At 71.9% G+C, this 56,525-nt stretch carries 55 protein-coding genes and 3 tRNA genes (2 of these 58 running past the window's edge); 29 read left to right on the top strand and 29 right to left on the bottom strand.

The window, feature by feature from the left end:
• On the top strand, positions 1-795 hold the 3' portion of the coding sequence (locus ACU436_RS21730; RefSeq protein ID WP_459028010.1) for a citrate synthase 2. 366 nt of this gene lie to the left of the window's left edge; only the last 795 of its 1,161 coding nucleotides appear in the window; its start codon lies beyond the left edge, outside the window; the stop codon is at positions 793-795.
• A 23-nt stretch (positions 796-818) separates the two neighbouring features.
• Here ACU436_RS21730 and ACU436_RS21725 read toward each other — a convergent pair whose 3' ends face one another.
• Entirely contained in the window at positions 819-2,132 is a 1,314-nt protein-coding gene (locus tag ACU436_RS21725) for an MFS transporter (RefSeq protein WP_459028008.1), read from the bottom strand.
• A gap of 59 nt (positions 2,133-2,191) precedes the next feature.
• Here ACU436_RS21725 and ACU436_RS21720 point away from each other — a divergent pair, with 59 nt between their 5' ends.
• Entirely contained in the window at positions 2,192-3,154 is a 963-nt protein-coding gene (locus tag ACU436_RS21720; protein WP_459028006.1) for a GlxA family transcriptional regulator, read from the top strand.
• Here ACU436_RS21720 and ACU436_RS21715 read toward each other — a convergent pair.
• Complete coding sequence (locus tag ACU436_RS21715; RefSeq protein ID WP_459028004.1) at positions 3,151-4,686, bottom strand: hypothetical protein; 1,536 nt, start codon at positions 4,684-4,686, stop codon at positions 3,151-3,153. The two genes, ACU436_RS21720 and ACU436_RS21715, sit on opposite strands and share 4 nt — an antisense overlap.
• 251 nt (positions 4,687-4,937) lie before the next feature.
• Here ACU436_RS21715 and serC point away from each other — a divergent pair, with 251 nt between their 5' ends.
• Both serC and sepH read left to right on the top strand, forming a co-directional pair.
• Positions 4,938-6,074 (top strand): phosphoserine transaminase, encoded by a 1,137-nt coding sequence (gene serC, locus ACU436_RS21710; RefSeq protein ID WP_459028002.1) that lies wholly within the window; start codon positions 4,938-4,940, stop codon positions 6,072-6,074.
• 142 nt (positions 6,075-6,216) lie between these two features.
• Complete coding sequence (gene sepH / locus ACU436_RS21705; protein ID WP_459028000.1) at positions 6,217-7,458, top strand: septation protein SepH; 1,242 nt, start codon at positions 6,217-6,219, stop codon at positions 7,456-7,458.
• Positions 7,459-7,538: 80 nt separating this feature from the next.
• Here sepH and ACU436_RS21700 read toward each other — a convergent pair whose 3' ends face one another.
• Both ACU436_RS21700 and ACU436_RS21695 read right to left on the bottom strand, forming a co-directional pair.
• Positions 7,539-8,093, bottom strand: coding sequence for a DUF2537 domain-containing protein (locus ACU436_RS21700; protein WP_459027998.1), 555 nt, complete (start codon positions 8,091-8,093; stop codon positions 7,539-7,541).
• Between the two features lie 56 nt (positions 8,094-8,149).
• On the bottom strand, positions 8,150-8,953 hold the full coding sequence (locus tag ACU436_RS21695; protein WP_459027996.1) for a TrmH family RNA methyltransferase: 804 nt from the start codon (positions 8,951-8,953) through the stop codon (positions 8,150-8,152).
• A gap of 348 nt (positions 8,954-9,301) precedes the next feature.
• Between ACU436_RS21695 and ACU436_RS21690 the strand changes: the two genes are divergently transcribed.
• The 5 genes from ACU436_RS21690 (at position 9,302) to ACU436_RS21670 (ending at position 13,464) form a co-directional block, all read left to right on the top strand.
• Positions 9,302-10,807 (top strand): glutamate--cysteine ligase, encoded by a 1,506-nt coding sequence (locus ACU436_RS21690; RefSeq protein WP_459027994.1) that lies wholly within the window; start codon positions 9,302-9,304, stop codon positions 10,805-10,807.
• Positions 10,808-10,977: 170 nt separating this feature from the next.
• Positions 10,978-11,757, top strand: a complete 780-nt coding sequence (locus ACU436_RS21685; protein ID WP_459027992.1) for a hypothetical protein — start codon at positions 10,978-10,980, stop codon at positions 11,755-11,757.
• Entirely contained in the window at positions 11,754-12,365 is a 612-nt protein-coding gene (locus ACU436_RS21680; protein ID WP_459027991.1) for a hypothetical protein, read from the top strand. Before ACU436_RS21685 ends, ACU436_RS21680 begins: the two co-directional genes overlap by 4 nt.
• A 455-nt stretch (positions 12,366-12,820) precedes the next feature.
• A complete protein-coding gene (locus ACU436_RS21675) occupies positions 12,821-12,961 on the top strand; it encodes a hypothetical protein (RefSeq protein ID WP_459027989.1) in 141 nt (46 codons plus the stop codon).
• Positions 12,958-13,464 (top strand): thioesterase family protein, encoded by a 507-nt coding sequence (locus ACU436_RS21670; protein ID WP_459027987.1) that lies wholly within the window; start codon positions 12,958-12,960, stop codon positions 13,462-13,464. Before ACU436_RS21675 ends, ACU436_RS21670 begins: the two co-directional genes overlap by 4 nt.
• A gap of 187 nt (positions 13,465-13,651) precedes the next feature.
• Here the strand turns inward: ACU436_RS21670 and ACU436_RS21665 are convergent, their stop codons facing one another.
• Positions 13,652-15,091, bottom strand: coding sequence for an NCS2 family permease (locus tag ACU436_RS21665; RefSeq protein WP_459027985.1), 1,440 nt, complete (start codon positions 15,089-15,091; stop codon positions 13,652-13,654).
• Between the two features lie 53 nt (positions 15,092-15,144).
• On the opposite strand from ACU436_RS21665, the gene ACU436_RS21660 reads away from it, so the two are divergent.
• From ACU436_RS21660 to ACU436_RS21645, 4 genes are all read left to right on the top strand, one after another.
• Complete coding sequence (locus ACU436_RS21660) at positions 15,145-15,396, top strand: DUF2530 domain-containing protein (protein ID WP_459027983.1); 252 nt, start codon at positions 15,145-15,147, stop codon at positions 15,394-15,396.
• A gap of 20 nt (positions 15,397-15,416) precedes the next feature.
• A complete protein-coding gene (locus ACU436_RS21655) occupies positions 15,417-16,154 on the top strand; it encodes an SDR family NAD(P)-dependent oxidoreductase (RefSeq protein ID WP_459027981.1) in 738 nt (245 codons plus the stop codon).
• 89 nt (positions 16,155-16,243) lie between these two features.
• Positions 16,244-17,539 carry an MFS transporter gene (locus tag ACU436_RS21650; RefSeq protein ID WP_459027979.1) on the top strand — a complete coding sequence of 432 codons (1,296 nt, stop codon included), beginning with the start codon at positions 16,244-16,246 and terminating at the stop codon, positions 17,537-17,539.
• Positions 17,536-18,444, top strand: coding sequence for an SMP-30/gluconolactonase/LRE family protein (locus tag ACU436_RS21645; RefSeq protein ID WP_459027977.1), 909 nt, complete (start codon positions 17,536-17,538; stop codon positions 18,442-18,444). The genes ACU436_RS21650 and ACU436_RS21645 overlap by 4 nt, the downstream gene beginning before the upstream one ends.
• Positions 18,445-18,922: 478 nt before the next feature.
• Here the strand turns inward: ACU436_RS21645 and ACU436_RS21640 are convergent, their stop codons facing one another.
• Together ACU436_RS21640 and ACU436_RS21635 are read right to left on the bottom strand one after the other, a co-directional pair.
• Positions 18,923-20,101, bottom strand: coding sequence for a L,D-transpeptidase (locus ACU436_RS21640; protein WP_459027975.1), 1,179 nt, complete (start codon positions 20,099-20,101; stop codon positions 18,923-18,925).
• Positions 20,102-20,198: 97 nt separating this feature from the next.
• A complete protein-coding gene (locus ACU436_RS21635; protein WP_459027973.1) occupies positions 20,199-21,248 on the bottom strand; it encodes a UDP-N-acetylmuramate dehydrogenase in 1,050 nt (349 codons plus the stop codon).
• A gap of 52 nt (positions 21,249-21,300) precedes the next feature.
• On the opposite strand from ACU436_RS21635, the gene ACU436_RS21630 reads away from it, so the two are divergent.
• Both ACU436_RS21630 and purU read left to right on the top strand, forming a co-directional pair.
• The gene (locus ACU436_RS21630) at positions 21,301-21,816 is read left to right on the top strand and encodes a DUF2505 domain-containing protein (protein WP_459027972.1); all 516 of its coding nucleotides are present in this window, start codon (positions 21,301-21,303) and stop codon (positions 21,814-21,816) included.
• 20 nt (positions 21,817-21,836) lie between these two features.
• The gene (gene purU / locus ACU436_RS21625) at positions 21,837-22,736 is read left to right on the top strand and encodes a formyltetrahydrofolate deformylase (RefSeq protein ID WP_459027970.1); all 900 of its coding nucleotides are present in this window, start codon (positions 21,837-21,839) and stop codon (positions 22,734-22,736) included.
• An 84-nt stretch (positions 22,737-22,820) separates the two neighbouring features.
• Here purU and ACU436_RS21620 read toward each other — a convergent pair whose 3' ends face one another.
• The 4 genes from ACU436_RS21620 to ACU436_RS21605 all read right to left on the bottom strand — a co-directional run bounded on the left by ACU436_RS21620 (position 22,821) and on the right by ACU436_RS21605 (position 29,802).
• Positions 22,821-24,209 (bottom strand): FAD-binding oxidoreductase, encoded by a 1,389-nt coding sequence (locus ACU436_RS21620; protein WP_459027969.1) that lies wholly within the window; start codon positions 24,207-24,209, stop codon positions 22,821-22,823.
• Between the two features lie 66 nt (positions 24,210-24,275).
• Positions 24,276-25,670, bottom strand: coding sequence for an FAD-binding oxidoreductase (locus ACU436_RS21615; RefSeq protein ID WP_459027967.1), 1,395 nt, complete (start codon positions 25,668-25,670; stop codon positions 24,276-24,278).
• A 171-nt stretch (positions 25,671-25,841) separates the two neighbouring features.
• Positions 25,842-28,157 carry an endopeptidase La gene (gene lon, locus ACU436_RS21610; protein ID WP_459027965.1) on the bottom strand — a complete coding sequence of 772 codons (2,316 nt, stop codon included), beginning with the start codon at positions 28,155-28,157 and terminating at the stop codon, positions 25,842-25,844.
• Positions 28,158-28,263: 106 nt separating this feature from the next.
• The gene (locus ACU436_RS21605; protein WP_459027963.1) at positions 28,264-29,802 is read right to left on the bottom strand and encodes an FAD-dependent oxidoreductase; all 1,539 of its coding nucleotides are present in this window, start codon (positions 29,800-29,802) and stop codon (positions 28,264-28,266) included.
• 54 nt (positions 29,803-29,856) lie between these two features.
• Between ACU436_RS21605 and ACU436_RS21600 the strand changes: the two genes are divergently transcribed.
• A complete protein-coding gene (locus ACU436_RS21600) occupies positions 29,857-30,498 on the top strand; it encodes a TetR/AcrR family transcriptional regulator (protein WP_459027962.1) in 642 nt (213 codons plus the stop codon).
• Between the two features lie 13 nt (positions 30,499-30,511).
• Here the strand turns inward: ACU436_RS21600 and ACU436_RS21595 are convergent, their stop codons facing one another.
• The gene (locus ACU436_RS21595) at positions 30,512-31,093 is read right to left on the bottom strand and encodes a TetR/AcrR family transcriptional regulator (protein WP_459027960.1); all 582 of its coding nucleotides are present in this window, start codon (positions 31,091-31,093) and stop codon (positions 30,512-30,514) included.
• Positions 31,094-31,178: 85 nt separating this feature from the next.
• Between ACU436_RS21595 and ACU436_RS21590 the strand changes: the two genes are divergently transcribed.
• Positions 31,179-32,144, top strand: a complete 966-nt coding sequence (locus ACU436_RS21590; RefSeq protein ID WP_459027958.1) for a quinone oxidoreductase family protein — start codon at positions 31,179-31,181, stop codon at positions 32,142-32,144.
• Between the two features lie 9 nt (positions 32,145-32,153).
• On the opposite strand, the gene ACU436_RS21585 is transcribed toward ACU436_RS21590, so the two are convergent.
• From ACU436_RS21585 to ACU436_RS21555, 7 genes are all read right to left on the bottom strand, one after another.
• Positions 32,154-32,705, bottom strand: a complete 552-nt coding sequence (locus ACU436_RS21585; protein WP_459027956.1) for a YbaK/EbsC family protein — start codon at positions 32,703-32,705, stop codon at positions 32,154-32,156.
• A complete protein-coding gene (locus tag ACU436_RS21580) occupies positions 32,702-33,049 on the bottom strand; it encodes a DUF2516 family protein (RefSeq protein ID WP_459027954.1) in 348 nt (115 codons plus the stop codon). The genes ACU436_RS21585 and ACU436_RS21580 overlap by 4 nt, the downstream gene beginning before the upstream one ends.
• Before the next feature lie 113 nt (positions 33,050-33,162).
• Positions 33,163-33,879: a hypothetical protein gene (locus ACU436_RS21575; protein WP_459027952.1), complete on the bottom strand. Its 717-nt coding sequence runs from the start codon at positions 33,877-33,879 to the stop codon at positions 33,163-33,165.
• A 5-nt stretch (positions 33,880-33,884) separates the two neighbouring features.
• Complete coding sequence (locus tag ACU436_RS21570; RefSeq protein ID WP_459028183.1) at positions 33,885-34,271, bottom strand: helix-turn-helix domain-containing protein; 387 nt, start codon at positions 34,269-34,271, stop codon at positions 33,885-33,887.
• A 180-nt stretch (positions 34,272-34,451) separates the two neighbouring features.
• The gene (locus ACU436_RS21565; RefSeq protein ID WP_459027950.1) at positions 34,452-35,702 is read right to left on the bottom strand and encodes a DUF445 domain-containing protein; all 1,251 of its coding nucleotides are present in this window, start codon (positions 35,700-35,702) and stop codon (positions 34,452-34,454) included.
• Positions 35,703-35,972: 270 nt separating this feature from the next.
• Entirely contained in the window at positions 35,973-36,500 is a 528-nt protein-coding gene (locus ACU436_RS21560) for a hypothetical protein (RefSeq protein ID WP_459027948.1), read from the bottom strand.
• A gap of 341 nt (positions 36,501-36,841) precedes the next feature.
• Positions 36,842-37,045, bottom strand: a complete 204-nt coding sequence (locus tag ACU436_RS21555; protein ID WP_075951945.1) for a cold-shock protein — start codon at positions 37,043-37,045, stop codon at positions 36,842-36,844.
• A 304-nt stretch (positions 37,046-37,349) separates the two neighbouring features.
• On the opposite strand from ACU436_RS21555, the gene ACU436_RS21550 reads away from it, so the two are divergent.
• Both ACU436_RS21550 and ACU436_RS21545 read left to right on the top strand, forming a co-directional pair.
• Positions 37,350-38,279: an acyl-CoA desaturase gene (locus ACU436_RS21550; RefSeq protein ID WP_459027946.1), complete on the top strand. Its 930-nt coding sequence runs from the start codon at positions 37,350-37,352 to the stop codon at positions 38,277-38,279.
• A 317-nt stretch (positions 38,280-38,596) separates the two neighbouring features.
• Complete coding sequence (locus ACU436_RS21545; RefSeq protein WP_459027944.1) at positions 38,597-39,331, top strand: hypothetical protein; 735 nt, start codon at positions 38,597-38,599, stop codon at positions 39,329-39,331.
• Between the two features lie 54 nt (positions 39,332-39,385).
• Here the strand turns inward: ACU436_RS21545 and ACU436_RS21540 are convergent, their stop codons facing one another.
• The 5 genes from ACU436_RS21540 to ACU436_RS21520 form a co-directional block, all read right to left on the bottom strand.
• Positions 39,386-40,696, bottom strand: a complete 1,311-nt coding sequence (locus ACU436_RS21540; RefSeq protein ID WP_459027942.1) for a GGDEF domain-containing protein — start codon at positions 40,694-40,696, stop codon at positions 39,386-39,388.
• A gap of 947 nt (positions 40,697-41,643) precedes the next feature.
• Positions 41,644-41,720, bottom strand: a tRNA-Phe gene (locus ACU436_RS21535).
• Positions 41,721-41,748: 28 nt separating this feature from the next.
• Positions 41,749-41,822 (bottom strand) — tRNA-Asp (locus tag ACU436_RS21530).
• Positions 41,823-41,852: 30 nt separating this feature from the next.
• A tRNA-Glu gene (locus ACU436_RS21525) sits at positions 41,853-41,925 on the bottom strand.
• A 146-nt stretch (positions 41,926-42,071) separates the two neighbouring features.
• Positions 42,072-42,305 (bottom strand): hypothetical protein, encoded by a 234-nt coding sequence (locus ACU436_RS21520; protein ID WP_459027940.1) that lies wholly within the window; start codon positions 42,303-42,305, stop codon positions 42,072-42,074.
• A gap of 311 nt (positions 42,306-42,616) precedes the next feature.
• On the opposite strand from ACU436_RS21520, the gene ACU436_RS21515 reads away from it, so the two are divergent.
• Positions 42,617-42,991 (top strand): hypothetical protein, encoded by a 375-nt coding sequence (locus tag ACU436_RS21515; protein ID WP_459027938.1) that lies wholly within the window; start codon positions 42,617-42,619, stop codon positions 42,989-42,991.
• Positions 42,992-43,053: 62 nt separating this feature from the next.
• On the opposite strand, the gene ACU436_RS21510 is transcribed toward ACU436_RS21515, so the two are convergent.
• Complete coding sequence (locus ACU436_RS21510) at positions 43,054-44,355, bottom strand: GDSL-type esterase/lipase family protein (RefSeq protein WP_459027936.1); 1,302 nt, start codon at positions 44,353-44,355, stop codon at positions 43,054-43,056.
• A 239-nt stretch (positions 44,356-44,594) separates the two neighbouring features.
• Here ACU436_RS21510 and ACU436_RS21505 point away from each other — a divergent pair, with 239 nt between their 5' ends.
• From ACU436_RS21505 to ACU436_RS21490, 4 genes are all read left to right on the top strand, one after another.
• Complete coding sequence (locus tag ACU436_RS21505) at positions 44,595-46,472, top strand: propionyl-CoA synthetase (RefSeq protein WP_459027934.1); 1,878 nt, start codon at positions 44,595-44,597, stop codon at positions 46,470-46,472.
• Between the two features lie 142 nt (positions 46,473-46,614).
• Positions 46,615-47,136: an excalibur calcium-binding domain-containing protein gene (locus tag ACU436_RS21500; RefSeq protein ID WP_459027932.1), complete on the top strand. Its 522-nt coding sequence runs from the start codon at positions 46,615-46,617 to the stop codon at positions 47,134-47,136.
• A complete protein-coding gene (locus tag ACU436_RS21495) occupies positions 47,133-47,732 on the top strand; it encodes a class F sortase (RefSeq protein ID WP_459027930.1) in 600 nt (199 codons plus the stop codon). Before ACU436_RS21500 ends, ACU436_RS21495 begins: the two co-directional genes overlap by 4 nt.
• A 36-nt stretch (positions 47,733-47,768) precedes the next feature.
• A complete protein-coding gene (locus ACU436_RS21490) occupies positions 47,769-47,969 on the top strand; it encodes a ferredoxin (RefSeq protein ID WP_459027928.1) in 201 nt (66 codons plus the stop codon).
• Here the strand turns inward: ACU436_RS21490 and ACU436_RS21485 are convergent.
• A complete protein-coding gene (locus tag ACU436_RS21485) occupies positions 47,966-48,775 on the bottom strand; it encodes a class I SAM-dependent methyltransferase (protein ID WP_459027927.1) in 810 nt (269 codons plus the stop codon). The two genes, ACU436_RS21490 and ACU436_RS21485, sit on opposite strands and share 4 nt — an antisense overlap.
• 94 nt (positions 48,776-48,869) lie before the next feature.
• Here ACU436_RS21485 and ACU436_RS21480 point away from each other — a divergent pair, with 94 nt between their 5' ends.
• Complete coding sequence (locus ACU436_RS21480; protein ID WP_459027925.1) at positions 48,870-50,477, top strand: acyl--CoA ligase family protein; 1,608 nt, start codon at positions 48,870-48,872, stop codon at positions 50,475-50,477.
• 57 nt (positions 50,478-50,534) lie between these two features.
• On the top strand, positions 50,535-51,704 hold the full coding sequence (locus ACU436_RS21475) for an MFS transporter (protein WP_459027923.1): 1,170 nt from the start codon (positions 50,535-50,537) through the stop codon (positions 51,702-51,704).
• 417 nt (positions 51,705-52,121) lie between these two features.
• Here the strand turns inward: ACU436_RS21475 and ACU436_RS21470 are convergent, their stop codons facing one another.
• Positions 52,122-52,307 carry a hypothetical protein gene (locus tag ACU436_RS21470; RefSeq protein WP_459027922.1) on the bottom strand — a complete coding sequence of 62 codons (186 nt, stop codon included), beginning with the start codon at positions 52,305-52,307 and terminating at the stop codon, positions 52,122-52,124.
• 190 nt (positions 52,308-52,497) lie between these two features.
• Between ACU436_RS21470 and ACU436_RS21465 the strand changes: the two genes are divergently transcribed.
• The 3 genes from ACU436_RS21465 (at position 52,498) to ACU436_RS21455 (ending at position 55,018) form a co-directional block, all read left to right on the top strand.
• Positions 52,498-52,713 carry a helix-turn-helix domain-containing protein gene (locus ACU436_RS21465; protein ID WP_459027921.1) on the top strand — a complete coding sequence of 72 codons (216 nt, stop codon included), beginning with the start codon at positions 52,498-52,500 and terminating at the stop codon, positions 52,711-52,713.
• Positions 52,714-53,094: 381 nt separating this feature from the next.
• Positions 53,095-54,402: a hypothetical protein gene (locus tag ACU436_RS21460; RefSeq protein WP_459027919.1), complete on the top strand. Its 1,308-nt coding sequence runs from the start codon at positions 53,095-53,097 to the stop codon at positions 54,400-54,402.
• Between the two features lie 58 nt (positions 54,403-54,460).
• Positions 54,461-55,018, top strand: coding sequence for a hypothetical protein (locus tag ACU436_RS21455; RefSeq protein WP_459027917.1), 558 nt, complete (start codon positions 54,461-54,463; stop codon positions 55,016-55,018).
• A gap of 590 nt (positions 55,019-55,608) precedes the next feature.
• Here ACU436_RS21455 and ACU436_RS21450 read toward each other — a convergent pair.
• Both ACU436_RS21450 and ACU436_RS21445 read right to left on the bottom strand, forming a co-directional pair.
• Complete coding sequence (locus ACU436_RS21450) at positions 55,609-56,043, bottom strand: Gp19/Gp15/Gp42 family protein (RefSeq protein ID WP_459027915.1); 435 nt, start codon at positions 56,041-56,043, stop codon at positions 55,609-55,611.
• Positions 56,044-56,425: 382 nt separating this feature from the next.
• Positions 56,426-56,525 carry the end of a phage major capsid protein gene (locus ACU436_RS21445; protein ID WP_459027914.1) on the bottom strand. Its footprint extends 749 nt past the window's final position, so only the last 100 of its 849 coding nucleotides appear in the window; the start codon falls outside the window, past its right edge — the gene reads right to left on this strand; the stop codon is at positions 56,426-56,428.

The following is a 56,525-nucleotide window of genomic DNA, read 5'->3' as shown; positions in this document are numbered from 1 at the left end:
CGCGAGCAGCTCGCCAGGGCCTCGGTGATGGCGCTGTCGTACGTGGCGCAGTCGGCGCGCGGCATCGGCGTGCCCGCGGTGCCGCAGTCGCGCATCGACGAGTCCGCCACGATCACCGAGCGGTTCATGACGCGCTGGCGCGGCGAGCCCGACCCGGCGCACATCGCGGCCGTCGACGCGTACTGGGTCTCCGCGGCCGAGCACGGGATGAACGCCTCGACGTTCACGGCGCGGGTCATCGCCTCGACCGGCGCCGACGTCGCCGCCTCGCTCTCCGGCGCGATCGGCGCCATGTCCGGCCCGCTGCACGGCGGAGCGCCGGCCCGGGTGCTGCCGATGATCGAGGAGGTCGAGCGGAGCGACGACCCGGAAGGGCTGGTGAAGGGCATCCTCGACCGCCACGAGCGGCTGATGGGCTTCGGCCACCGCGTCTACCGGGCCGAGGACCCGCGCGCCCGCGTCCTGCGCCGCACGTGCCTGGAGCTGAAGGCCCCGCGCTACGAGGCCGCCGCCGCGCTGGAGCAGGCGGCGCTCGCCGAGCTGCGATCCCGCCGGCCGGACCACCCGATCGAGACGAACGTCGAGTTCTGGGCCGCGGTGATCCTCGACTTCGCCCAGGTGCCGCCGCACATGATGCCGGCGATGTTCACGAGCGCCCGCACCGCCGGGTGGTCGGCGCACGTCATGGAGCAGAAGCACGAGGCCAAGCTGGTGCGCCCGAGCGCGCAGTACATCGGCCCCGGCCCGCGCCGCCCGGAAGAGGTGGAGGGTTGGGCGGACATAGCCCACAGCTGAGCCCCGACCGCAGCATGGTGGCCTTACTCCGGTTGAACCGGAGTAAGGCCACCATGCTGCGGTTCGGGACGGCGCACCCGGGCACGGACCAAAAGGGAGAGTGCACCTGCCACGACGCACAGGGCGCCGCCCGTGTACCAGGCCATGTCGTAGGCGCCCAGCTCGTCGCGAACGATGCCGGCACCCAGCGCCATGGCCGCCGCGCCCACCTGGTGCGACGCGAACACCCACCCGAAGACGACGGGCGCCGACGCGCCGAAGAGCTCGCGGCACAGGGCCATCGTCGGCGGGATCGTGGCGACCCAGTCCAGGCCGTAGAACACGATGAACGCCACCATGTTGGCCTGGATGTCCGGCCCGAAGAGCGCGGGCAGCGCCAGCAGGGACAGCCCGCGCAGCACGTAGTAGACGAGCAGCAGGTAGCGCGGGTCCACGCGGTCGGTGAGCCAGCCGGACGCGATGGTGCCGGCCACGTCGAAGATCCCGACGAGGGCGAGCAGCCCCGCGGCGACCGTCTGCGGCATGCCGTGGTCGTGCGCGGCGGGCACGAAGTGCGGCTGGATCAGGCCCATGGTGGTGGCGCCGCAGATCATCATGCCGGCGGCCAGGTACCAGAACCCCTTCGTGCGCGCGGCGTCGACGAGCATCCGCACCGCCAGCCGGGCGGCCCCGCTGCGCACGGGGTCGACGTCGTCGGCCGGGGTGCCGCCGTAGGGCGCCACGCCGACGTCGCGGGGCCGGTCGCGCAGCAACCACATCACGAGCGGGGCGACGGCGAGCGCCGAGAACGCCACCGCCAACGCCGCGGGCCGCCAGCCGTAGCCCTCGGCCAGCTGGGAGACGAGCGGGAGGAACACCAGCCCACCCGCCGCTCCCGCGGCCGTCAGCACGCCCGAGACCAGCCCACGCCGGGCGACGAACCAGCGACCAGTCACCGTGGCCACGAGCGCGAGCGCCATGGCGCCGGTGCCCAGCCCGACGAGCACTCCCCAGCAGAGGATCAGCTGCCAGCTCGCCGTCATGAACACGGTGAGCCCGCTCCCCGCGGCGACGACGATCAACGCCGCCGTGACGACGCGGCGGATGCCGAAGCTCTCCATCAGCGCCGCCGCGAACGGCGCCGTCAGGCCGTAGAGGGCCATGTTGACGGCGGCGGCGAGGGAGATCGTGCTGATGGACCAGCCGAACTCGTCGTGCAGCGGGTTCATCAGCACGCCGGGCACGGCCCGGAAGCCCGCTGCCCCGACGAGGGCGAGGAACGTCACGGCGGCGACCCACCAGGCGGGGTGGATGCGCGCGGGTCGCGCGGTGCGGAGCTCGGTCACGGCAGCGAGCATCGCTGCCGCGCGCCCGTGGCGACAGTGGCCCGGAGGCCAACACATGAAAAGATCCGGCCATGAGTATGCGTCATGAGGTCGCCGTCCTCGCCCTGCCCGACGTGGTGGCGTTCGAGCTCGGGCTGCCGCACAAGCTCATCGGCACGGCCGTCGACGACGCGGAGCGGCTCCTCTACCGGGTGCGCGTCGCCACGCTGGACGGCGGCCCGGTGCGCACGTCGGCGGGGTACAGCGTGCTCCCCGAGCACGACGCCTCGATCCTGCGCACGGCCGACACCGTCATCATCCCGGGTATCTACAGCGGGTCGGCGAAGGACCGCGGCGTGCTCGAACCGGACCTCGCCGCCGCGCTGGACGGCCTGTCCGCCCGGATGGTCTCGATCTGCACCGGCGCCTTCGTGCTCGCCGCGGCCGGCCTGCTCGACGGGCGCCCCGCCACCACGCACTGGATGCACGCCGACGCGTTCCAATCGCTGTTCCCGCAGGTGAAGCTGGACCCGGACGTGCTGTACGTCGACGACGGCGACGTGCTCACCTCCGCCGGGAACGCCGCCGGTATCGACCTGTTGCTGCACATCGTCCGGCGCGACCACGGCTCGGGCGTGGCCAACCGGGTGGCCCGGCGCAGCGTCGTCGCGCCGTGGCGGGAGGGCGGGCAGTCCCAGTTCATGGAACCGGTGCCCGACCCGGACGGCCCCGGCACCGCCCCCACCAGGGCGTGGGCGCTCGACCGGCTCCACGAACCGCTCACCCTCGCCGAGCTCGCCGCGCACTCCACCATGAGCGTCCGGACCTTCACCCGCCGCTTCCGGCAGGAGACGGGCATGAGCCCGGCCCGGTGGCTCGTCCACCAGCGCGTGTCCGCCGCGCGGCGGCTGCTGGAGACCACCGAACTGCCGGTGGAGCGCATCGCGGCCGATTCCGGGTTCGGCACCACCGCGTCGCTGCGCCAGCACCTGCACGCGGCCATCGGCGTGGCGCCGCTCGCGTACCGCCGCACCTACCGCGGCGTGGCCGGCTAGACCGACCGCGCGAGCTCGACGTCGAGCCGCTCCTTGCGGATCCGCTGGTCGACGTAGAGCAGCCCGGCGACGCCCACGCCGAACGGCACGGCGAACGTCCCGACCACGACGGCGGCCACCGCGGTCCGGATCAGCTCCCCGGTATCCGGTGTGTCGGTGGGGATCGCGCCGAACAGACCCATGACGACGATCGCGGCCACGGCCACGAGGAGCCAGCTGAGCAGCAGGGTGCCGAACGTCCGCCACCAGGCGCCCCGCAGCAGCAGGCTGGACCGCTGCAACGCGGCCATCACGCCGATCGGTTCCAACACGTACGCCGCGGGCGCCAGCACCCACAGCACGCTCAGGAAGACGGTGGCGACCAGCGCGACCAGGAAGAGGAAGACCCCCAGCCCGATCGCCTCGCCGGAGCCCGTCGCGGTGGAGACGAGCGCGAGCAGCACGGGGATCAGCAGGATCACCACGACGACCAGCGCGACGAACAACATCAGCCCGATCAGGCCCGGCACCCGCGGTGCGGCCACCTTCCAGGCATGACGGGCCGCGATGCGCCGCCCCAGCACGGCCTGGCTGAGCACGACGAGCAGCAGCCCCGCGAGCACGGCGCTGAGCACGACCGAGACGACAGTGCTCCCGAAAGCCCCGAGAACGGTGCCGACCATCCCGCTCACCCGGCCCCGCGCCAGCGCCGCCGGGTTGATCCGGGGCAGTGCGAGCTGGACCACCAGCTGGATCGCCTGGACGACGACCATGACGGCCGCGCTCACCCCGAGCGTCGGCAACGGGTTCGTCCTGATGTAGCGCACGGCGCCCACCATCACGTCGCTCGCGGAGAGCGGGCGGAGCGGCACGATCCCGGGGCGGGGTTCCTGGCCGGTGGGCCCGGCACCGTAGGGCGCCGGCCCGTACCCGTACCCGTACCCGGACGGCGGTCCGTACCCCTGCTGCCCGTACCCCTGCGACCAGTACCCCGACCCGTAGGCCTGCGACCCGTACCCCGGCTGCCCGTAGGCCGACTGCCCGTACTCGGGCTGCCCGTAGACCGGCTGCCCATAGACCGGCTGCCCGTAAGCCGGCGGAGGGCCGTAACCGGACGGCCCGTACGTCGGATGTCCGTACCCGGTCGGCCCGTATCCGGGCTGGACGTATCCCGGCTGCTCCTGGACCTGCGGCCGGTACCCGGCCTGCGGCTGCACCGACTCGGTGACGGTCGGAGGATCGGCGGGGCTCTGCTCGGTGGGGTCGGCGGCGCCGTCGGTCCGGCCGGCGGGTTCCCTCTCGGCGTCGGCCTCCGGCCCGCTCTCGGGCGCGGCGCCGGGTCCGGCCGGCTGATCCGCAGCCGCCGCCGCGGGCACGCCGGTGCCGCTCGGGGTGGGTTCGGTCGCGGGGTCGGAGGGCGGCACCTCCGGACGGGTCTCGTCCTGTTCGGGGACCGGGGCGGTCGGCCGGTCGACGGCCGGTGGCCCGGGCTCGCCGCCCTCCGCTCCCTCCGGGCGCTCGCCCGGCTCCGGTCGATCCGATGCGTTCGACATCTCTCTCCACTGCCCCTTCGGCCGACGATCTACGCTCCATCGTGTCAGCGAACGGCCGCACACGTGGGGCCGAACGGAGGTCGCGCGCGTCGGATGCACGGCGCCGCCGTGACTTCACACACTCCGTCCCAGCTTCACACAAGGCCTTCCTCGTGTGATGTGCCCATTGGGTTCCTGAAGTGCGGTTTGTGCCGGACGGGCGTGAGGACCCGCACCCGTTCGGGCCTAGCCGCGACTGCGACACTGGCACTGTGACCGTTTCCTCGTCCACCGATCTGCAGATCCCCGCCGACCTCAAGCCCGCCGACGGACGGTTCGGCTGCGGCCCCTCGAAGGTCCGCCCGGAGCAGCTCACGGCGCTCGCCGGGGCAGGTGCGGCGATCATGGGCACGTCGCACCGCCAGAAGCCGGTGAAATCGCTGGTCGGCCGGGTGCGCGGTGGGCTGCGGGAGCTGTTCTCGCTGCCCGAGGGCTACGAGGTCGTGCTCGGCAACGGCGGTTCCACGGCGTTCTGGGACGCCGCCGCGTTCGGGCTGGTCCGCGAGCGCGCGCTGCACCTCACGTACGGCGAGTTCTCCTCCAAGTTCGCCGACTCCACGCGCGGCGCCCCGTTCCTCGCCGAGCCGGTGGTGGTCAAGGCCGATCCGGGTAGCGCGCCCGAACCCACCGCCGACCCGTCGTGCGACGCGCTGGCCTGGGCGCACAACGAGACCTCGACCGGCGTGTCCGTGCCGGTCGTCCGCCCCGAGGGCGCCACACCCGACCAGCTCGTGTTGATCGACGCCACGTCCGGGGCGGCCGGGCTGCCGGTCGACGTGAGCCAGGCCGACGCGTACTACTTCGCCCCGCAGAAGGGTTTCGCGTCCGACGGCGGGCTCTGGGCCGCCCTGATGAGCCCCGCCGCCCTGGAGCGCGTGAGCGAGCTCGCCGCCACCGACCGCTGGATCCCGCCGTTCCTGTCGCTCGCCACGGCGGTCGACAACTCGGTGAAGGACCAGACCTACAACACGCCCGCGCTCGCCACGCTCTACCTCATGGCGGAGCAGATCGACTGGATGCTCGGGCTCGGCGGCCTCGACGCCTGCGTCGCGCGCACGGCCGACTCGTCCGGGCGGCTCTACGCGTGGGCGGAGAAGTCGGAGTTCGCCACCCCGTTCGTGACCGACCCGGCCCACCGGTCCCAGGTGGTCGGCACGATCGACTTCGTCGACTCCGTCGACGCGGCGGCCGTCGCGAAGACGCTGCGCGCCAACGGCATCGTCGACACGGAGCCGTACCGCAAGCTGGGTCGCAACCAGCTGCGGATCGGCATGTTCCCCGCCGTCGAACCGGCCGACGTCACCGCCCTCACGGCGTGCATCGACTGGGTCGTCGAGCGGCAGTCCTGATCAGCGCTGTAAGCGCTGCGTAGTCACACCGGTAACATGCGTCCCAGCTCGACCCGGGTGTCGTCGGCGCGCCTCCGACGCGGGGTGCGATCCGGCAACTAACGTCACCCGGACGGGGAGAACGAGAGCGGGAGGGCCGCTGATGCGGGCGCTGCGGGTCGTCGGGATCACCGAGGGTGGCGGTGAGTTCTCCGTCGTCCTCGAGGACCCGGTCCGACGCGAGCGCTACACCGTACCGGCGGACGAGCAGCTGCGCGCCGCTGCGAGGGGGGATCTCACCCGGCTCGGACAGATCTCGATCGAGTTGGAGAGCCAGTTGCGTCCACGTGAGATCCAGGCCCGGATCCGCGCCGGAGCGTCCGTGGAGCAGGTCGCCGGTGCGGCCGGTGTGCCGCTGCAGAAGATCGAGCGGTTCGCCTACCCCGTGCTGCTGGAGCGCTCCCGCACCGCCGAGGTCGCCCAGCGGGCCCACCCGATGCGCGCCGACGGGCCCGACACCCGCACCCTCGGCGACGTCGTCGCCCACACCTTCGGACTGCGCGGCCAGGAGTACGCCGACGCCGAGTGGGACTCGTGGAAGGGCGAGGACGGCAAGTGGGTCGTCGCCCTCTCCTGGCACGCCGGGCGATCGGACAACCGCGCGCACTGGACGTTCCAGCCGGGCGCCCACGGCGGCACGGTCACCGCCCTCGACGAGCACGCCAGCGACCTGGTCGAGGGCCTGCCCGCCCGGCCACTGCGCACCGTCGGGCCGGTCATCGACATCGCGCGCTCCGAGGACCCCGCACCCGCTCCCGGGCCCGAGGAGGAACTGCGGGCCGTCGCGTCCGACTCCGTCCGCGGCTCGCGGATCGATCCGCCGCCCACCGCCGAGGCCCGCACGGCCGAGCGCACGGCGGCCCGCACGGCGCCGGAGCCCCGCCGGCCCGTGCCACCCGCACAGCGCCAGCCCCCGGCCGAGGCGTCGCGCGCCGAGCCGTCCCGTCCCGAGCGCACGCGCACCGAGCCCGCGGACGCCGGCGACCGGCAGGACCGCTCCGCACCGGACGGCGCCGCCGCTGCCCCCGCGAGCACGCCGGAACGCACCGACAACGGCAAGCCCGCCGAGCCGGACGTCGCCGAACAGCGCCCGGCCAAGGGTGGCACCACGCGCGAGCCGGCCGGCTCCCCGGAACGGCGCCGTCCCGAGCCCGCCCGCACGGAGAAGGCGCCCAGCACCCCCGCGGCGAGCGCCGAACCCGCCACCGCCGAGGCCCCCACCCACGAGGATCCCGCGGCCGCTGCGGCCCCGTCGCAGCCCGCCGCGAGCAAGCGCACCAAGAAGGGCAAGCCGGTCATGCCGTCCTGGGACGAGGTCCTGCTGGGCGTCCGCGGCCAGCGCTGACGCCCTCGTTGCAGTAAAGCCACATTCCTGCCGTCTGGTTGCAGGAAAGTGGCTTTGCTGCAACCGGGCCCACCTCGACCTCAGCCGAGCTGCCCGAGCAGGAGCACCACCCACGCGGTCGCGAGGCCGGCTGCGGCGCCGAGCGCGGGCCAGCGCCAGAACGGCATGTGCCGCAGCAGGTGCAGCGAGGGCGCGAGCCCCAGGGCGACGAGGATGTTCGCGGGTACCCAGAGCACCCCGAACGCGTCGGCGAACGCGCGGCTGAGCGCGACGTCGCCGACCGCGACGACCACGGCCGTGAACCCGGAGATGGTGAGGCCGGTGGCCCACGGCGTGGGTTCCGCGTCGTCGGGCCGGCGCGGGATCGGGCCCGTGTTCGGCGCCGGCACCGCCTCGACCCGGCCGGACACGGGATCGGTGTAGGTGACCGTGCGCCCCAGGGCGTCGGCGACGCGGACGGCGAGCTGGCGGCCCCTGATCTGGAGCATGTCGCGCTCCGTCGGCCCGCCCGTGCCGGAGACGGTGACGGCGAACGCCGCCCACTCCCGCAGGGCGTCCTCGAGGTCGACCGGCAGGGGTGGGTCGCCCGGCCTGCGCTCGCCGAGCAGTACCCGTCCCCCCGAGCCGAGCCGCACGTCGCCAGCCTAGGTCGCCGCCGTATCCGCGGCAGGGTGAGAACGGGACCAATCGGTCATAGCGGGGTGAGCGCGTGGAACGCCACGGCCGCCGCCGTTGCGACGTTCAGCGAGTCGACGCCGGGCGCCATCGGGATCCGGACCCGCAGGTCGGCGGCGGCGAGGGCCTCCGCGGTGAGCCCGGGCCCCTCGGCGCCCAGGAGCACGGCGATGCGACCGGCCGGCGCCACGGTGGAGAGGGGCTGCCCGTCGGCGGCCGGGGTGAGGGCGGCGACCCGCAGGCCCGCGACCCGCAGGACGTCGAGCGACGCCGGCCACGGGCCGGGCAGCTCGGCGAACGGAACGCGCAGCACGTGCCCCATCGAGACCCGGACGCTGCGCCGGTAGAGCGGGTCGGAGCAGCGCGGGCCCAGCAGCACGGCATCCACCCCCAGCGCCGCCGCGTTGCGGAAGAGCGCCCCGAGGTTCTCGTGGTCGTTCACGCCCTCCAGCACGGCGACGAGGCGGGCATGCCGCAGGAGGGCGGCGACATCGGGGGGCGCCGCCCGGTCGGCCACCGCGAGCACGCCCCGGTTGAGGTGGAAACCCACGACGGCGGCCATCGTCTCGGCGTCGGCGGCGTAGGCCGGCACGGGGAGCGCGGCGAGGTCGTCGGACAGCTCGTCGAACCGCCGGGGCACGCCGAGGAGCGACCGCACCGGGTACAGCGAGTCGATCATGCGGCGGACCACGACGACGCCCTCCGCGATCACCAGTCCGCGCCCGCCGGGCCGGTCGGGGCGGCGGTCGGCGGTGGTGAGGTCGCGGAAGTCGTCCACCCGGGGATCGGCCGGGTCATCGACGCGGGTGATGGTCGCCACGGGGGGACATCGTCGCAGGGTGGGCCACCAGTGTCCCGGGCCGGGAGTCCGGTGCGTAGACGGCGGATCCAGGTTTTCGCTGGGTGCCTCGGCGGGCAGGCCTCCTACCGGGCGTACTCGGCCGGTTCGCCGGTGTGCACAGCGGGAAGCTGGGCCGTCGAGTTACGTGATGGGCTCCCGGCCCGGGGCACTCGGCCTGCAGCGGTCATCCGGTCGGCCGTAGCGGAGGGATCACCACGCGTGCCACGGTGGACAGCCCGCGCGCGACGCGGCCGCCGCCGCGGCCGGTTCGCCCGCGAGCATCGAGCGAAGCTCCGGGCACGCCCGGGGGCGGGAGGCAGCGCACGCATGGGCCAGGACGTCGACCGACGGACGTTCAGTCGACGGGATCGGCAGCGCTACCGCACCAAGGTGCAGCGCTGTCTCGACGCGCTCGCGATCATGTTGCGGGAGCACCCGTTCGCCCGTGACGAGCCGATCACCGGGCTGGAGGTCGAGCTCAACCTCGTCGGCCACGATTTCGCCCCGTCACTCGCCGGGGCCGATGTGCTGGCGGCGATCGGCTCCACCCAGTTCCAGTCCGAGCTCGGGCGCTGGAACCTCGAGCTGAACCTGCCGCCCCGCCCGCTGCCCGGCGACGAGTGGCGCCACCTCGAACGCCACCTGCTCGACGAGCTCGCCGTGGCCCGCGCCAAAGCGGTGGACTGCGGTGCGCAGCTCGCCGTCATCGGGATCCTGCCCACGCTGCAGCGCCACCACCTCGTGGTCGATGCGCTCTCGCCCGACCAGCGCTACGCCACGCTCAACGAGCAGATGCTGAGCGCCCGCGGCGAACCGGTCCGCCTCGACATCGCGGGCGACGACCCGTCGGGCCGCCACGGCGTCGAGCCGGAACACCTGCAGGCCGATTTCGACTCCATCGCACCGGAGGCCGCCTGCACGTCGATGCAGCTGCACCTGCAGGTGCACCCGGACTCGTTCGCCGGCTACTGGAACGCGGCGCAGTGCCTGGCCGGCGTGCAGCTCGCGGTGGGCGCGAACTCGCCGTTCCTGCTGGGCTCGCGGCTGTGGGCCGAGACCCGCGTCCCGCTGTTCGAGCAGTCGTGCGACGTGCGCACCCCGGAGCTGCGCAACCAGGGGGTACGCCCGCGCGTGTGGTTCGGCGAGCGCTGGATCACCTCGATCCTCGACCTGTTCTCCGAGAACGGCCGCTACTTCCCCGCGCTCATGCCCGTCACGGAGGACAGCGACCCGATGGCCGACCTGGAGGCCGGGCGGGTGCCGGGGCTCGACGAGCTGCGGCTGCACAACGGCACGATCTGGCGGTGGAACCGGCCGGTCTACGACGTGGCCGACGGCGTGCCGCACGTGCGGGTGGAGAACCGGGTGCTGCCGGCCGGACCCACCGTGGTGGACATGGTGGCCAACGCGCTCTTCTTCTACGGCCTGCTGCGCACGCTCGTCGAGGCCGAGCGGCCGCTGTGGAGCATGATGTCGTTCGAGGCCGCCGAGGAGAACTTCATCACCGCCGCCCGGCACGGCCTCGACGGCCCGCTGTACTGGCCGGGCACCGGCTGGATCCGCCCGGACGAGCTGGTGCTGCGCAAGCTGCTCCCGCAGGCCGCCGACGGCCTCACCCGCTGGGGCGTCGAGGCGGACGTCACCGACCGCTTCCTGTCGATCATCGAGCAGCGCTGCGTCAGCCGCCGCACCGGCGCGAGCTGGCAGCTCGACACGGTGGCCGCGCTCGAGGACGGCGGTGCCGACCGGCCGGCCGCCCTGCGCGGCATGCTCGAGCGCTACCTGGAGTGCTCGGCGTCCAACGAGCCGGTGCACACCTGGCCGGTCCCGTAGGGCGAGGTGGACGGAGCGCTGCCGCCGCGTTCACACCTGCAAACGTCTTTCGGATTTCCCGCCCGCCGGGTCCGGGCCTGCTCCTACCGTCGTCGCGTGCCGCGCCCGACCGATGGGGGAACCATGCCCGATCCCACCCGCCCCGACCGCCCCACCGTCCCGCCCGGCCGGTGACCGCCGTGGCCCCGTTCCGGCTCTTCGGCCGCGCCCCGGAGCCGGCTCCCGCCGAACCGGTGGGCGAGCAGACCAGGGAGGCGCTCCCGCCCTACCCGGGCACGGCGTGGGGCGCCGCGGCATGGCCGGCGAGCGGGCCGCCCGGGTGGGCCGGGCCGGGCGGTGCCGAGCCGCCCACGGACCCGCGCGGCTTCCCCGCGGTGCCGGCACCCCGTCCGGTCGCGTACCCGAGCCCCGAGCCGGCCGAGGCCTCGGCCCTGGCGGGCGCGTTCGCGGTCGACTACCTGTCCTGGGACGAGGACGACCCGGCCCGTCGTGGCCGGGTCCTGCGCGACTACCTGGTGATGCCCGGCGGCGACCCGGCCCGCATCGGGTGGAACGGCGCGGGCAGGCAGCGCGCGGACTTCGCGCTCCCGGGCCGCGTGCGTGGCGACGGCGAGGGGCGCGTGCTCGTCGACGTCCGGGTCCGGGTCACGCCGTACCGGGCGGTCGGCGAGCACGAGGTGCGCGCCGCCGGCCGGGACGTGGACGCGGCGCAGGTGGGTGTGCCCGCGGTGGCGCCCGCGCCCACCGGCCGGGGGTGGCGCAGCCTGGCGTCCCGCTGGGTGCGGCTGTCCGTGCCGGTGGTGTGGGACGGCGGGCGGCTGGCCGTCGACGCGTGGGAGGAGACGCTCGGCGAGGACGAGCCGCCGCTCCCCCCACCGGCTCCGCCCGGCCGTGAGCACACCCTCGCCGAGGACGACCCGTTCGCCGAGCTGCCCGAGGGGCTCCGGTGAGTTCCGCGCGCCCACCGGTGATCACCGGCATCACGCGCGGCAGCGGCACCAGCACCCTCGCCGCGGCCCTGCACACGATCGACGGCGGGCTCCTCCCACCCGGCACCGCGGGCGAGGCCGACGTGCTGGTCTCCCGGTCCGACGAGCAGTCCATGCGGCAGGCCACGACGCTGGTGGTCCCCGCCGGCGCCGCGGCCGGGTTGCGGCCGGTGCTCGTGCTCGCCGGGATCGCACCGGGGATCCCCACGCCCCCGGTGCCGCCGGGGCGCTTCGGGGCGGTGGTGGCGCTGCCGCACGTGCGCCGCTGGCTCGTCGCCGATTCGCGCGCGGAGGCCGCCGCCGTGCTCGCCTACGCGCCCGAGCGGCTCCCGGCCGACGTGCGCGCGTACGCGGCGGCCCTGCATCGGATCGTCTCCGCCCTGGTCGGATCGGGGCAACTGCAGCGTGCGGGCCCCCCGCTGGTGTCGCGACCCGCCGCCGCCACCCTCTGGCGGGGTCTGCGGCCGTCCGCGCCGGTGGGCCCGGGGCCGTCGCCGGGGTCCCCGCTCGTCCCGGAGCCGGACGACGAGGTGTTGGAGGGCGAACCCGTGGCGGCCGGCATGCCGTGAGAACGCCGGCGGGCGAACCGGCTCCGTGGCCACGTGACCCGGCCGTGGGCCCCCCGTCCGGGTGGAATGACCGCCCTGTTCGACCGGGGGCGTGTCGCGTGCGGCCGCCGCACCTCTACCTGATCGATCGCTCGCGAGACGTCTGATCGTCCGGGTTAGCCGGGCCCGGCACCGGCCATTTCATGATCATCATGAGCTCCCGGTCGGTGGGGCCCGCCTCCCGAATGGGGTGAGCGGATACGGGAGAGCCGCTCTGAATCGGTCATGCACACTGGGCGCCGCACACCCGAGAAGACGCTCCCCGGCCACCCGGGAGCTATTCGATGGTTTGCGAACGGGACCCGTGACATCGACGACGAATCCGGGCCCGCACGCGGAATCCACGCACCTGTGTCCGCGACCACCCCTGCCTTCTCGACGCTTCGACGCCGAGTACGACACTCCCAGGAGAGAAAGTGCATCTCGAATTGACCGAGCTCGACGGCACAACGATCTGCGGCGACACCCTGCGCCCTATCTCCGACCAGGAATGGACCTGCGTCGGACGCCCCGCGCATGACGACGACCACCTCGCGCTCGACGGAACCCGCTGGTGAGCGCGCTACTCACGGTCGGCATGACCCAGACCGTCACGTACCGGGTGGGCCGGGAGAACATGGTGCAACAGCTGCTTCCGGGCGTCCCGGAGTTCATCCACAAACCAGAGGTGATGGCGAGCGGCTGGCTCCTCGGGGTCTGCGAATGGCCCGCGATGCTCGCCATCAGCAGATACACCCGCACCGACGAGTGTTCCCTGGGAACGCGTTTCGAGCTCACCCACGTGGCGCCCGTTCCGGCCGGCGCGACATTGACCGTCGTGGCTCGGTGCACGCTCGCGGAGGGTCGGTACAGCGAATGGCAGGTCGATGCGCGCGACGACGTGGAGTTGGTCGCCTCAGGCGTACTGGGTTTCTGCGTCGTGAGCCTCGAGCGGTTCACCTCTCGACGGCTGGACCCCAAATCGGCGCTGCTGCAGCAGCAGGAGGCGCTGGGTCGCCGGGTGCCACCGTCGGGCCCGGTCGCGAGCGGCTCCCTGGTCGGCGCCGTCGCGATGGTGTGACGCACGATGACGTGAGGCACCGGAGCCCGGACCGGTGACCCCGCAGGACCCGGCGGAGGCCTGACCGCGTGTGGGGCCCGGGCGGGTTGGCGGGGGCCCCACAGGTTTCCCGAACTGACGCGCCGCTCCCACCACGAAGCGACGAGCTGAGGTTAGCCTACCCTCTCCTCTGCGCGCAACCCCCGGATCACGCGACGCCGAACAACGCCTGCAGCGGCCCCACCGCGAAGTACCCCACGAACGCCACGGCCACCACCCACATGAGCCAGTGCACCTCCCGCGCGCGCCCGGTCGCCGCCGTCAGCACGACGTAGGAGACGAACCCCGCCCCGATGCCGTTGGCGATCGAGTACGTGAAGGGCATCACCGCGATCGTCAGGAACGCGGGGAGCGCCACCCGGAAGTCGGTGAGGTCGATGTCGGTGATCTGCCGGACCATCAGCGCGCCGACGACCACCAGCGCGGGCGCCGCCGCCTCGATCGGCACCACGGAGTAGAGCGGGGTGAAGAACATCGCCAGCAGGAACAGCACCCCGGTGAGCACGCTGGCGAGTCCGGTGCGCGCGCCCTCGGCGATCCCGGACGCCGACTCGACGAACACCGTGTTGGACGAGGACGAGGCGGCCCCGCCGGCCACCGCCCCGGCGGCGTCGACGATCAGCGCCGGCCCGACCCTGGGCAGCTGGCCGTCCGCCCCGATGAACCCGGCCTGCCGGCCGAGGCCGGTGATCGTGCCCATCGTGTCGAAGAAGTCGGCGAGCACCAGGCTGAACACCAGGAGCACCACGGTGAGCAGGTCGACGTGGGTGAACGCGCCGAAGGAGAACGCGCCTACGAGCGAGAGGTCCGGGAGCCCGACGACGCTCTCCGGCAACGCGGGCACCGAGAGGCCCCACCCGCGCGGGTTCGTCCCGGCGGACGGCCCGACCTGCGCGATCGCCTCCACGACGATCGCGACGGCCGTGGTGACCGCGACCCCGATCAGGATCCCGCCGCGCACGCCGCGCGCCACGAGCGTGCCCGTGACGAGCAACCCGACGACGAACACGAAGGTGGGCCACGACGCGATCGAGTTCTCGATGCCGAGACCGACCGGCACGGTGGTGCCCGCCGCGTCGGGCACCCGCCGGACGAAACCGGCGTCCACCAGCCCGATGAAGGCGATGAACAACCCGATCCCCACGGCGATCGCGGCCTTGAGCGACGCCGGGACGATGTTGAAGATCGCCGTTCGGAAACCCGTCGCCGCGAGCACCACGACCACGAGCCCCTCGACGACGATCAGGCCCATGGCCTCCGGCCAGCTCATCAGCGGCGCGAGGGTGACCGCGACGAACGCGTTGATCCCGAGGCCGGTGGCGATCGCGAACGGGTAGTTCACGATCAGCCCGAACGCCAGCGTCATCACGCCGGCCACGAGCGCCGTGACGGCCGCGACCTGCGGCACCGAGAGGACGTTGCCCAGCGCGTCCGTCTTGGCGCCCGGACCGTCCGCCGTGAAGCTGCCGATGATCAGTGGGTTGAGCACGACGATGTAGGCCATCGTCACGAACGTCACGAGGCCGCCGCGCAGCTCGCGGCCGACGGTGGAACCGCGCCCGTGCACGCGGAAGAGGCGTTCGATCACGCGCGCAGGGTAAGGGGCCCGTGTTACGAGCGCATTCCACGTAGGCTCCCGGCATGATCTCGCCGCCGCCGCTGCCGGCCCGGCTGTCCCGGCCGGCGCTGGTCGCGGTCGTGGGCAGCGCGCTGTGGCTGGCGGCCGCCGCCGCGCTCCTCGTCACCGCCCTTCTGGGCGGGCGGCCGCTCGACATCTGGTTCACCGCCTGCCTCGCGGGTGCGTTCCTCGGCGCCGTGGGCTACGGGATCTTCGCCTGGCAGCGTGCGGCGGCCCGCCGCGGCTCCCGCACGGCCCAGCAGGGGCTGGAGTAGACCCGCATAGGGTTGGCGGCATGACCGATCGACCCACCGCAGTCGTCACCGGCGCCAGCTCCGGCATCGGGGCCGCCACCGCCCGCGCGTTGGCCAAGGCCGGCTTCCACGTCGTGCTGGGGGCACGCCGGGTCGACCGCTGCGCCGAGATCGCCGCCGAGATCGACGGCACCGCGATCCGGCTCGACGTCACCGACGGCGAGTCGGTGGCGGCCTTCGCCGCGGCCGTCCCGGACTGCCGGCTGCTGGTCAACAACGCCGGTGGCGCGAAGGGCCTCGAGCCGGTCGCGGAGGCCGACGAGGACGCGTGGCGCTGGATGTTCGAGGTCAACGTGATGGGCACGCTGCGCATGACCAAGGCGCTGCTGCCGGCGCTCGTGGCCTCCGGCGACGGGCACATCGTCACGATCACCTCGATCGCGGCCGTCGAGGCCTACGACAACGGCGCGGGGTACACGGGCGCGAAGCACGCGCAGTCGGTGCTGCACCGGACGCTGCGCGGCGAGCTGCTCGGGCAGCCGGTGCGGCTCACCGAGATCCTGCCGGGGATGGTCGAGACCGACTTCTCGCTGGTCCGCTTCGGCGGCGACGAGGAGCGGGCGGCGGGCGTCTACCGCGGGATCACCCCGCTCACCGCCGACGACGTGGCCGACGTGATCGCGTTCGCCGCCACCCGGCCGTCGCACGTGAACCTGGACCAGATCGTGCTGAAGCCGCGCGCACAGGCGAGCGCCACCCGGGCCCACCGAAACATCTGATGACTGGTTGACGGTCGCGTGATCGCGGGCGGAGGATGACGGCGCTGATCACCGGCTCCCCCGCTCCCCGATGCGCCACCGAGGTCGCCATGTCCGAGAAGCCGCCGGCCACGCACGGCCGATCCTGGATGCCCCGCGCACACCCGCTGTCCTGGGGCACCTTGGCGATCACCACCGGCGCCATCCTCATGACGTCGGTGGACGGCGGCATCCTGCCCGCCGTGCTGCCGGCGATCCAGGAGGACTTCGAGCTCAACGCGACGCAGGCCGGGCTCGTGAACTCGGTGTTCTTCGCCGGCCTCATCGTCGGGGCCCTGGTGTTCGGCTGGCTCTCCGACCGCATCGGCACCGGGTACCGGCGTTCCTGGACCTGGAACATCGCGATGATCATCGGGATCCTCGGCGGTGCGCTGACGTTCGGCCTGGCCGGCAGCTTCGCGGCGTTCCTGCTGCTGCGGATCCCGATGGGGATCAGCCGCGGCGGCTCGGAGCCGGTGAACGTCGCGCTGGTCAGCGAGTGGTGGCCGCGGGAGTACCGCGGGTTCGCGGTGGGCGTGCACCACACCGGCTTCCCGCTCGGGCAGTTCCTCACCGGCGCCCTGATCGCGGCGGTGCTCGGCGTCGCGGGCTGGCAGGAGGCGTTCCTGCTCATCCCGCTGCTCGGGATCCCGATCATCGCGCTGCAGGCGTTCATCGGCACCAGGCGCAACCAGCAGCGCGTCTACGACTGGATCGACGCCCACGGCTACACGAAGCCCCTGCCGGAGCTGTCCACCCGCCCGAAGGGTCTCGGCCTCGCCCCCGTGAAGGAGGCGCTGGCCAACGCGAACGTCCGCTGGTCGGTCGTGCTGATCTTCCTGTTCCTGTGGGCGGAGTCCGGCACCGTCACCTTCCTGACGGTGCAGCTCGTCGACCAGGGCATCGACCTCGGCCTCGCCGCCCTCCTCTCCGGGGCCTCGGGCCTCACGGGGTGGATCGGGCAGGTGGTGTGGGGTGCGTGGTCCGACCACGCGGGGCGCAAGTTCGCCATCCGGTTCCTCGTGGTGGGCTGGGTCGCCAGCATGCTGGCGATGATCTTCATCACCAGCCCGGCGAGCGCGTGGATCGTGCTGCTCGCGTGGGGCCTGTTCCGCAACGCGCCGTTCCCCGTGGTGTACGCGTTGCTCATCGACTCCGTGCCGCGGGCGGCCGGCACCGCGATGGGAATCATGATCGGGCTGGCGCTGGGCGTGTCCGGCGTGCTCGCCGCCGCCGTGTCCGGCTGGATCATCGACTCCGGCGGCTTCACCGTGCACTACATCGTGCTCGCCGTGATCTGCCTGATCGGGCTGCTGCCCTTGGCCAGGATGACGGAGACCGTGACGACCGCGGAGGTGTCGACGTGACCGACCTGCTCGAAGCCGGACCCGAGTTGGAGAAGGTGGCCACCGGATCGATCTGGGCGGAGGGTCCGGTCTGGATCCCCGCCGAGCGCGCCGTGCGCTACAGCGACATCCCGAACAACCGCATCCTGCAGTTCTCCGAACCGAGCGGGGAGCTCGGCGTCTACCGGGAGAACGCCGAGTTCACCAACGGCCGCACCCTCGACCTGGACGGCTCGGTGATCCAGTGCTCGCACGGGAGGCGGCGGGTGGAGCGCGACCGCGACGGCGTCGTGGAGAGCGTCGTCGACCGGTGGGGCGGCGCGCGGCTCAACTCGCCCAACGACGTCGTCGTGAAGAGCGACGGCACGATCTGGTTCACCGACCCGTCGTACGGGATCATGAAGCCCACCGAGGGCCACGCCGGCGAGCTCGAGTACGGCGACCACTACGTCTTCCGCTTCGACCCGCGCGACGGTTCCGTCGTCCCGGCCGTCATCGACGTCGAGACGCCGAACGGCCTGGCCTTCTCCCCCGACGAGTCGCTGCTCTACGTCGCCGACTCCGGCACCTCCCCGCCCAGCGGCGAGCGCGACCCGGACCGTCCCGGCGGGCACTCCATCCACGTCTACGACGTGTTCGACGGCCGGCTGTGCAAGAACGGCCGCGAGCTCGTCGAGGTCTCCCCCGGCGTCCCCGACGGTTTCCGGGTCGACGAGCACGGCAACGTCTGGACCTCCAGCCACGACTCCGTGCAGGTCTTCGACCCGGCGGGCACGCCGCTGCTGCGGATCCCGGTGCCCGAGAAGATCGCGAACCTGTGCTTCGGCGGCGACGACGGCCGCACGGTCTACATCGCGGCGAGCACGAGCCTCTACCGGATCCGCACCACGGTCCGGGACGCGGCGGCCCTGCTGCGCGCGAGCTGATCCAGGATCGCGTGGACCGGTAGCACCCCGGCGGGCAACCTCGACCCCGGTGTGTGGCGGGCTCTCGCACGAGGCACCCCGTTGCCGCTGCCCGACCGCGGCCTCGGCGTGCTGCACCACGTCCACGCGGACGACGTCGCGCAGGCGTTCGAGCGGGCATTGACCCGTCCCGCGGCGATCGGTTCGAGCTTCCACGTCGTGGCGGAGCAGGCGATGACCTCGCGGGGCCTCGCGCACGAGGTGGCGGGGTGGTTCGGGCGCGAACCCGTGCTCGACCTCCTGGACTGGACCGAGTTCGAGTCCCGGGTAGCGGCGGAGTACGCCGGGCAGACCCGCGAGCACGTCTCCCGCTCGATCAGCCAGCATCGACCGGGCTCGCGCCGTGCTGGGCTACGCCCCGCGGTACGCGGCGCCGGAAGCGCTGCGGGAAGCGCTGGACTGGCTCGTCGCGAACGGGCGGGTCGAGCTGGGCTGAAGGTCAGCCCTCCAGCGCCGACAGGGCCTTCCACTCGTCCCAGGACAGCGTCCAGTCCCAGATGTCGCCGTCCCGGGGCGACAGCTTGACGTTGGTGCCCGTGACCTCGACGGGGTCGCCGTACATCGCGGAGTCGTAGTACGCCTTGGCGTTGTCGTTGGAGAGGTTGATGCAGCCGTGGCTGACGTTCGACGAGCCCTGCGCCCCCACCGTGGCGGGCTGGGCGTGGAGGAACTCGCCGTTGTTGCTGATCCGGACGGCCCACTTCATGTTGACGTCGTAGTCGAACTGCTGGCTCACCATCCGCCGCTCCGGGAACTTCTCGGTGACGACGTGGACGCCGGTGCGGGTGTTGCGCCGCGGGTCGGAGTCGAGCCCGTAGCTCGCCGGGAAGTCCCACATCTGCTTGCCGTCGCGGATGACCTCCACGCGGTGGCTGGACGCGTCGGCCTTGACGATCTGCGACCGCCCGATCTCGAACGTGCTGGTGACGTCGGCGGACCCGTAGTTGCCGCCGCCGTAGGGCACGCCGAACAGGTCGGCGGTGACCGTGACCTTCGTGTTGGCCGGCCAGTACTCGCGCGGCCGCCAGTCCACCCGCGACCCGCCACCCTCGTCGGGCAGCCAGCCCCATGCGCCCTCGACGGGAACCGATGTGTCGACCGAGAGCGCCCGCTCGACGGCCGCGCGGTCGTCGACGTGCTCGTCGAACTGGATCCGGATGGGTGCGGCGACCCCGACGGTGCGCCCGTCGCCGATGTTGAGGACGCCGCGCACGGTGTTCTTCGGAGCCACGGTGGTGAACGCGCCCTGCACCGGGACGGGCGCCCCGTCGCGACCGGTGGCGCTGCCACCCCACGTGTAGGTGGTGCCGTACTCGAGCTCCGCGGTGCTGCTCCACTCGGTGCGGTCGGCGTTCGGCTCGCCCTCGACGGCCTTGCCGTTCGGCCCGGTCAGCGTGATGTTGTCGAGCGTGCCGTCGGTGACGGACACCGTGGCCGACGCCCGCGGGTCGATGCCCGAGGCGTCCGCGCCCGGCGAGTACGCGAGCGTGGCCGGCGGTTCCAGTACCGGCGGCGGCGCGACGTGGGTCACGCGACCCGACGGGTCGGCTGTGGCGATCGTCACCACGCCGAGCAGGCCGACCAGAACCGCCGCCAGTGCGAGCAGGATCCTGCGCAAAACCGAGTCCCCCTTGCCAGAGCTCCCCACTGCTACAGACGCGCCGAAGTGCCCAGGGTTGTCCGGCAGCGAGCCCGGAAACCAGGTTACGCGCGGCTCAGATCGTGCATCCCACGAGAACCGGTTCAGGGGACAGTGGCACTCCCCACTGTGACCGCACGCCGTCCCGCACCTCGCGGGCCAGCGCGAGCAACCCGGCAGTGGTACCCCCACCGCGGTTGGTGAGCGCGAGCACGTGCTTGCCCGAGAGCGCGACCCGGCCACCGGGGCCGGGGTGGCCGCGCCGGAAACCGGCCTGCTCGATCAGCCACGCCGCGGGCACCTTCGCCTTCCCCGGCCCGGCCGGGAACCGCGGCGCGCCCGCCGGCACCCGGCCGTCGGGCAGCACCGGGTTGGTGAAGAACGAGCCGGCGCTCCACGTGTCGTGGTCGTCCGGGTCGAGCACCATGCCCTTGCCGCGGCGCAGGTCGAGCACCGCCTCCCGGGCCACCGCCGCCGGCACCTGCGCACCCGGCTCGACGCCCAGCACCCGCGCGAGCTCGGGATACCGGACGGGCGCGCTCAGGCCGGTGCCGGGCAGCGCGAACCGCACCCGCAGCACCACGGCGTCGTCGCGGCCCTTCAGCACGCTGGTGCGGTAGGCCAGGCCCAGGTCCGCGGCGGGTACGTGCGACCGCACCGCGCCGGTCCGCCGGTCGTACAGGTCGACGCCGACGAGCAGGTCGGCGACCTCCACCCCGTACGCGCCGACGTTCTGCACGGGCGTGGCCCCGGTGCGCCCCGGGATCCCGGACAGGCACTCGAGCCCACCCCACCCGTCGGCGACGCAGGCGGCGACCACCTCGTCCCAGTCGGTCCCCGCCTCCACGGTGAGCAGCACCGAGCCGTCCGGCCGCCGCTCGACCGCGCGCCCGGCGTTCGCGACGTGCACGACGGTGCCCGGCCAGCCGTCGTCGGCGATCACGACGTTGGAACCGCCGCCGAGCAGCAGCAGCGGCTCGCCCGCGCCGTCGGCGTCCCGAACCGCCCGTACCACCGCGTCCGCCGATGTCGCCTCGACGAACCTCCTCGCCGGACCGCCCAGCCGCAGGGTGGTCAGCGGCGCGAGCCGCTGCGTCGGCGGCGGGAGCACGTCGGGTACGGGCACGGGCACCAACGGTAAGGCAGGACCCGATCCCACCACCGGGTAGCCTCCGCTCATGTCCCGGCAGATCGATCACCGGTCCACCTATCCGCGCCCCGCGGACGAGGTCTACGCCACGATGGTCGACCCCGACTACCTCCGCGCCCGCCTGCACCGGATCGGCGGCCCGAGCGCCGACCTCCTGGACCACTCGGCCGACGTCGAGGGCGCCCGCTACCGCCTGAGGCACGGCCTCGACGCCGAGGACCTGCCGTCGGTGGTGCGGAGCGTCCTGCCCGGCGAGCTCACGATCGAGCGCAGCGAGCGGTGGACCCGGGAGGACAGCGGCCGCTACCTGGGCGACGTCGACGTGACGATGGCGGGTGCGCCGGGGTCCGCGAACGGCGCCCTGCGGCTCCGGGACCTGCCCGACGGCGGCAGCGAGCTGAGCGTGCGCGCGGACGTGCAGGTCTCGGTGCCGCTGATCGGCGGCAAGATCGAGGGCATCGTCGGGGAGCAGGTGCAGAAGCTCCTCGCCGCGGAGGCGGCCTTCACCCAGGAGTGGCTGGCCGCCGGCAACGGCTCCCCTTGACGACCGGGCACCATCGTCTCGTGGACCCCGCGGCCGAGCACCGGTACGTCATCACGTTGAGCTGCCCCGACACCACGGGCATCGTCGCGCGCATCTCGACCTTCCTCGCCGATGCGGGCGGCTGGATCGTGGAGGCGGGCTACCACTCCGACCCCGGCACCGGCTGGTTCTTCACCCGCCAGGTCGTGCGTGCGGACTCGCTGCCGTTCGACGCGCGGGAGCTGCGCGAGCGGTTCGCCTCGGTGGCCGACCAGCTGGGCGGGGACACGACGTGGACGGTCACCGACACCCGCGAGCCGAAGCGCATCGTGCTGCTGGTGAGCGAGGAAGCCCACTGCATGCACGACATCCTCGGCCGCGTCGCCGCCGGGGAGCTCCCGGTCCGGCTGGCCGCGATCATCGGCAACCACGACCGGCTCGGCCCGATCGTGCGCGCCCACGGCGCACCCTTCCACCACGTGCCCTTCCCACCGCCCGGTGGCGACCCGGAGGCCCGCATCGCCGCCAAGGCGGAGGCGTTCGCCGAGGTGGGCGCGCTCGTGGCCCAGCACGACCCGCACGCCGTGGTGCTCGCCCGTTTCATGCAGATCCTGCCGCCCGAACTCTGCCGCGACTGGGCCGGCCGCGCGATCAACATCCACCACAGCTTCCTGCCGTCGTTCGTCGGCGCACGGCCGTACCACCAGGCCTACGCCCGCGGCGTCAAGCTGATCGGCGCCACCTGCCACTACGTCACGCCGGAGCTCGACGCCGGCCCGATCATCGAGCAGGACGTGATCCGGGTCGACCACGGCGACACCGCCGCCGACATGGTGCGCCGCGGCCGCGACATCGAGCGCCTCGTCCTCGCCCGCGGGCTGCGCTGGCACCTGGAGGACCGGGTGCTCGTGCACGGCAACAAGACCGTGGTCTTCCCCTGATCAGGCCCTTCTGGAGCCGCAGCACGCGCACCGAGTCGCCGCACAGCAGCCCGGCTGAATGCTGGGGCGCCCGTGGATTCCCCGTCAGGCCGGCTTGATGTTCGCGTTCGCGTGCAGGACGTTCCGCGGGTCGTACACCGTCTTGATCAGCGACAACCGCTGGTACTTCGCGCCGTACGACGTGCGGACCCGGTCATCGTCGAAATCGGTCATCATGTTCACGTACGTGCCGGAGTCGGGGGCGAACGGGCGCAGGGCGTCCCAGGTGGACCGCGCCCACTGCCGCTCGTCGGCGAACATCAGCGGGTCGGGCACGGCGGCGTCGATCACCAGCGCGTACCTCGCCGAGCGGCGCCCGCCGAACGCCGTGGCCTCGTCGGGCACGTCGCCGAAGGCGCCGCCGAGCGGGAACAACAACATCTGCGACATCGGCGACGGCTTCGCCCGCAGCTGCGCCGCGACCACATCGATCGCCTCGTCGGGAAGCTCGTCCAGGTAGAGGCCCTTCGTGTAGGCGTGCACGCCCCAGGGGGAACCCTCGTCGAGCATCTGCTGCAGCGCGACGTACGGCATCGGCGTGACGAACTCGAACAGCGGCCCCGCCTCCCGCAGGGGCGCGATCAGCGCCGCGTGCTCGTCGGCCGTGCCGAACCCGGCCACCACCAGCGCGACACCGGGCGCGAGGCGCGCCTCCTCCGGGACGAACGGCGCGCGCGGCGCGTTCACGCCCACCATGGCGCCGCCCACGTCCCGCGGGGCGTCGGCGAAGAACTTCCGGCCGAGGCGGATCGCCTCCTCGGCCCGGTCCAACTCGAAGAAGAGCAACCCGAGGTGGACCAGCGGGCCGACCGGGTGCAGCTGGAACTCGAACTCGGTGACCACACCGAAGTTGCCGCCGCCCCCACGCAGCGCCCAGAACAGGTCCGGGTAGTTCTGCGCGCTCGCCCGCACCACCCGCCCGTCGACGAGAACGACCTCGGCCGAGACCAGGTTGTCGATGGTCATCCCGGTCATCGGCGACAGCCAGCCGAAACCGCCGCCGAGCGTCAGGCCGGCCACACCGGTGTGGCTGACGGTGCCGGCCGGCACGGCGAGGCCGTGCTCCTGGCACGCCGCGTCCAACTGGGCGAGCGTCGCCCCACCGCCGCAGCGCGCCCGCCGGGCAACCGGGTCGACGACGACGGTGGTCAGCGGGCCGAGGTCGATCGTCAGGCCGCCGTCGATCACGGCGGCGCCCGAGACGTTGTGACCCCCGCCCCGCACGGCGATCTCGAACCCGCTCTCCTGCCCCCAGCGCAGGGCCGCGGCCACGTCGGACGCCGACTCGCAGCGCGCGACGACCGCGGGCGAACGGTCGACGGCGCCGTTCCAGATCAGGGCGGCCCGGTCGTAGTCCGGGTCGCCCGGAACGAGCACCTGCCCGTCGATCGCCGCACGCAGTGCATCGACCCCGCTGCTCATCGTGTTCGTCATCCGCTCCCCCTGGTGCTCTGTGCCGAACGGAGGAGCCGACCCGGGCTGCCCTGATACACGAAGCGGTCAGGCGGGCTTGATGTTGGCGTTGCGGTGGAAGAGGTTGCCCGGGTCGTATGCGCCCTTGATCTGCGCGAGGCGCCCGTACTTCGCCGGACCGTACGATGCGCGGACCCGCTCGTCGTCGCGCAGCTCGGAGATGAAGTTGACGTAGCTCCCCGCGTTGTCGGCGAGCGGGCGCAGGGCGTCCCAGGTGGAACGGGCCCACTCCCGGTCGGCGACGAACCGGTCGGGGTCGTAGCTCGCCCCCGACACGTCGACGACGAAGTGGGGAGTGCGGAGCCCGCCGTACGCCGTGGCGTCGTCGCCCACCTCCGCGACGGCGCCGTGCAGCGCGAATATCGGCATGAACGACAGGGGGTCGGACTTCGCGGGCGCCCGCTCCGTCATCACCGTGATCGCGTCGTCGGTCAGTTCGGCGAGGTAGAGCCCCTTGTCGTACATCCGGATCCCGGGCCGGAGCTCGGGGTCGAACAACTGCTGCATCGCCGGGTACGGCATCGGAGTGAGGAACTCGAATAGCGGCGGACACGCCTCGCGCACAGCAGCGATCGCCAGTGCGTGCTCGTCCGACGTGCCGTAGCCGGCTACGAGGAGGGCGTGGCCGATCTTGCCTCGGTGCTCCTGTGGGACGAACGGCGCCTCGGGGGCGGAGAGCCCACCACCGATCAGGACGCCGTAGTCGGAGGGGAGGGAGTGCGCAGCCTCGCGGCAGGCACGCAACCCGTCGACGCCCCGCTCGACCTCCCAGAACAGCAGGCCGAACTGCACCTCGGGGCCGACCGGGTGCAGCCGGAACTCGAGCTCGGTGACCACGCCGAAGTTCCCGCCGCCGCCACGCAGGGCCCAGAAGAGGTCGGGGTGCTCGGACTCGGACGCGCGTACGGTCCGGCCGTCGGCCAGCACGACCTCGGCCGACTCGAGGTTGTCGATCGACAGACCGTGGCGGTTGGCGAGCCACCCCATCCCCCCGCCGAGGGTGAGGCCACCGACCCCGGTGTCGCTGAGGACCCCTCCGGTCACGGCGAGGCCGTGCGCTTGCGTGGCCGCATCGACGTCGGCCCACGTCGCGCCCCCTCCGACCCGTGCGCGTCGCCCGTGCGGGTCGACCTGGACGGCGGTCATCCCGCCCAGGTGGATCGTCAGCCCGTCGTCGGAGGACGAGGCCCCGCTGAACGAGTGGGCCCCGCCGCGGACCGAGATCTCGAGACCGTGGTCCCGGCCGTAGGCGATGGCCGCGGCGACGTCCTCCGGCGAGGTGCAACACGCGATCACCGCCGGACGCCGGTCGAAGTCACCGTTCCACAGCGCACGCGCGGTGTCGTAGCCCGGATCGCCGGGGGTGATCAGGGCTCCCACCATCGTCGACCGCAGTGCGTCGGCTCCTGCCATCCGTGTCATGGCGCGCCTCCAGGGTGAGATGAGAGGACTCGCCCCGAGGAGGAACGGGATTACGGGCCCGAGACGCGCGAACGGGTGGTCTTCTCCCGCCACCCGTTCGCGCCGGTGCCCGGATGCACGAACGGCACCCCCGTCCGACAGAGCGGGACGGGGGTGCCGTTCGTACGTGGATCAGGCTGCGGCGGCCACCGGTGCCGGCTCCAGGGCCAGCTCCAGCACCTCCGCCACGTCGGCCACGGGGTGCACCCGCAGCTCGCCGCGCACCGACTCGGGCAGGTCGTCCAGGTCGGGCTCGTTCCGCTTCGGGATGATCACGTCCGTCAGCCCGGCCCGGTGGGCGGCCAGCAGCTTCTGCTTGACGCCACCGATCGGCAGCACCTTGCCCTGCAGCGTGACCTCACCGGTCATCCCGACGCTCGACCGCACCGGCCGCCCGCTCGCGAGCGACGCCAGCGCGGTGGTCATCGTGATGCCGGCGCTCGGCCCGTCCTTCGGCACCGCGCCCGCGGGCACGTGGACGTGCAGCTTGCGCTGCGCCAGCTCGCCGGCGAGCCCCTTCGACCGCAGGTAGGAGAGCGCGATCGAGACGGACTCCTTCATCACGTCGCCCAGCTGACCGGTGAGGGTCAGGCCGGGGTCGCCCTCCATCGCGGTGGCCTCGATGAACAGCACGTCGCCACCGGTCCCGGTGACGGCGAGACCCGTCGCGACGCCCGGAACGGACGTGCGCTCCGCCGTCTCCGGCGTGAACTTCGGCCGGCCCAGGTAGCCCACGAGCGCGTCCGCGTCGACGTGGACCGGCGCCTCGGCGTCACCGTCCAGCTTCACGGCCACCTTGCGCAGGACCTTGGCCAGGCCCCGCTCCAGCTGCCGCACGCCCGCTTCGCGGGTGTACTCGGCGGCGATCATCGAGAGCGCCACGTCGCTGAACTCGACGTCGGACGGCTCCAGGCCGGCCTTCTCGACCTGCCGCGGCAGCAGGTGGTCGCGCGCGATGGCGACCTTCTCCTGCTCGGTGTAGCCGTCGAGCTGCACCCACTCCATCCGGTCGGCCAGCGGGCCCGGGATGGCCTCACCGACGTTGGCGGTGGCCAGGAACAGCACGTCGGACAGGTCGAGGTCGACCTCGAGGTAGTGGTCGCGGAACGTGTGGTTCTGCGCCGGATCGAGCACCTCGAGCAGCGCGGCCGTCGGGTCTCCGCGGAAGTCGCTGCCGACCTTGTCGATCTCGTCGAGCAGCACGACCGGGTTCGTCGAGCCGGCCTCCCGGATCGCGCGGACGATCCGGCCCGGCAGCGCGCCGACGTACGTGCGCCGGTGGCCGCGGATCTCGGCCTCGTCCCGCACGCCCCCGAGCGCGACGCGCACGAACTTGCGACCCAACGACCGCGCGACCGACTCGCCCAGCGAGGTCTTGCCGACGCCGGGCGGGCCGACCAGCGCCAGCACGGCACCGGAACCGCGCCCACCGACCTTCTCCATGCCCTTGCGGTCCCGCCGCGCGCGCACCGCGAGGAACTCGATCAACCGCTCCTTGACGTCGTCGAGACCGGCGTGGTCGGCGTCCAGCACGGTACGGGCACCGACCAGGTCGTCGGTGTCCTCGGTGCGCGTGTTCCACGGCATGTCGAGGATCGTGTCGAGCCACGTGCGGATCCAGCCCGACTCCGGGCTCTGGTCCGACGCGCGCTCCAGCTTGCCCACCTCGGTGAGCGCGGCCTTGCGGACGTGCTCGGGAAGGTCGGCGTTCTCGACGCGCGTGCGGTAGTCGGCGGAGTCGTCCTGCGAGTCGGGGTCGAGCTCGCCCAGCTCCTTGCGGATCGCGGCCAGCTGCTGGCGCAGCAGGAACTCGCGCTGGGTCTTCTCCATGCCCTCGCGGACGTCCTGCGCGATCTTCTCGGAGACCTCCTGCTCCGCGACGTGCGCCTTCGTCCACTCCAGCAGCAGCTCCAGCCGCGTGACCACGTCGGCCTCGGCGAGCAGCTGCGACTTCTGCTCCAGGTCCAGGTACGAGGCCCAGCCCGCGGTGTCGGCGAGCTGGCCGGGGTCGGTGATCTGCTGCACCGAGTCGACGACCTGCCACGCGCCCCGCTCCTGCAGGATCCCGATGACGAGGGCCTTGTACTCCTTGGCGAGCTCCGTCATCCGGCCCGTGACGGGCTGCTCGGGCACCGGGGTCGCCTCCACCCACAGCGCGGCACCGGGTCCGGTGACGCCGGAACCGATCTGGGCGCGGCCCTCACCGCGCACCACGGCCGCCCGCTCCCCGCTGGGCAGGCGTCCCACCTGCTCGAGGACGGCGACGGTGCCCACGGCGGCGTACTTGCCGTCGGGGCGGGGAACGACCAGGACCTTGCGGTCGACGCTGTTGGCTGCATCGACCGCTGCCTGGATCTCCGGCTCGTCGAGCCGGACGGGAACCACCATGCCGGGCAGCAGCACCGAGTCGGCGAGCGGAAGCACCGGCAGCTTCAGCGTCTCTGTCATGCCCTGCCCAACGCTTACACCGTTGTCGCCATTCCAGCGTTCAAGTAATTCCGCTGTCTGCGAACGCAGGAACCCTGAGCGGGCGTGGCTCAACCTCTCCCGTGCCTCACCCCAGCAACGCCGGCACCGCTCGGCCGCTTCCCGCGAACCACCCGGCCGGCACGTCGTCCGGCAACTCGTCCGGCTCGCGCCCGACCCAGCCGACGTATCCGTCCGGCCGCACCAGCACCCGGGCCGCTCCCACTTCCGTCCCCACCGGCGACCCGACGACCCGCGCCGCGACGCGGTCGACACCATCGGCGACCTCCTGCGCCGGGGCGGGTGGCGCATCGAGGTCGAGGAGCAGCCCGCGCCCACCGCCCAGCAGCGCGCTCACGGTGGTGACGCCGCCCTGCGTCTCGAGCGAGAGGTCGACCATGCGGGAACCGACGAGCGGGTCGGGATCGTCGAGGTCGTAGCGGATCGCGAGGCCCGACATCAGCCCGGCCAGGTACCTGTTGCCGTCCGGGAGGCGGGCCATGTCCAGGACGATCTCCCGCAACCCCCGCACGTCGTCCGCCTCCGGCGACGGGAACGCGATCACCCGTTGCGCACGGACCGTGGCGAGGACACGCGCGGCCACCGGGTGCCGCTCGTGGTGGTAGGTGTCCAGCAGGGACTCCGGGGAGCGTCCGGCCACGACCCCGGCGAGCTTCCAGCCCAGGTTCATCGCGTCCTGCAGCCCGAGGTTGAGGCCCTGCCCGCCGATCGGCAGGTGGATGTGCGCAGCGTCCCCGGTGAACAGGACGCGGCCGTGCCGGTACCGCGCCAGCTGCCGGTGCGCGTCGGAGAAACGAGTGCCCCACCGCAGGCGCGCGAGCACCGTGTCCGGGCCGTGGACGGCGGCCAGTGCGGCCGCGACCTCGCCCGCGGTCACGGGAGCCGTCCGCGGCAGCGCGGCCTGCGGCGGGCCGCCGAAGACGGCGCGGAAGCCGGCGACGCGTCCACCGTCCCCGTCCAGCGGATGGAGCATCATCCAGTAGCCGCCGCCGGGGCGCATCAGCGTGCTGATGTGACCGACGGTCCGCGGCACGGTCTCGCCCGCCGAGGCGAGCTCGATGTCGGCGCTGACCGCGGCCATCGTGCCGGCCTTCCCCGGGAAGTCCGCGCCGACGATCTTCCGGACAGTGCTGTGCCCGCCGTCGCAGGCCACGAGGTAGCGACCGCGAAGGCGCCCGTCGGGGACCGTTGCCTCGACCCCGTCGGCGTCCTGGACGAGGTCGACGAGCTCGGTGCTGCGCCGCACCCGAACCCCGAGCTCGCGCAGGCGCGCTTCGAGGATCTGCTCGAGCCGGTCCTGGGGGATCATGATCCCTTCCGGGTAGCGGGTGCGCCACGGCCGGGCGTCGAGCGGGACCGGCAGGAACGCGAAGTGCCCGCCCGTCGACTCCCGCGGAACGGCCCGCGACATCACCTCGTCGACCAGGCCGCGCATGGCGAGGACCTCCGCGCTGCGCTGGTTCACACCGCCGCCGCGGGACTGGCCGCTCGGCACCGCGTCCCGTTCCACGACCGCGACGTCCACGCCCGCCAGCGCCAGCTCGCACGCGAGGAACAGCCCGGTCGGCCCGGCACCCACCACGATCACGTCATGTTCGATTTCCACACTGAGAGCATAAGTACACTGAGTGCAGATTTCAACTCAGTGTAAGATCGCGACGTGGACGAAGGACTCGGCCTGAGGGAGCGCAAGAAGGCCCGCACGCGCCGGGCGATCTCGGAGGCGGCGATCGCACTGTTCCTCGAGCGCGGGTACGACGCCGTCCCCGTGGCCGAGATCGCCGAGGCGGCCGAGGTCTCGAAGCGCACGCTGTTCGCCTACTTCCCCACCAAGGACGACCTCGTCCTGCACCGGTTCGCCGACCACGAGGACGAGGCCGCCCGGGTCGTCCGCGAGCGGCCGGCGGGCACCACCCCGCTCGACGCGCTCCACCGCCACCAGCAGGCGGCGCTCGCGCGGCGCGACCCGATCACCGGGCTGTGCGACGACCCGGCGGTCGTCGCGTTCCACCGCCTCGTCCTCGAGACCCCGACGCTGCGCTCGGCCCTGCTGCACTACCACGCCCGCGGCGTCGACGCGCTCGCATCCGCCCTGCTCGACACGACACGCGAGGTGCCCCATCCGGAGCTCACCGCGCGCCTGGCGGCCAGCCAGGTGCTGACCGTCCTGCAGGTGCTGGCCAACGCAAACCAGCGCCGGATCGACGAGGGCCGCAGCGCCGACGCCCTGGCGCCCGCGGCACTGGCCGAGGCCGACCACGCGTTCGCGCTCCTGCGCGGCGGCCTCACGCCGTACGCCTGACGCGCGGCACGACCTACCGTCGGATCAGGCCCTCCGCCAGTTCGTGGACGATGGCGGCCACCCGCGCTCCCTCCCCGCGCTCGAACATCCGCAGGACGGGGTCGCTCTGCAACGCGCCGAGCAGCACGTCGGCCGCGGCCGCGGCGTCGACGTCCGGCCGCTCGGCGGCGATCAGCGCTTGGAGGTGGGCCCACCACACATGGTGGACCGGATGGGCGTCGGCGTTCTCGCCCGCCGGGCGGGGCGCGGTGGTGACCGCGTGCCCCAGCGCCGCCAGCAGGCCCTTGTTGCGGGCGACGAGATCGACCACCGCGTCGAGGAACGCGAGCAGCCGCTCTCCTGCCGGCGCGCCGGGGCCGAGCGGAGGCGGCCCGTTCTCGACCTCGCCCGACAGCGCGAGCGCCCGCTCCAGCATCAGGGCCGTCATCAGGCCGAGCCGGCTACCGAAGCGGTGGAACACCGTTCCCTTCCCGACGCCGGCGGCCGCGGCCACCTGCTCCATCGAGATCTGCTCCGGCCGGACCCTGGTCAGCAGCTCCTCGGTGGCCGCCAGGATCGCGCGCCGGTTGCGCGCGGCATCGGCACGCTCGGCCACCGCCCACCCCTTCCTCGACAACTGGACCGGCGGTCCATTACGGTCGAACTTGACCGTTGGTCCAGATTATCGCGAGGAGGAACCTGTGCGTCGAGTGCGCTACTACGAGTACGGCGACCCGGACGTGCTCACGCTGGAGGAGGCCCCGGTTCCCGAGCCCGGCCCCGGACAGGTCCGCCTACGCACCGAGGTGATCGGCGCGAACTTCGTCGACACCAGGTTCCGCCGGGGCGGCGGCGGCATCTACCACCGCGCGCTGCCGGGCATCCTGACCGGCGACGTGGCCGGCACGGTCGTGGCCACGGGCGATGGGGTGGACGCCGGCCTCACCGGGAAGCGGGTCGCGAGCCTCGTCGAGGACGCATTCGCCGATCAGGTCCTGGCCGACGCGGCATGGCTCGCCCCCGTGCCCGACGGCGTCCAGGACGGAATGGCGAGCATGCTGCCGATGGGCGGGCCGGTCGCACGTGGAGCGCTGCGCATCGGCCACCTCTCCGCCGGCGAGACGGTGCTGGTCCACGCGGCAGCGGGCGGCATCGGACATCTCGCCGTCCAGCTGGCCAAGCTGCACGGCGCGGGCACCGTCATCGCCACCGCGGGCTCCGCCGCCAAGCTCGACTTCGCGCGCGGCCTCGGTGCCGACGTCGCCGTGGACTACACGGACCCGGACTGGCCGGAGCGCGTGCGCGCGGCCGCGCCCGGCGGGGTGGACCTCGTCCTGGACTCCGTGGCCGGGCCCATGCTCGAACGCAGCGTCGGCCTGCTCGCCCCGCTCGGCCGGCTGGTGATCTACGGCGCGGCGGGCGGGGACCCGGGGCCCGTCCCCGGGAGCCTCTATGCGCTGCGCTCCATCACCGGCTTCTCCTTCCTGGCATGGCGCGCCGCGCGGCCCGAGGAGGCGCGAGCGGACGTCACCGATGTCGCCGAGCACGCCGCGGCCGGGCGCCTGCGCACGGTGGTGCACACCCGTCTCCCGCTCATCGAGGCGGCCGAGGCCCACCGGATCCTCGAGGGCCGGGAGCAACTGGGCCGGGTGCTCCTCGTGCCCTGACGTGATGCCCTACCGGCCGAGGCCCTCCACGACCTCGGCGCCGGGCAGCCGGGCCGCCAGCTCGCCGGGCAGGGCGAGCTTCGAGCCCCGGATCCCGCTGCCGATCACGACGGCGGGTGCGGCCGCGACCGCGGCGTCGACGAGGAGCGGCCAGCTCTCGGGCAGGCCGATCGCCGTGATGCCGCCGTACTCCATGCCGGTGATCTCGACGGCGTCGTCCATCGGTGCGAACGAGGCCTTGCGGGCGTCCAGCCGCTTGCGGACCAGACCGTTGACGTCGGCGCGCGTGGTGGCGAGCACCAGGCAGGCCGCGTAGCGGGTGTCCCCACCGCGGCGGCCGGCCACGACCACGCAGTTGGCGGAGCCGTCGAGCGGGGAGGAGTAGGCGGCGCAGAACTGCGCGGTGTCGGCGAGATCCGGGTCGATCTCCGCGACACCGACGAGCGCGGCGTCCGCGGGGTCGAGGGCCTTGAGCGCATGGGCGACGGGGTCGCCGAGGAGGTCGGGCCGATCGAGTGCGGGAACTGCCTGCAGCGTGCCGAGAACGGACCAGTCGGTCACCAGCGCTGCCCACCACCCTGCACGCCGACCACGGCCGGCTTGACGTCGACGATGTAGACCAGCACGGCGACGAGCGCGGCCAGCCAGAACAGGGCACCGCTCCCGAGCGGGCCGCCCTGGAAGAAGATGAGCACCAGTGCGCTGGCCCCGGTGATGCCGAGCCATGCGGGCTTGGTGAGCTTGTCGGCGGCCGTGAACGCGTCGGCACGCTGCATCAGCGCGTGGACGAACGCGTATCCGCCGACGGGGATGCCGAGCAGCCAGATGGCCCACAGCACCCAGTTGTCGAGGTTGTACAGCAAGCTCACACGCCCAGAGTACGTGTGATCACGGTCAAGGCACATCCCCGGGCCGGTTCAACGGTCGCTGCGGACCGGTCACCGACAAGCCCCGATGACGCACCGACGCCCCCGAGGCACGGGAGTCCTCGGGGGCGTCGGATGGCGGCAGCAACAGGTCAGCTGCTGGACTTGGACCCGTTCGCCGAGTTGTTCCGGCGGGCAGCCGGCTTGGTCGGGGTCGTCCGGTTGGCGGCCCGGCGGGTGGTGCTGCGCGTCTCACGCGCCGCCTCGGTGCCCGCCTCCGAGATGGTCCCGGCGGCCTCGGCGCCGGCCTGCGTCACGACCTTCGAGGCGTCCTCGCTCACCTCGGTGACCGTCTCCGCGGCGCGGCCGCTGAAGCGCTGCGTGGCCTTGGCGAACCGCTCGCCGGTGGACCGGGTCTGCGTGCTGACGGCGGCGAGCGCCTTCTCGGTGGCGTCCCGCGCGTCGTCGACGATGTCGTCGACCCGGGAGTCGAGCTTGCCGGTGTAGGTCTCGAGGCGCGCGAGCGCCTCCTGCACCTGCGGCTGCTTGCGGATGCGGCCCCAGGTGCGCTCGCCGTGCTCGGCGAAGCCGGCGTAGGTGTGGCCGGCCTGCACGCGCAGCTCGGCGACGGTCTTGCGCACCTCCTCGCCGTTCAGGTGCTGCGGCAGATCGGCGACCCGGTGCTGCACACCCTCGGCCTGGACCCGTGCGGCGGCAACGGCCTTGGACACCGCGCTGACGGCGAACTCCCCCGCACCCAGCACGGCGAGCAGCGGCGTGCGTGCGAGCTCGGCGCGCTGCGCGGCGGTCTTGGCCGCGTTGTGGCGGGCCTTGCGGACGTCGGCGGTGGTCGGAAGCTCCACGGCCATGATGATCACTCCTCTGGTGGCGACGAGTCGTGCTCCCGCCTGAATGACTGGTAGATGTCGAGGAGCACCTGCTTCTGGCGCTCCGTCAGGCCCGGATCGGCGAGCACGGCGTCGCTGACGGCGCTCGCGGACTTCTCTTCGAGGATCCCGGCCTTCACGTAAAGGGCCTCCGCGGAGATCCGCAGACCTTTCGCGATCTGCTGGAGGATCTCGGCGGACGGTTTGCGCAGCCCTCGCTCGATCTGGCTGAGGTACGGGTTGCTGACTCCGGCGGTGCGGGCGAGCTGCCGCAGCGACACGTGCGCACCTTCCCGCTGGGTGCGGATGTAGGTGCCGATGTCGTCGACGGCCTGGCCGACGGCGTGCCCTGCTTGCTCGACCACGTGGCCCACCTGCTCGACCGCGTGCCCGACGCGCTCCCCGGTGCCTGCGTCGGCTGACCGGGAGGGCCGCTCCGTCGCTGCCACTCGCCCTCACCTCCGTGCGTCCCGGTCGACCGTACGCACGACTGCTAGCTATTGCAAGCACCCTGCTTGCGCAGGTGGATGACGCTCCCCACACCCGTTCGGCGGTCAGCCGCCGAACGCGAGCTGACCGACCGTGTAGATGACGAGCCCGGCCAGCGAGCCGACCACCGTGCCGTTGATCCGGATGAACTGCAGGTCGCGCCCGACCTGCAGTTCGACCTTGCGGGAGGTCTCCTCCGCGTCCCAGCGCTCGACGGTGTCGGTGATCAGGGTGGTGATCTCGCCGCGGTAGTGCCGCACGACGTACGCCGCCGCGTCGGCGAGCCAGCCGTCGACCTTCGCGCGCATCTCGGCGTCGGTGGAGAGCCGGGTGCCCAGCGCCACGAGCCCGTCGCGCACGCGGGTGCGCAGGGCGCTGGACGGGTCGGCCGCCGCGTCCAGGATGAGGCCCTTCACCGTGCCCCACGCCTGGCCGATGAACCGCTGCACGTCCGGGTGGCCGACGATCTGGTGCTTGATCCGCTCGGCACGCTCGATGGTCTCCGCGTCGCTCTGCAGGTCGCCCGCGAACTCGACGAGGAAGGTGTCGACGGCCTTGCGCAGCGGGTGCTCGGGGTCGGTCTTCACCGCCCACGCGAAGTTCTGGACCTCGAGGAAGACCCGATCGGCGATCAGGTCGTCGACGAACCGGGGCGACCACGCGGGCGCCCGGTCGTGCACGATCCGGAGCACCGTGTCGTGGTTGGCACTGACCCAGTCGTACGCGCGATCGCAGACCAGGTCGACGAGGCGGTGGTGAGCGCCGTCGGCGAGCACACCCTGCAGCACCTTGCCCAGCGGTGGGCCGACCGGGCGCTCCATCAGCTTGCGGACCAGGACCTGCTCGATGACCTCCTGCACGGCGTCGTCGCGCAGGACCGTGACGACGCCGCGGGCCGCGGTGGCGAGCTCGGCGGTGATGCGGTCGGCGTTGGCCTCCTGGCCGATCCACGCGCCGACCCGGGAGGAGACCTCGACGCGGGCCAGCTTGTCGCGCACGACGTCCTCGGCGAGGAAGTTCTCACCGACGAAGTCGCCGAGGTTCTCGCCGAGCGCGTCCTTCTTCGTCGGGATGATCGCCGTGTGCGGGATGGGCAGCCCCAGCGGACGCCGGAACAGGGCGGTGACCGCGAACCAGTCGGCGAGCGCACCGACCATGCCGGCCTCGGCCATCGCGCGGACGTACCCCACCCACGCCGGACCGTCGCTCACCTCCCACCAGCGCATCGCCAGGAAGATCACCGTTGCGACGAGGAGCAGGCCGGTGGCCAGCGACTTCATCTTCCGCAGATCCCGTTCCCGGGCAGCGGTGTCCATCCGGCCGAATCCGAGCCCGACCTCCACGACCGGTCGGCGGCGCGGCGCGTCCGTGCGAGGGGACTGCGAGGTTTGCACGAACCCATAGTGCCCGGGGATGGCTCTGGCCGGGGTCGGCGGTGCTCCACCGACCCCGGCCACGTTCGTGGTGCGGCCGCGCTACGAGGGAGGAACGCTCCCCCGGGCGCCGCACCACCGGCGGTCCCGGTACCCCTGGCGCGGCGCGACGAGCCGCATCAACGGGGGCGAACCGGTCGCCGGCCGGCGGTCCTACGTCAGCGAGGACCGCATTCCGACCGCCAGGGCACCGGCGGGCCGCTGGGCGCCCGGGTGCGCGTTCCGGTCGGCACGCCACCGCAGCACGTCGGCGGCGGCGTCGAGGATCGTGTCGGCTACCGGGACGCGGTAGCCGGTGAGCGCGGGAGCGACCCGCCAGTGCACCCAGCCGTCCGGAACCTCGGACGGCGGGGCGAGCACGGCCGTGCCCGCGGTGTGCAGGACGACACCGTCGACGTCGCGGAGCTCCGTGGGAAGCACCGCACCGGGGGTGACGGGGAACCACCAGGAGCCCGTGGGGGTGGCGGCGACCGGGACCACCGACCCGGTGTCCCTCAGGTGCGCGCAGACCTGGCGGCCGACCGCGGCCGGCACCTCGACGATGTCCAGCGCGGTGCCGGTGACGAGCAGCAGCGCGGTGGGCGATGCCGCCACCACCGGCCAACCGTGGTCATCGAACTCGTGCGCTGCCGCGCGGAGCTCCGCGCCGTACACCCCGCGGTAGCTGTCCCAGCCCGACATCTTGATGACCTCCGTGCCACTCGTCTCGCTACTGCCTCGTGCCGCATTCTGTGAGGCACAACACCGAGCATGACGCGCCGGGAACGGGTAGTGGGGCGTCCAGCGACGATCGCACCGAGCGCCGAGACGAGCGGGGAGCCGCCGGTGAGGATGCACTCACTCGCCACCGGTGAACGGCAGGCGACCGGTTGGCGGCCGAGGATCGACGGCCGGTGCCGACACCGTCACAGGGACGAGAACCGGTCGTCGCTGCGGCGCCCCGCCCAGCGGCACCCCCGGAAGAACGAAGGTGCCGGCGCCCCCTGGGGGACGCCGGCACCTTGTCGTGCAGGTCGGGTCGCTCAGATCGGGCGGACCGTGTCGGCCTGCGGCCCCTTCGCGCCCTGGCTCGACTGGAACTCGACCCTCTGGTTCTCCTCGAGGGTGCGGAACCCGTCGGACTGGATGGCCGAGTAGTGGACGAAGACGTCCGGACCGTTGTCGTCGGTGGCGATGAAGCCGAAGCCCTTCTCGGCGTTGAACCACTTGACGGTGCCCTGGGGCATACCTGTTCTCCATACATGTAGCGGACCCTGCCGACTGTGTGCCGACCGGGGGATGCACGGGACCGCCGCCGGACGAAGAGGATGCCCTCGAACGCCTGCGAAGCCCACCGTCACTCTCCACGGACGCTTCACAACGATCGAGGAAGACACGACTGCAACCGGGGCAGAACCTATCACGGGTTCCTGCTCCGAACGCGGGAATCGAGGTCGGAGCGGTCGATCGACCCCTCCGCGGGCGGCCGTCGTTGCCGTACCGTGATCTGAGCGCCTGCGGGCCCGGACCCGCCCCGACCAGAGGAGTCCCATGACCGCTGCCGCGCAGCACCGGCCCGCCGTCGCCCCCCTCCTCGAGGGGCGCAAGACCGCCACGGAGCAGGCCCTCGTGGTCGCGTTCATGGTCGTGCCGCTGCTCGCGCTTGCGGCAGCGGTCCCGCTCGCCTGGGGATGGGGCTTGACCTGGCTCGACGTCGGGCTCGCCGTGACCTTCTACTACCTCACCGGCCTCGGCGTCACCGTCGGTTTCCACCGGCACTTCACGCACGGCTCGTTCAAGGCGAAGCGGCCGCTGCACGTCGCGCTCGCGGTGATCGGCAGCACCGCCTTCCAGGGCGGCGTGATCAGCTGGGTCGCCGACCACCGGCGCCACCACGCCTTCTCCGACAAGGAGGGCGACCCGCACTCGCCATGGCTGTTCGGCACCGGGCCGGCGGCGATGATCCGCGGGTTCTGGCACTCCCACATGGGCTGGATCATCGGTCGCGACCGCACCAACGCCCGCCGGTTCTGCCCCGACCTGCTCGCCGACCGCGACATCGTCGCCGTCGACCGGCTCTTCCTCCCGCTGACGCTCGCCAGCCTCCTCGTCCCGGCGCTGATCGGCGGTCTCGTCTCCCTCTCCTGGTGGGGCGCGCTCACGGCGCTGTTCTGGGCCGGACTGGTGCGGGTGGCCGTGCTGCACCACGTGACGTGGTCGATCAACTCGATCTGCCACATGTTCGGGGACCGGCCCTTCGCCGCCCGCGACCGCTCGGCGAACGTCTGGTGGCTCGCGGTGCTGTCGTTCGGGGAGTCGTGGCACAACCTCCACCACGCCGACCCCACGTGCGCCCGGCACGGCGTCCGACGTGGCCAGGTGGACGTCTCGGCCCGGATCATCTGGATCTTCGAGCGGCTCGGCTGGGCCCATTCCGTGCGGTGGCCGACGACGCGTCGACTGGAGCGACTCTCCCGCTGACTTTGCGTCACGAAGCGGGCGGATTGCTACACGCCGTGTGACACCCGAACGACCGGATACGGCTTTGCGGCGTATCCCATGCGGACGAGTGGTTGATTAGCTCGGCTTGTCGATCTTCGTATGCGCATTGCGTGCCGGAGCCACACCGGACGGGGCTCCGAACCCCGGTCGGGGACACCCGTTCCGGTATCCGCGATCACCCGGCGTTGGATACCGGGAGTGGGGCGGCGGCCTCGTCGAAGGTCTTCCTCTGGTGTCACACCAGCCCCAGACGCATCATTCCGGACGTTCTGTCCGTCCGACCTGGGGAGGCTCCGATGCGGAGTCGGAACGCAAGAACCCTGTCGATCGCCACGCTGACCGCCGGGGTGCTCGCCGCCGGCCTCGGGACCTCCACGGCCCAGGCCGCGGAGCCGCTGCCGCCCGATGGCGTCGCCGTGGGTACCGCGGCGGCCCAACCCGTACCTGTTCCGGGAACGCAACAGGCTCCGATCGACAACCTCCTGAACGCGGTCGGCGACCTGCTGGGTGGGATCGTGACCACGCAGGCGCCCGCCGGGACCACACCGGCCGGGTCCGTGCCGCCGGCCGCACCGGCCGTGCCCGCCGCGACGCTGACCGGATCCGACCTGGGCGCCCCCGCGCAGCTCCCGCTGCCGCCGCTCCCGGCGCCACTGCCCGGCGCACCCGCACTCCCGCAGGCGCCGAGCCTGCCGCCGCTCCCCGGGGTGCCCGACCCCGCGCTGCCCGGCGCACCGGCCCTGCCCGGCGCACCCGCGCTGCCCGGCGCACCGGCGCTGCCCGTCCCGCTGCCCACGCCGGCGCTGCCCAGCCCGCCGCTGCCCCTGCCGAGCGCACCCGCGCTGCCGGTGCCGCTGCCGCTCGGCACCCCCGCGGAGCCCGGAGCGGCCATCCCGCAGGGCGAGCCGTCGACCGCGGAACCGACGGAGGACGCCACCGACGAGCCCGAGGAGACCTCGGAACCGGCCGACCCGGGCGACAGCGGAGACAGCGGAGACAGCGGAGACGCATCGTCGTCCGGCGACGAGTGAGCACCTTGGAGGCCGTGGGTGGACCCGGATCCGCCCACGGCGTCCGGTGGTGGCTCAGGAGTGGGGGCGCGGGGTGGGACGGACGACGCCGCTCGGCACGGCGTGCAGGCCCATGCGGACGGTGTTCCGACCGGCCCGCTTCGCCGCGTACATCGCCGTGTCGGCGACCTCGAGCAGCTGGCCGAGGTCGGCGGCGTCGGCGGGGAACGACGCACCGCCGATCGAGACCGTGAGGGTGTCGACCACGACGGTTCCGTGCGTGTCGGGGACCTCCACCTGGATGTCGGCCACCCGCCTGCGGATCCGTTCGGCGACGGCCACGGCCGCGACGCGCCCGTCGTCGGCGTCGGTGCTCGGGAGGAGCACGACGAACTCCTCGCCGCCGAACCGCCCGACCAGGTCGTCGTCCCTGACCTCGTCGCGCACCGCGGCGGCGACCGCGGCGAGCACGTGGTCGCCGACGAGGTGGCCGTACTGGTCGTTGACCAGCTTGAAGTGATCGAGGTCCAGGACGAGCAGGCCGACGCGCCCGTCGGCGCGCTCGGCACGGCGCAACGCGCGAACGGCCCGCACGTGCCACGCCGCGGCGTTGAGCAGGCCGGTTTTGCCGTCGACGCTCGCGGCCTCCTCGAGCTGCCGCACGAGGACGGTGCGGTGCAGGACGATCAGCGGGGGCAGCACGAGCACGGCGTAGGCGGGCCCGAGCGCGCTCATCGCACCCGCGGCGAGCGCTCCCATGGACAGCGTGGCGAACTCCAGCACGGCCTCGTCCCCGCGGGTGAGGACGTGCAGGAACGTGCCGAGGTCACGGTTCGGACCGCTCAGGACGATGACGGCGACGACCAGCACCATGTTCACGGCCGCGTAGGCGAGCAGCGCGAGCACGACCGCGGCGAGCCCGGGCAGGCTCTGGAACAGCGCCTCGTGTTCCACCAGCCCGATGACGACCGAGGCGGCCTGTACCGCGAGCACGACGGTGGCGGTGCTGTAGATGGCGCGATGCGGAGGTATCCCGCCCCGCCAGACGCGTGCGTAGAGGTGCCCGTAGATCCCGATCACCACGATGCTCGCGGCGGCGCTGGGCAGCAGTGCGGCGGCCGCGAAGGTCCAGACGGAGCTGAGGTCGATGTGGGGGGTCTCGTCCGATCGGTGCCGCATGCGCTCGACGCCGAGCGACGCCTCGGTGCTGAGTATCCCGGCCGCCGTGAGCACGACCGTGACGAGCACCCAGTTGTGGGGGAGCAGACCGATGTCGCGCGGGACCGAGAACGCCAGCGTGCCGGCGGCCGCGAGCTCGACGGCGAGGATCACGGCGAGGACCGGGACCGGGAGGGTCCAGACAGCCCACCGTCGCGGCACTCGCATCCCCCTGAAACCTTTCAGCCAGGCCGTCATCGCAGTAGTTCGTCCCCCATCCGGGCGGATGGTAGCCGGACGGCGACCCTACGTCATCGGTCAGTTGATGTGCACCACCCCGTGGAGCGGCGAACGGCTACCCCTAACGGGGCAGGCGGGGTGCTCCCGCGGCGGGGACCAGGGCGGTAACACACCCAGCACCGAGGCGAGACTAACCGAGCCCGCCGAGCCCACCGGCGGCCGTGTGACGCCGGTCATAAGCGCGGGCGCGCCGAGCGCTCAGATGTGCGCCCCGTAACACGGGCGAGCAGCGCGCGGCTGATCCGCAGGGGCGGCCCGAACAAGGGCGAACGGCCGCTGTCGCGGTCCGGCGCCCCCGACGCGCCCCGTGTGCGCAGGCGCGAACGATCGACGAGGTGCATGCACGGATTGGGGTGCGCGGCCGGGCACCACCGCGCCGCGTGGAGGCCGCGGCCCAACCATGAGGACAGCGGATCGCCTCGCCGCATCGCCGTCGTGACCGGCCCGAGCCGCACCTAGCCGATACGGCATCAGCGGCAGGGAAGCCGTAGACGGCGGCACACATCGTCTCGGGTCCGCACACATGACCCGGCATGTGTGCGGTGCCACCGCGGTGTGTGCGGTGCCCACCGCGGTGTGTGCGGTGGCGGTAATGCGCGGCCGAGGGTCCGCGTAGCGTCGACTCCGCCGAACGATCACCGACCGCACGAGCACAGACCTGACAAGCACTCACATCCCCACGCAGACCACCAGCAGGAGAAGGACGAGGCCCCATCTCAACGGACAGCCAACGACCGAACGCGCCCAACGGAGGGGGGTCCGGGGGGCGAAGCCCCTCCGGCGCGGGGTCTGGGGGCTCGGCCCCCAGAAGACACCCACATCGGCAGAAGGCGAAGCCGCAGCGAAGCGCGGCGAGCAGGCAGAGCCAGACGATGTGGTGGCCAGGGGCGGGGTCGAACCGCCGACCTACCGCTTTTCAGGCGGTCGCTCGTACCAACTGAGCTACCTGGCCGAGACCGGTGCGGACACCGGGAGTGAAGCGACCCAGACGGGACTCGAACCCGCGACCTTCGCCGTGACAGGGCGACGCGCTAACCAACTGCGCCACTGGGCCTTGCTGTGGAGTTGTACCGCTGCCGAACAGTACCCCCAACGGGATTCGAACCCGCGCTGCCGCCTTGAAAGGGCGGAGTCCTAGGCCGCTAGACGATGGGGGCTTGGACCGGGGTCCCCGCCCGCAACGGCTGTCCGTTGGGAGCGTGACCAGCATAGGACAGGCGGGTCGCATCTCCGCACCCGGGGGGTGCACCATCGGCCCGGAGCGACTCCCGTGCAGGTGGGAGTGGCTCCGGGCGACGGGTGCTCAGCGTGTGACGGGCGGCGGGAGATCCGGGTTGGCCGAGATCAGCCCGAGCATGTCGAGCAGCTGGCGGAGGTCCTCGGAGTCGGCCGAGTTGCGGGCCACCACCATCCGCGCCCGATGCAGTTGATCATCGGATACGCGGTATGCATCGGCTGCCGTGCGCTGGTTGGGGATCGACCCGTTCGATATGAGCCGGTCCCCCTCGAAATCCGTACGTGCACTACCGATGGTCATCGACGCCTCCCCGTGCGGTCGCCAGCTGTCATCGAGCCGTTTCGGGGGCGCATCCCGCGGACCGCGCCGTCCACCGGAAACCGGTTGCCATCACCCGTCCCGGGTACCCCACCCGGAGCGGAACGCCCGCAGCCACCCCCGTGGCCGTGACCGGCACGTTACCTAACAGTGGGCGTTCGGTGCACCCCTCTTCCCGGGTGAGCGTTCCGACAAAGGATCACGCAGCGCTCACGCTCGGCGCTTAGCGCAGGCGCTGTGCTGATGATTCGCTCGCAAGCTCGCCCGTCGGCCCCGCGCGTAGGCTGCCGGGCATGCCGCCCCCCGATCGGTCTCGCTCCCGTCATCGCGCGCCCGCGCCGGTGCGCCGCGAGACGGGGCCCGAGCCTCCGGAGCCGGATCGCGAGCTCGACTCCTACCTCGCCGCTCTGAGCGGCGCGAACGACGAGCACCCGACGGAGCTCACCGGCCGGTTCGGCTCGGCGCAGGTGTTCCAGCTCCGGTTGCCGGCGCTGCGGATCGAGCAGCTGCGTCGCCTCGCCGACGAGCGGGGCGTCTCGCCCGGCTCGCTTGCCGTCGACTGGGTCGTCGAGCGGCTCGACCGCGAGGACACCCCCACCGGACCGCTCCCGGTCGTCGAGGACGAGCAGCCCAAGCGCCGTCTCCTGCCGCGGCTCGGCCGCCGCTGAGCCCTCGGCCCGCGCCGGGCCCGTGACTCGCGTGCACCGATACCGCGACTCGCGGGGCGTGGTCAGCGGTTCGCCACGAGCACGCGGGCCGGCGGGTTGCCTGCCAGGCACGGGCTGCCGCTGAGCTGCGCGGGGTCGACGACGGCGGCCAGCGCGCGGTAGCCCGCGGCGGACAGGTGCAGCCCGTCACCGGCGTCGAACGCGGGCGCGAGCCGGGTGGGGTGTGCGGGGTCCGCGACGGCGGCGGCGAAGTCGAAGACCCCATCGGCGTACGCGGGCCCGTGCTCGAGCACCCAGGCGTTCAGGTCCTGGCGCGCGGCGATGGCGGCGGGCGTGCCGTGCGGGCCGGTCCCGGACGGCGTCACAGTGGTGAGGAAGACCCGCTTGCCGGCGGCCCTGGCGTGGTCGGCGAACTGCCGCAGCCCGGCGGCGATGTCGGCGGCGCTGCGGCCGGCCGCGATGTCGTTCGTGCCGATGCTCAGCACGACGTCGGTGGCTCCGCCGGCCGCGGTGACGTCCCGGTCGAACCGGGTGAGCGGGACGTCGCCGTGCTGGGGCCCATCGTCGGCGAGGAGCCGGTTGCCGGAGATTCCGGCGCCCAGCACCGCCATCGTGCCCGCACCGCCGGCGACGGCGAGCCGCGCGCCGAGCACGTCCGGCCAGCTCTCCCCGGCCGCGGCACCCATCCCGTCGGTGATCGAGTCGCCGACCGCGACGACGGAGTTGACCGGGCGCGGCGCGCGGACGTCGATCCCGGTGAGCACGACGGAGGACGGCAGCTGCGCACCGAAGGAGCCCCCGTCGGCGAACGTGGCGTCGCCAGGGCCGGAGACGTACGCGGCCTGCATCGCGAAGTGCTGGGTGAGCACCTGCGGCGCCGCCGGCAGGAACAGGCTGACCGCGAGCGGGCTGCCCGCCTCGGCCACCAGCGGTACGGCGTCGCTCACGACCTCGCCACCGGGCGGGATCACGACCTCCTGCTGCCCGCCGAACGGAACCGGTTGCACCGTCCCGAGGACCAGGCCGGCCGACCCGTCGGAGCGGGCGGCGGTGACGGCACCGACCGCGAGCGGGGTGGTCCCGTAGGCGTTCGACAGCCGCAGCCGCACCTCCGAGCCCGTCACCTGCGGGTGCACGACCATCCTGACGGTGGCGCCGCTCAGGCCGGGCAGGGCCGGTCCGGGCTGCGCGGCGGCCTGCCATCCCGTGGTCCAGGCCGGCCGGCAGGCGTCGGGCGGGGCCGTGGCGGGTCGGTGCGGCTCGCTGGTGGCGACGGCGATGCCGATCGAGCAGGTGAGTGCCACCAGGACGGCGAGCGCGGATGGCACCCAGCCCGCACCCCACCTGCGTCCGTACCCGCTCACCGCGCTCTCCCGTCCGTTGCCTGCTGTGAGTGCTTAGCTACGCAACGTGGAACGACGGCGACACTCGACAGGTAGTCGGCCGAACGGGTGGTCACGCTACGTTGCGCTCATCTCGCGGCCTTCCGCGTCCCCGATACGGGGACCTCTCACCACCCGGCCAGGTGTCCGTCGCGCTGGCCTGCGGTCCGCTCGGCGGGCGGCTTACTGTGACGGGCAGTCGAGGGCGAGGAGGCCATCTGATGGGTGAGTACGAGGACGTCTTCCGCGCCAGCATGGACGACCCGGAGGGCTTCTGGCTGGGCGCCGCGCAGGCGATCGACTGGCACGTGCCGCCGACCCGCGCGCTCGACGCCTCCCGCCCGCCGTTCTACCGGTGGTTCCCCGACGGGGAGCTGAACGTCTGCCACAACGCCGTCGACCGGCACGTCGACGCCGGCCGGGGCGACCAGGCGGCGCTGATCTACGACTCGCCCGTCACGGGCACGCAGCGCACGTACACGTACGCGCAGTTGCGCGACGAGGTGGCGGGGTTCGCCGGCGTGCTGGCCGGCCTCGGTGTCGGTCGCGGCGACCGCGTGGTGATCTACATGCCGATGGTGCCGGAGGCCGCGGTGGCGATGCTCGCCTGCGCGCGGATCGGCGCCGTGCACTCGGTGGTCTTCGGCGGGTTCGCCCCGAAGGAGCTGGCCGTGCGCATCGACGACGCCGCGCCCTCCGTGATCGTCTCGGCCTCCTGCGGCATCGAGGGCAAGCGGGTGATCGAGTACAAGCCGCTGCTGGATGCGGCGATCGAGACCGCGGAGCGCAAGCCGGCGAAGCGGGTGATCCTGCAGCGGCCGCAGGCCGAGGCCACCATGGGCCCGGACGACGTCGACTGGGCCGAGGCGATGGCGGCCGCGACCCCGGCGGACTGCGTGCCCGTCAAGTCCACCGACCCGCTCTACATCCTCTACACCTCGGGCACCACCGGGAAGCCGAAGGGCGTGGTGCGCGACAGCGGTGGGCACGCGGTGGCGCTGTGCTGGTCCATGCCCAACGTCTACGACGTCGGCGCGGGCGAGACGATCTTCACGGCCTCCGACGTCGGCTGGGTCGTCGGGCACTCCTACATCGTCTACGCGCCGCTCTTCGCCGGGGCCACCACCGTGCTCTACGAGGGCAAGCCGGTCGGTACGCCGGACGCCGGGCAGTTCTGGCGGGTGGTCTCCGAGCACGGTGTGAAGAGCCTGTTCACGGCGCCCACCGCCTTCCGGGCGATCAAGAAGGAGGACCCGGACGGCGAGTTCACCCGCAAGTACGACATCTCGTGCATGAAGTACCTCTTCCTCGCGGGCGAGCGGCTGGACCCGGAGACCCAGCGGTGGGCGTCCGAGCTCCTCGGGATCCCGGTGATCGACCACTGGTGGCAGACCGAGACCGGCTGGCCGATCGTCGCCAACCCCGCAGGCGTCGAGCTGCTGCCGATCAAGCCCGGCTCGCCGACGAAGCCGCTTCCCGGCTGGGACGTGCAGGTGCTCGAGCCGTCCGGCTCCCCGGCACCGGCGGGCACCGACGGCGCGATCGTCGTGAAGCTGCCGATGCCGCCCGGCGCACTGCCCACCCTGTGGAACGACGACGAGCGGTTCGTGGCCTCCTACATGTCCGCGTTCGACGGCTACTACCTCACCGGTGACGGCGGGCGCCTCGACGGGGACGGCTACGTCTACGTGATGGGCCGCACCGACGACGTCATCAACGTGGCCGGGCACCGCCTGTCCACGGGTGGGATGGAGGAGGTGCTCGCCTCCCACCCGGACGTCGCGGAATGCGCCGTGATCGGCGTGGCCGACGCCATGAAGGGCCAGGTCCCGCGCGGGTTCGTCGTGCTCAAGGCGGGCGTCGAGCGGGACGCGGACGCGCTGCGGGCCGAGCTCGTGCAGCTGGTGCGCGACCAGGTCGGGGCCGTGGCGAGCCTGCGGGACGTGGCGGTCGTGCCCGGCCTGCCGAAGACCCGCTCCGGGAAGATCCTGCGCAAGACGATGCGCGGCATCGCGGACGGCGTCGACGAGCCGGTGCCGTCCACGATCGAGAGCGTCGAGGTGCTCGACGCGCTCCGCCCGGTGTTGCGTCGCGGTTAGCGCCGTTCGGCGACTACGACAGGGCGAGATGGAGCAATTCGTAGTCAATCGGTAACGGATCGTGGTGCCACGGAGAGACATCCCGTGCAGGCCGGCGCTCCCCACGGCGGCCGCTCCCCGTTCCACCGAAGAGGACTCCCCCATGCCCACATCCCGTCGTACCCGTCTGTCCGTGCTCGCAGCCGCGCTGAGCGGCGCGCTCGTCGTGGCGATGGCCGGTACCGCGCTGGCCGCCGACGACCTGAACTGCTCCGACTTCGACTTCCAGGAGGAGGCACAGGCCGTCCTGGACGCCGACCGGTCCGACCCGAACCGGCTCGACGGGGGCTCGGACGGCCCGGCCGACGGCGTGGCCTGCGAGTCGCTGCCGAGCCGGGGCGCAAGCAGCGACGCGGAGGACTCCGACGACGAGGACGGCGCACCCGTCACCACTCCCGCGGCCGAGCCGGACGCGGACGGCGACGAGGACGAGGACCGCGACTGCACCGACTTCGCCACGCAGGCCGCTGCGCAGGCCGCGCTCACCGCACGCGCCGGCGACCCCGAGCAGCTCGACAGCGACGACGACGGCATCGCCTGCGAGCAGCACTTCGGCACCGAGGGCCAGCAGGTCGCCGTCCACCCCCGGGGCGGCGTCGCCACCGGCGGGGCCGCCCACCCGTGAGCCGCGTGCCCGCCGTGCTCGTGGGCGTCGCCGTGGCCGTCGCCGCGCTTGCGGCGTGCAGTGCCCCGGCACCCGGGGCTGCCGTTCCGGCGGCGGCCCCGGCTGCCCCGGTGGAGAGCATCACGCCGCCCGCGACCACGCCGCCGACCACGCCGGTCGACCTCACCGTGCCGGCCATCGGCGTGCACACCGGGCCGTTGCTCGATCTCGGCATCGCCGCGGACGGCGCCCTCGAGGTCCCCCCGGACGCCGCGACGGCGGGCTGGTTCAGCCTCGCTCCCACACCGGGCTCCCCCGGCCCGGCCGTCATCGCGGCCCACGTCGACTACGCCGGCACGCCCGGCGTCTTCCAGCGGCTCGGCGAGCTGGCGGCCGGTGCCGAGGCGCGGGTCGCCCGCGCCGACGGGTCGACGGCCGTGTTCGAGATCTACCTGGTGGAGCGCTACGCGAAGGCGCGGTTCCCGACCGAACGCGTCTACGGCGACACCACGGATGCGGAGCTGCGGCTCATCACCTGCGGCGGGGCGTTCGACGGCGGCAGCGGCCACTACCGGGACAACGTGGTGGCGTACGGCCGGTTGGTGAGGGTCGCCTGAGTACTCGTCGCCGCGGCGGCAGTGGACGATGGGCACATGAAGGTCGCCGTCGACTTCGATCTCTGCGAGTCCAACGCCGTCTGCATGGGCATCGTCCCCGAGGTGTTCGAGGTGCGGGAGGATGACTTCCTCTACATCCTCGACGAGACCCCGCCCGAGTCCATGCGCCCGCGGCTCGAGCAGGCCGTGGCCTCCTGCCCACGGGCGGCCATCAGCCTCGTCGAGGACGATTCCTAAGGCTTCTCCGCCCGCACCGAGAACATCAGCGGGAGGCGCGGCGCGCCGTCCGGCCAGCCGAACCAGCCGCCGCCGACGTCGGTCATGCCCGGGAACCGGCCCCAGCATGTGACGTCGTGCTCGACGAACCCGGTGAGCCGCAGGCCCGCCGACAGGACCGCGTCGACCACCTCGTCGAGCCCGTGTGCCCACTCGTAGCTCACGGTGTTCTCGGTCAGCACCCCCTTGCCCGCGTAGGTGTCGGGCGAGTCGAAGCGCTCGGGCCCCGCGCCCAGGTAGTTGCCGGACAGGTGGAGGCCGGGGCCGGGCTGCTCGTCCCCTGCGGCCAGGAACAGCGGGTGGAAGTCGATCGCGTACAGCACGCCACCCGGGCGCAGCAGCTCGGCCGCCGCCCGCGCCCACCGGTGCAGGTCGGGTAGCCAGCACAGCGCGCCCTTGCCGGTGTAGACCACGTCGAACCGGCGCCCGCCGAGCGTCTCCACCGCCGCGTAGACGTCGCTCTCGACGTACTCGACGTCCACCCCGCACTCGGCGGCCAGCTCGCGGGCGGCCTCGATCGCCGCGCCGGACAGGTCCAGCCCGACGGCCCGCGCGCCGTGCCGGGCGAGGCAGATCGTGTCGGTGCCGATGTGGCACTGCAGGTGCAGCACGTCCCGGCCCTCGACCTCGATGGCCGCGTACTCGAAGTCGGCGAGCCGCTGCCCGCCGCGACGCAGTCGGTCGAGGTCGTAGCCGCGCAGGTGGACGGGAACCCGGGCGTCCCAGTTGGCCCGGTTCGCCTCGATCATCTCGGGGATCGACGTCACGATGATCCAGTATCGCTCAGCCGGGAAACGAATTCCCGTGGTTGTCGTGCCGCCCGGCAGCACCGAGGATCTGTACGACGCGCAAGGAGGCGAGATGACCGCCGTCTGGCACACCCCACTCACCCCGCTGACGTTCCTGCAACGCTCGGCCGAGGTCTTCCCCGACAAGACCGCCATCGTCTACGGCGACCGCCGGCACACCTACGCCGAGTTCGCCGCCGAGGTCACGCGCGTGGCGCACGCGCTGCGCGGGTCCGGTATCGGGCCCGGCGACCGGGTCGCCTACATGTTGCCGAACGTCCCCGAGATGCTGGTCGCCCACTTCGCCGTCCCCCTCGCGGGCGGCGTGCTCGTCGCGATCAACACCCGGCTCGCCACCGAGGAGGTCCGCTACATCCTCGACCACTCCGGCGCGAAGCTGCTGGTCGTCGACGCGGCGCTGTACCCGGCGGTGGCGCCGCTCACGCGCCGGCTGGCCACCGTCGACGAGATCGTCACGATCGTCGACCCGGCGCACCCGGGCGACGGCACCGGCAGCGGCGTCACGTACGACGACCTGCTGGCCCGCGGCAACGACGAGCCGCTGGCGTGGGAGGTCGACGACGAGACGAGCTGCATCTCGATCAACTACACCTCGGGCACGACGGGGCAGCCGAAGGGCGTGCAGTACTCGCACCGCGGCGCGTACCTGAACTCCTTCGGAGAGGTCGTGCACTCCGGGCACACGTTCGACAGCGTCTACCTCTGGACGCTGCCGATGTTCCACTGCAACGGCTGGTGCACGCCCTGGGCGCTCACCGCGGTGGGCGGCACGCACGTCTGCCTGCGCGAGGTGCGCGGCGACGTCGTCTGGCAGCTGATCCGGGAGCACGGTGTCACGCACCTCAACGGCGCGCCGACCGTCGTCACCACGATCCTGCGCGCGCCGGAGGCGGGCGGGCTGGAACGGCCGATCACGATCACGACGGCCGGCGCCCCGCCGAGCCCCACCACGATCGGCCACGCCGAGCGGACCGGTTTCCGGATCGTGCACGTGTACGGGCTCACCGAGACCTACGGGCCGTACTCGGTGAACCAGTACCAGCGCGCCTGGGACGACCTCCCGCCCGAGGAGCGCGCGGCGAAGCAGGCCCGCCAGGGGGTCGGGATGGTGTGTGCCGACAAGGTGCGCGTGGTCGACGAGCGGATGAACGACGTCCCCGCCGACGGCACCACGATGGGCGAGGTGGTGATGCGCGGCAACAACGTCATGCTCGGCTACTACGACGACGCGGTCGCCACCGAGAAGGCGTTCGCAGGCGGCTGGTTCCACTCCGGCGATCTCGGCGTCCTGCACCCGGACGGCTACGTCGAGCTCCGCGACCGCGCCAAGGACGTGATCATCTCCGGCGGGGAGAACATCTCGACGATCGAGGTCGAGCAGGCCGTCGTGTCCCACCCCGCCGTGTTGGAGGTGGCCGTCATCGGCGTGCCGGACGAGCAGTGGGGCGAGCGCCCGAAGGCGTTCGTGGTGCTCGCCGACGGGAAGTCCGCCACCCCGGAGGAGCTGATCGAGCACGTGCGGAGCCGCATCGCCCGGTACAAGGCGCCGAAGACCGTCGAGCTGGTGGAGCAGCTGCCGAAGACGTCCACGGGCAAGGTGCAGAAGTTCGAGCTGCGGGAGAAGGAGTGGTCGGGCGAGCAGTCCCGCATCCGGGGGTGACGTGACCCCGGATTCATCGGGCCCCATCCGGACCACCCGCCACTTAGCATTGCTCACATGCCTCGTCCCGTACGGGCGGCGGTCGGCGCCGTCACGACGACGACCGCGTCGGTACTGCCCGTCTTCCTGACCGGCGCGCTGACCGTGCAGATCTCCGCGGAGCTGGGCTTCGACCCGGCGGGGCTCGGCCTCGTCGTCGCCCTGTACTTCGGGATCAGCGCGTTCGCCTCGCTGCCGTGCGGGTGGCTGGTGGAGCGGTACGGCTCCGGCCCGACGAGCCGGATCGCGGTGATCGGCGTCGCGTGCGCGATGACCGCGATCGCGGCGTTCGCGCGGTCGTACGCGACGCTGGTGGTCCTGCTGCTGTGTTGTGCCTGGTGCAACGTGCTGGGCCAGCTCTCCTCGAACCTGACGCTCGCCCGGCACGTACCGACCACTCGGCTGGGCCTCTCCTTCGGCATCAAGCAGGCGGCGATCCCGATCGCGACGCTGCTGTCCGGCGCGGCCGTGCCGGCGATCGCGCTGACGATCGGCTGGCGGTGGGCGTACCTCATCGGCACCGGGCTCGCGCTCGGCGCGCTGTTGCTGGCGCCGCGCGGCGCGGACGGCCGGGAGCACGGCTCCACGGCCACCGGTCGGCGCGCAACGGGCGCCCTGAGCGTCCTCGGGCTGGCGGCCGGGCTCGGCGCGGGCGCCGCCACCGCGCTCGGGATCTTCCTCGTCTCGGCGGCCGTCGACCGCGGCATCGACGCCGGCATGGCCGGGCTCACGCTGACGATGGGCAGCATCGTCGGCCTGTCGCTACGACTGGTCAACGGATGGCTCGCCGACCGGAGGTCGGGCGGCCACATCGCGGTCGTCGCCGGGAGCCTCATGCTCGGCGCGGCCGGGCTCGTGCTGCTGGCCGTACCGGGAGCGTTCGCGCTCGTGCTCGGCACCGTGCTGGCCTTCGGGCTCGGCTGGTCGTGGCCGGGCCTGCTGCAGTTCGCGGTGGTGCGGCTGCACCCGGAGGCGCCCGCGGCGGCGACGTCGATCGTGCAGGTCGGGGTCTACGGCGGCGGGTTCGTCGGGCCGATCGCGTTCGGGTTCGTCGCCGCGCACGCCTCGTTCGCGGTGGCGTGGCTGATCGGAGCGGCCGCGATGCTCGTCTCCGGCGTCCTGATGGTGGTCGGCAGGCGGATGCTCATCGCGCATCGCACGACCGTCACGCAGCTCGCAACCTCCTGAGCGGGTCGGCGGCCCCGGGCGTCACGCGGCGAGGCGGCGCGCGAGCGCGATGGCATCGGACGGCGCGTGCACCTTGACGTCGTTGACGGTACATGACGGTCTGACACTTGTGCAGACAGACCCTCTGACCTGGGAGAACATCTCAAGATCGATCGGCCGCGCCGGACGTACCCGGTGCGTTGGCTCGTCCAGGTCCTTACCGTCGACTGGCTCCGCTCGCAGGTGAACCATGCTGGATGTGTCCACCCCGAACGTCTCCCGGATCAGGCCATACAGGACACGAGCCGTAGGCGAGTCCGTGCCACACGGCACCAGGAAGCGGTGCTCCGTAGAGCCGCGTAGCGCACGAACTGAGTACCAAGTGACCATGTGTCCGATCCTTATCGCGGTTGCGGGCAACTACATCGTGAGTTGCCCCTACTCCGGCGGCAGGGTCCAGAGACCACGGGGTGCACGCTGGCGCGTGCCACGGTACGGCCGGTTCAGAGCCTCCTTGACGAACCACCACGCGTCCTCGGGCGTGTCAGCCCAGCCGTGCGACGACTTGCCGCCGTCGAGAACGACGGTCCAGCGGTACCGGCCGCTGCGCTCGCTGAAGTTCACCGACGCTCGTCCCTGCGCCCGAGCGATCTCTAGCCGCGCGTCTGCCTCGTCTGCTGCCTCGCCCATGGCGCAACCGCCTCCCGGAGTCCCTGTCCACCAGAACGTCACGAGTTCGAGCGTATCGAACATTGCGCCTGTTCACGACTAATCCCGACCACTATCGGCCGCTCACGACCGTTCGTGGTCGACCATGGCGGGTACCCGGCCGAACATGGCCTTCGTGCCCTCCCTGATCACCGCGAGCGAACTCGCGGCGGAGCTTCGCGTCAGCGTGAAGACGATCAGGACGTGGACCAGGACGGGCAGGATCACGCCGGCCGCCACCACGCCTGGCGGGCAGTACAGGTACCGGCTGGACGAGGTACTCAAGGAGCTGAACGTCCCTCGATCGAAGCCGAGCGAGTAGGTAGGCTCCCCGCTGGTCGCTTCCCCCGGCCCACACCGTGGAAGGGGAAGCCGTACAAGCCGTGGTCGTCCACCACCGCTACGCCGCCACCGCCGCTCGATAAGCCGGTATGGATCGACTTAGAGGCGTGGTGGGGTCCGCCCGACTCATCCGGTCCGGTAGCCGATCCTGTACCTGGCGGCCTCCTGAAGGCGACCGGCAGGGTGCCTGGGACTCTGAGGCGGTGGACCCGCTCGACTGACGGCCGCTGGTTCGGCCGTGTCAACTTCACCGCGTGCGACACCTACGGAGCAGAGGTCGCCGAGCTGACCATGGTTCTCGTACCGGCACACGCGCTACAGCCCCGGTAGCGGATCACTCGCACTGAGCGACTACACCGCCGTGAGCGATAGCAGCGAAAGCGACGGCCAGCCGAGCGCCTTCACCCCGCGACAGCGACGGAATAACCGCCGTCACGCTCGACGGTTTGCTGAACTCCGCGACCTACTCGAACGCCGTCTTCAGCACATCCGTGCCGCAGAGACCCTTCTTACGTATAGCCCTCTTCAAGAGGGTCTAGGCGACCCAGACAAGGTGGCTCTGGTAAAAGCAATCCGCGTGCACGTGCGGGCAGTCCCAAAGAATGAAGATGCATTCCCGCCGTCGGCGCGGCATCTTCTGGGGGCGATAGGGGTTGGAGGTGTAGCGCTTACGGCGGTAGTTTTCGGGCCTGAGACAATCCTAGGACTTTTAGCGTTCAGTTTCGCACTCGCAATACCGATGGCGGTCACGGACTGGATCGACGGCAGCCTTCGCAGCCTATACGGGCGCGGCCTATCACAGACCGTGCAAGACAACATCGTGAATGCAATGTCCTATGCGGTCGCCATCGCAGGTCCACTGCTGATGTTGGCGGTCATTCCCCTTAACGATCTCATCGACGCTTCTATGTGGAGCCAGTACTCGTTCGGTCAGACTGTGGCAATCGGGACCGCAGTTGCGCCGGTACTTTTAATGGTTATCCCCTTTGTGTGCCTCTCGGTGGTCGTCGTCATCGACAACTTCAATACCAAGCGCAGACTGAGGGAGGTCGGGAGGGTCGCGGCCGTCTATGAGCTACTTGCCGCGTCTAGCGAAGCAGAATATTTCGGCAGTATCCGAAGCGCGACGCCCGCACACAGGGTCAGTAGACACCTGAGACGGGCCGCCCACCATATACGGCACGACATGCCGTATAGACTGGAGCTCCCAAGCGCAACGCAGACTATTGAGTACCGGTCGAGATGTGACGCGGTGGCGAGGCACGTCGAATGCTACGCCTACGAGCTCTTCTCTGCAACAGAACCCACTATCACACAAGTGCGCTTGCGGCTCGTAAGAGACGCAGTTGCCCTGGCCCGATTCCACGACGGAGAAATCGAAGGCGTTCCAACAGGTCCATTCGCAACCAGGCGTTTCGTGCATAGGGTTCTCCTGGCCATACGTGCTACTATCATTGGAGCGCTACCCGCAACAGCGCTGTTTGCACTCGACCGACTGCAAATCGAGATTCCGGAGTCCATCGCCGGCGTCGCAGTGATAGTTGCGATCGTGTGGTCCCTTGTGACCCTGCTAATGCTCATCGACCCGGAGCTTCCAGACCGCGTGAAGTCGACGAGCGGACTACTTTCGTTACTTCGCGGCAACCCTCCCGGGGGCGACAAGCCGTGAACCGCACAGCGCTCTTCCATCCTCCACTTCGACCTACTCGCATCGCGAGGGGGGTGTGATGTCGATCGACTGGGGCTCAGCTCCTGACTGGTTCGCAGGTGTCGGCGCAGTGTTGGCGCTTCTCTGGGCGAGGAAGGCCGCTAAAGCCGCACACGAGACAAGTAAAAGCCAATCTGTTCAGCTGAAACAGATCGAGGAAGATAAACGGCGAGCGCAGGCCGAGTGTATCGCGGCATGGGCAGAATGGTCGAACCACGATGGGCTGACGCGGCCAGTGATCCGCCTGGTAAACACTTCGACCGTTCCCGTGTATCACGTCGCTGTGTATGCGATCAACCCTGACACGGCTAAGCTCCTCGATCTCCGAGAACCGGCCGTATTGGCCCCGAGCGGAACGCCACGCAAGCTTCTCATCCGCGCCCGCAGTACGGACGAAATCGAAACACTCTCAGATGTCGGGATTCTGTTTGTCGATGCTGCCAATCGTCTTTGGCACCGCGACCCAAAGGGGAGGCTTTTGGAGAAGTCCGAGGCAGGATACGACGCGTTGCTCGAAAACTTTATCTCGAGAACGCCGGTCAAGCGAGACTACAGTACTCAGTTCGACGACATGTAACCCACGCATCCCCGATGCGGCGACGCGATACAGAAACCCGTAGTTGCGACCTGAAGTTCCGTACAAATCCGCTTTCGCGGACCTCTGAACCCGTACAGGGCCTTTCGGCGGCATTACGGGCCGATCAAAGGGGCCCCCGGAGGGGGCCTCCCCCCTAGGGGCTCGCGATCATATCCAGCCGCACAATACCCAAGCTGCACGCTTTGATTCATATTGCCAAGTCCTGATTAGGGAAGACCTAAGCATCCAGCTAAGCCACTTGCCCAGCTTGGCTTGAGCTTGAGTTCATTTTCGCTAAGCCCACACGCGATCAGGATGTGCACCGGGGACGGCACCGGCACGACGACGAACAGGCGCGTCCTCCACCTGGTTCTGCTCGGCAACCTCGGCCGAACTGGTCTGCTCACGCTGGCCCTCTGGTCCAGGCGACCTCTTAGCACGGTTCGCGGTCTGTCGTGTACTCAAAACTAGCCCTCATTTCCTCTGTAACGGTCGAGCGGACAGGGTTTGGTGTCCATGTACCGAACCCTTTGGTAAAATCGCCCTGTGAAGCTCTCAGGGGCCTCTATGGCCCTCTTGCTTGTAACGGACTAACCCCACACAGCGGTATCTAGGTCAGATTGCTTGCTTGGGTCCCAGACTACCCACCATGGGCGATAGGTGAGGCAAATCTTCGGCGCGTAGAGGCCGATACTCGACCGAACACCTAGCATGGCCCATTCCTCCGAGCGGATCTCTAGCCGGCCGGAGGCTACACGGTTCAATATCGAGTACGAGTAGTTTCCGTCGGTCTCGGACGTATATCCCTCTGGGTTGCGGACCAGCCGCAAGACTGCCTCGGTTTCGACCATGACGACCAGGCGCTGTCTGATAGTCCCGGCGGCATTCTTCTCGGCAAGGTCTGGGATTCGCTGAAAGATCAGTTCCTCAGCGTCTGCGAGCCTCGCGGCAACGAGCACGGTCTCAGTCGAGTCCAGCTCGCGGCCCAGCCGCTCGGCAACATCATCAGGCGTAGCAATCGCCATTAGTCGCTCTCTCGTTCACTATCGAGCGCGGAGACAATCTCTGCTGCGGTGCGTACCAGCAAGCTTGCCGCGTATTCGATCAGTTTCCCAGGTGGGGCAGAAGCGGGAAGTTCCGCCCGAGCGGCACTGAGCGCCGAGTAGGCGACCGACCTTTGCCACTTATCCATTAGCTAGCTCCCGATTCTGTAGAACGTCCAGGACCCATGACGGCGCCTCGGTGCGAGATCAGTGAGAACACCCTTGAATGGGTCTAGCGCAATCACACTTGGCATAGGCGTTTCCCACGCGTCCGGAGGACCCTGAACGTCAGGCTCAGAGTCCCCCGGACGATCACGCCGACCAGGGTGTGTATCAATGCCACGGTTAGATCGGCGACCCATGATCAGGCCGTAACGTCGGTGATCTTCACCAGCGCGGCAGCGTGCGGGAACAGGAAGCCGACACGCTGAACGATTCGCACCATGATCGAGTACGAGCCGAAA

The organism is Pseudonocardia wallangbongensis (assembly GCF_054486945.1).
Note: the sequence above shows the minus strand (reverse complement) of the source record. Positions and strands in the feature narration are given on the sequence as shown.

Excerpts from the sequence above, each read along its gene's own strand:
- ACU436_RS21725 (WP_459028008.1), bottom strand. The coding sequence starts at position 2,132 with ATGCTCGCTGCCGTGACCGAGCTCCGCACCGCGCGACCCGCGCGCATC.
- ACU436_RS21720 (WP_459028006.1), top strand. The coding sequence starts at position 2,192 with ATGAGTATGCGTCATGAGGTCGCCGTCCTCGCCCTGCCCGACGTGGTG.
- ACU436_RS21715 (WP_459028004.1), bottom strand. The coding sequence starts at position 4,686 with ATGTCGAACGCATCGGATCGACCGGAGCCGGGCGAGCGCCCGGAGGGA.
- sepH (WP_459028000.1), top strand. The coding sequence starts at position 6,217 with ATGCGGGCGCTGCGGGTCGTCGGGATCACCGAGGGTGGCGGTGAGTTC.
- ACU436_RS21690 (WP_459027994.1), top strand. The coding sequence starts at position 9,302 with ATGGGCCAGGACGTCGACCGACGGACGTTCAGTCGACGGGATCGGCAG.
- ACU436_RS21660 (WP_459027983.1), top strand. The coding sequence starts at position 15,145 with ATGATCTCGCCGCCGCCGCTGCCGGCCCGGCTGTCCCGGCCGGCGCTG.
- ACU436_RS21655 (WP_459027981.1), top strand. The coding sequence starts at position 15,417 with ATGACCGATCGACCCACCGCAGTCGTCACCGGCGCCAGCTCCGGCATC.
- ACU436_RS21650 (WP_459027979.1), top strand. The coding sequence starts at position 16,244 with ATGTCCGAGAAGCCGCCGGCCACGCACGGCCGATCCTGGATGCCCCGC.
- ACU436_RS21630 (WP_459027972.1), top strand. The coding sequence starts at position 21,301 with ATGTCCCGGCAGATCGATCACCGGTCCACCTATCCGCGCCCCGCGGAC.
- ACU436_RS21620 (WP_459027969.1), bottom strand. The coding sequence starts at position 24,209 with ATGACGAACACGATGAGCAGCGGGGTCGATGCACTGCGTGCGGCGATC.
- ACU436_RS21615 (WP_459027967.1), bottom strand. The coding sequence starts at position 25,670 with ATGACACGGATGGCAGGAGCCGACGCACTGCGGTCGACGATGGTGGGA.
- lon (WP_459027965.1), bottom strand. The coding sequence starts at position 28,157 with ATGACAGAGACGCTGAAGCTGCCGGTGCTTCCGCTCGCCGACTCGGTG.
- ACU436_RS21580 (WP_459027954.1), bottom strand. The coding sequence starts at position 33,049 with ATGTGCCTTGACCGTGATCACACGTACTCTGGGCGTGTGAGCTTGCTG.
- ACU436_RS21575 (WP_459027952.1), bottom strand. The coding sequence starts at position 33,879 with ATGGCCGTGGAGCTTCCGACCACCGCCGACGTCCGCAAGGCCCGCCAC.
- ACU436_RS21565 (WP_459027950.1), bottom strand. The coding sequence starts at position 35,702 with ATGGACACCGCTGCCCGGGAACGGGATCTGCGGAAGATGAAGTCGCTG.
- ACU436_RS21560 (WP_459027948.1), bottom strand. The coding sequence starts at position 36,500 with ATGTCGGGCTGGGACAGCTACCGCGGGGTGTACGGCGCGGAGCTCCGC.
- ACU436_RS21555 (WP_075951945.1), bottom strand. The coding sequence starts at position 37,045 with ATGCCCCAGGGCACCGTCAAGTGGTTCAACGCCGAGAAGGGCTTCGGC.
- ACU436_RS21550 (WP_459027946.1), top strand. The coding sequence starts at position 37,350 with ATGACCGCTGCCGCGCAGCACCGGCCCGCCGTCGCCCCCCTCCTCGAG.
- ACU436_RS21545 (WP_459027944.1), top strand. The coding sequence starts at position 38,597 with ATGCGGAGTCGGAACGCAAGAACCCTGTCGATCGCCACGCTGACCGCC.
- ACU436_RS21540 (WP_459027942.1), bottom strand. The coding sequence starts at position 40,696 with ATGCGAGTGCCGCGACGGTGGGCTGTCTGGACCCTCCCGGTCCCGGTC.
- ACU436_RS21520 (WP_459027940.1), bottom strand. The coding sequence starts at position 42,305 with ATGACCATCGGTAGTGCACGTACGGATTTCGAGGGGGACCGGCTCATA.
- ACU436_RS21515 (WP_459027938.1), top strand. The coding sequence starts at position 42,617 with ATGCCGCCCCCCGATCGGTCTCGCTCCCGTCATCGCGCGCCCGCGCCG.
- ACU436_RS21505 (WP_459027934.1), top strand. The coding sequence starts at position 44,595 with ATGGGTGAGTACGAGGACGTCTTCCGCGCCAGCATGGACGACCCGGAG.
- ACU436_RS21500 (WP_459027932.1), top strand. The coding sequence starts at position 46,615 with ATGCCCACATCCCGTCGTACCCGTCTGTCCGTGCTCGCAGCCGCGCTG.
- ACU436_RS21490 (WP_459027928.1), top strand. The coding sequence starts at position 47,769 with ATGAAGGTCGCCGTCGACTTCGATCTCTGCGAGTCCAACGCCGTCTGC.
- ACU436_RS21480 (WP_459027925.1), top strand. The coding sequence starts at position 48,870 with ATGACCGCCGTCTGGCACACCCCACTCACCCCGCTGACGTTCCTGCAA.
- ACU436_RS21475 (WP_459027923.1), top strand. The coding sequence starts at position 50,535 with ATGCCTCGTCCCGTACGGGCGGCGGTCGGCGCCGTCACGACGACGACC.
- ACU436_RS21465 (WP_459027921.1), top strand. The coding sequence starts at position 52,498 with ATGGCGGGTACCCGGCCGAACATGGCCTTCGTGCCCTCCCTGATCACC.
- ACU436_RS21455 (WP_459027917.1), top strand. The coding sequence starts at position 54,461 with ATGTCGATCGACTGGGGCTCAGCTCCTGACTGGTTCGCAGGTGTCGGC.
- ACU436_RS21450 (WP_459027915.1), bottom strand. The coding sequence starts at position 56,043 with ATGGCGATTGCTACGCCTGATGATGTTGCCGAGCGGCTGGGCCGCGAG.